Origin of the sequence: Algoriphagus aquaeductus (assembly GCF_003253485.1) — a bacterium.
Classification (GTDB): Bacteria; Bacteroidota; Bacteroidia; order Cytophagales; family Cyclobacteriaceae; genus Algoriphagus; species Algoriphagus aquaeductus.
This window is the reverse complement of sequence record NZ_QKTX01000005.1, coordinates 1-57671: the sequence shown is the minus strand read 5'-3', so window position 1 is coordinate 57671 and position 57671 is coordinate 1. Positions and strand designations below refer to the sequence as shown.

52 protein-coding genes (1 of these 52 running past the window's edge) are annotated in these 57671 nt (G+C 44.9%); 24 read left to right on the top strand and 28 right to left on the bottom strand.

Annotated features, from left to right (window positions below):
* Window positions 1–623: the 5' end (the start) of a M20/M25/M40 family metallo-hydrolase gene (locus tag CLV31_RS08400; RefSeq protein WP_111392445.1), read on the bottom strand. It extends 724 nt beyond the left edge of the window; only the first 623 of its 1347 coding nucleotides appear in the window; the start codon lies at window positions 621–623; the stop codon falls past the left edge of the window.
* A 68-nt stretch (window positions 624–691) separates the two neighbouring features.
* Between CLV31_RS08400 and CLV31_RS08395 the strand changes: the two genes are divergently transcribed.
* The 4 genes from CLV31_RS08395 to CLV31_RS08380 all read left to right on the top strand — a co-directional run bounded on the left by CLV31_RS08395 (window position 692) and on the right by CLV31_RS08380 (window position 4272).
* Complete coding sequence (locus tag CLV31_RS08395; RefSeq protein ID WP_111392444.1) at window positions 692–1207, top strand: DinB family protein; 516 nt, start codon at window positions 692–694, stop codon at window positions 1205–1207.
* Entirely contained in the window at window positions 1207–2001 is a 795-nt protein-coding gene (locus CLV31_RS08390; RefSeq protein ID WP_245943359.1) for a PhzF family phenazine biosynthesis protein, read from the top strand. The genes CLV31_RS08395 and CLV31_RS08390 overlap by 1 nt, the downstream gene beginning before the upstream one ends.
* Window positions 2002–2011: 10 nt before the next feature.
* A complete protein-coding gene (locus CLV31_RS08385; RefSeq protein WP_111392443.1) occupies window positions 2012–2710 on the top strand; it encodes a potassium channel family protein in 699 nt (232 codons plus the stop codon).
* 77 nt (window positions 2711–2787) lie between these two features.
* Window positions 2788–4272 (top strand): S10 family peptidase, encoded by a 1485-nt coding sequence (locus tag CLV31_RS08380; protein ID WP_111392442.1) that lies wholly within the window; start codon window positions 2788–2790, stop codon window positions 4270–4272.
* A gap of 209 nt (window positions 4273–4481) precedes the next feature.
* On the opposite strand, the gene CLV31_RS08375 is transcribed toward CLV31_RS08380, so the two are convergent.
* On the bottom strand, window positions 4482–5360 hold the full coding sequence (locus CLV31_RS08375) for a glutamate--tRNA ligase family protein (protein ID WP_111392441.1): 879 nt from the start codon (window positions 5358–5360) through the stop codon (window positions 4482–4484).
* Window positions 5361–5475: 115 nt separating this feature from the next.
* Here CLV31_RS08375 and CLV31_RS08370 point away from each other — a divergent pair, with 115 nt between their 5' ends.
* Complete coding sequence (locus tag CLV31_RS08370; RefSeq protein WP_111392440.1) at window positions 5476–6210, top strand: peptidase associated/transthyretin-like domain-containing protein; 735 nt, start codon at window positions 5476–5478, stop codon at window positions 6208–6210.
* Here CLV31_RS08370 and CLV31_RS08365 read toward each other — a convergent pair.
* Window positions 6207–6710 carry a DUF4442 domain-containing protein gene (locus CLV31_RS08365; protein WP_111392439.1) on the bottom strand — a complete coding sequence of 168 codons (504 nt, stop codon included), beginning with the start codon at window positions 6708–6710 and terminating at the stop codon, window positions 6207–6209. The genes CLV31_RS08370 and CLV31_RS08365 overlap by 4 nt on opposite strands.
* A 212-nt stretch (window positions 6711–6922) precedes the next feature.
* On the opposite strand from CLV31_RS08365, the gene CLV31_RS08360 reads away from it, so the two are divergent.
* Entirely contained in the window at window positions 6923–7717 is a 795-nt protein-coding gene (locus tag CLV31_RS08360; RefSeq protein ID WP_111392438.1) for a M48 family metallopeptidase, read from the top strand.
* A gap of 93 nt (window positions 7718–7810) precedes the next feature.
* Here the strand turns inward: CLV31_RS08360 and CLV31_RS08355 are convergent, their stop codons facing one another.
* Both CLV31_RS08355 and CLV31_RS08350 read right to left on the bottom strand, forming a co-directional pair.
* On the bottom strand, window positions 7811–8617 hold the full coding sequence (locus CLV31_RS08355) for a 3'-5' exonuclease (protein WP_111392437.1): 807 nt from the start codon (window positions 8615–8617) through the stop codon (window positions 7811–7813).
* The gene (locus tag CLV31_RS08350) at window positions 8607–9974 is read right to left on the bottom strand and encodes a UDP-N-acetylmuramate--L-alanine ligase (protein ID WP_111392630.1); all 1368 of its coding nucleotides are present in this window, start codon (window positions 9972–9974) and stop codon (window positions 8607–8609) included. Before CLV31_RS08350 ends, CLV31_RS08355 begins: the two co-directional genes overlap by 11 nt.
* Window positions 9975–10112: 138 nt before the next feature.
* Between CLV31_RS08350 and CLV31_RS08345 the strand changes: the two genes are divergently transcribed.
* The 3 genes from CLV31_RS08345 (at window position 10113) to CLV31_RS08335 (ending at window position 13742) form a co-directional block, all read left to right on the top strand.
* The gene (locus CLV31_RS08345) at window positions 10113–10820 is read left to right on the top strand and encodes a lycopene cyclase domain-containing protein (protein WP_111392436.1); all 708 of its coding nucleotides are present in this window, start codon (window positions 10113–10115) and stop codon (window positions 10818–10820) included.
* Window positions 10821–11150: 330 nt separating this feature from the next.
* Window positions 11151–12737 (top strand): replicative DNA helicase, encoded by a 1587-nt coding sequence (dnaB, locus tag CLV31_RS08340; protein ID WP_111392435.1) that lies wholly within the window; start codon window positions 11151–11153, stop codon window positions 12735–12737.
* 6 nt (window positions 12738–12743) lie between these two features.
* Window positions 12744–13742: a zinc-binding dehydrogenase gene (locus CLV31_RS08335; RefSeq protein WP_111392434.1), complete on the top strand. Its 999-nt coding sequence runs from the start codon at window positions 12744–12746 to the stop codon at window positions 13740–13742.
* Here the strand turns inward: CLV31_RS08335 and CLV31_RS08330 are convergent.
* Together CLV31_RS08330 and CLV31_RS08325 are read right to left on the bottom strand one after the other, a co-directional pair.
* Window positions 13732–14223: a hypothetical protein gene (locus CLV31_RS08330; RefSeq protein WP_111392433.1), complete on the bottom strand. Its 492-nt coding sequence runs from the start codon at window positions 14221–14223 to the stop codon at window positions 13732–13734. The two genes, CLV31_RS08335 and CLV31_RS08330, sit on opposite strands and share 11 nt — an antisense overlap.
* A 99-nt stretch (window positions 14224–14322) precedes the next feature.
* Entirely contained in the window at window positions 14323–14655 is a 333-nt protein-coding gene (locus CLV31_RS08325) for a tetratricopeptide repeat protein (RefSeq protein ID WP_111392432.1), read from the bottom strand.
* Window positions 14656–14729: 74 nt separating this feature from the next.
* Here CLV31_RS08325 and CLV31_RS08320 point away from each other — a divergent pair, with 74 nt between their 5' ends.
* The 4 genes from CLV31_RS08320 to CLV31_RS08305 all read left to right on the top strand — a co-directional run bounded on the left by CLV31_RS08320 (window position 14730) and on the right by CLV31_RS08305 (window position 18438).
* On the top strand, window positions 14730–15467 hold the full coding sequence (locus CLV31_RS08320) for an electron transfer flavoprotein subunit beta/FixA family protein (protein ID WP_111392431.1): 738 nt from the start codon (window positions 14730–14732) through the stop codon (window positions 15465–15467).
* Between the two features lie 35 nt (window positions 15468–15502).
* Complete coding sequence (locus CLV31_RS08315) at window positions 15503–16471, top strand: electron transfer flavoprotein subunit alpha/FixB family protein (protein WP_111392430.1); 969 nt, start codon at window positions 15503–15505, stop codon at window positions 16469–16471.
* A gap of 5 nt (window positions 16472–16476) precedes the next feature.
* On the top strand, window positions 16477–17073 hold the full coding sequence (locus CLV31_RS08310; RefSeq protein WP_111392429.1) for a bifunctional nuclease family protein: 597 nt from the start codon (window positions 16477–16479) through the stop codon (window positions 17071–17073).
* Window positions 17074–17154: 81 nt separating this feature from the next.
* The gene (locus CLV31_RS08305) at window positions 17155–18438 is read left to right on the top strand and encodes a NupC/NupG family nucleoside CNT transporter (RefSeq protein ID WP_111392428.1); all 1284 of its coding nucleotides are present in this window, start codon (window positions 17155–17157) and stop codon (window positions 18436–18438) included.
* Between the two features lie 364 nt (window positions 18439–18802).
* Here CLV31_RS08305 and CLV31_RS08300 read toward each other — a convergent pair whose 3' ends face one another.
* The 3 genes from CLV31_RS08300 to mnmA all read right to left on the bottom strand — a co-directional run bounded on the left by CLV31_RS08300 (window position 18803) and on the right by mnmA (window position 22405).
* The gene (locus CLV31_RS08300) at window positions 18803–20263 is read right to left on the bottom strand and encodes a M28 family peptidase (protein WP_111392427.1); all 1461 of its coding nucleotides are present in this window, start codon (window positions 20261–20263) and stop codon (window positions 18803–18805) included.
* 57 nt (window positions 20264–20320) lie between these two features.
* Entirely contained in the window at window positions 20321–21025 is a 705-nt protein-coding gene (locus CLV31_RS08295) for a pseudouridine synthase (RefSeq protein ID WP_111392426.1), read from the bottom strand.
* A 168-nt stretch (window positions 21026–21193) separates the two neighbouring features.
* Entirely contained in the window at window positions 21194–22405 is a 1212-nt protein-coding gene (gene mnmA / locus CLV31_RS08290) for a tRNA 2-thiouridine(34) synthase MnmA (protein WP_111392425.1), read from the bottom strand.
* Between the two features lie 179 nt (window positions 22406–22584).
* Here mnmA and arfB point away from each other — a divergent pair, with 179 nt between their 5' ends.
* Together arfB and CLV31_RS08280 are read left to right on the top strand one after the other, a co-directional pair.
* The gene (gene arfB / locus CLV31_RS08285) at window positions 22585–23004 is read left to right on the top strand and encodes an alternative ribosome rescue aminoacyl-tRNA hydrolase ArfB (RefSeq protein WP_111392424.1); all 420 of its coding nucleotides are present in this window, start codon (window positions 22585–22587) and stop codon (window positions 23002–23004) included.
* 122 nt (window positions 23005–23126) lie between these two features.
* Window positions 23127–23573, top strand: a complete 447-nt coding sequence (locus CLV31_RS08280) for a GNAT family N-acetyltransferase (RefSeq protein WP_111392423.1) — start codon at window positions 23127–23129, stop codon at window positions 23571–23573.
* Window positions 23574–23685: 112 nt separating this feature from the next.
* On the opposite strand, the gene CLV31_RS08275 is transcribed toward CLV31_RS08280, so the two are convergent.
* Together CLV31_RS08275 and CLV31_RS08270 are read right to left on the bottom strand one after the other, a co-directional pair.
* Complete coding sequence (locus CLV31_RS08275) at window positions 23686–25554, bottom strand: gamma-glutamyltransferase family protein (protein ID WP_111392629.1); 1869 nt, start codon at window positions 25552–25554, stop codon at window positions 23686–23688.
* A 19-nt stretch (window positions 25555–25573) separates the two neighbouring features.
* Window positions 25574–26632: a carboxypeptidase-like regulatory domain-containing protein gene (locus tag CLV31_RS08270; protein WP_111392422.1), complete on the bottom strand. Its 1059-nt coding sequence runs from the start codon at window positions 26630–26632 to the stop codon at window positions 25574–25576.
* A 168-nt stretch (window positions 26633–26800) separates the two neighbouring features.
* Here CLV31_RS08270 and CLV31_RS08265 point away from each other — a divergent pair, with 168 nt between their 5' ends.
* The 4 genes from CLV31_RS08265 to CLV31_RS08250 all read left to right on the top strand — a co-directional run bounded on the left by CLV31_RS08265 (window position 26801) and on the right by CLV31_RS08250 (window position 30076).
* Window positions 26801–28174 (top strand): DEAD/DEAH box helicase, encoded by a 1374-nt coding sequence (locus CLV31_RS08265; RefSeq protein WP_111392421.1) that lies wholly within the window; start codon window positions 26801–26803, stop codon window positions 28172–28174.
* A 76-nt stretch (window positions 28175–28250) separates the two neighbouring features.
* Window positions 28251–29081: an N-acetylmuramidase domain-containing protein gene (locus CLV31_RS08260; protein ID WP_111392628.1), complete on the top strand. Its 831-nt coding sequence runs from the start codon at window positions 28251–28253 to the stop codon at window positions 29079–29081.
* Window positions 29078–29524 carry a DinB family protein gene (locus tag CLV31_RS08255; RefSeq protein ID WP_111392420.1) on the top strand — a complete coding sequence of 149 codons (447 nt, stop codon included), beginning with the start codon at window positions 29078–29080 and terminating at the stop codon, window positions 29522–29524. Before CLV31_RS08260 ends, CLV31_RS08255 begins: the two co-directional genes overlap by 4 nt.
* Window positions 29525–29599: 75 nt before the next feature.
* Window positions 29600–30076, top strand: a complete 477-nt coding sequence (locus CLV31_RS08250; protein WP_111392419.1) for a tryptophan-rich sensory protein — start codon at window positions 29600–29602, stop codon at window positions 30074–30076.
* Here the strand turns inward: CLV31_RS08250 and CLV31_RS08245 are convergent.
* Window positions 30073–31353: an APC family permease gene (locus CLV31_RS08245; protein ID WP_111392418.1), complete on the bottom strand. Its 1281-nt coding sequence runs from the start codon at window positions 31351–31353 to the stop codon at window positions 30073–30075. The genes CLV31_RS08250 and CLV31_RS08245 overlap by 4 nt on opposite strands.
* Window positions 31354–31437: 84 nt before the next feature.
* On the bottom strand, window positions 31438–34578 hold the full coding sequence (locus CLV31_RS08240) for a WD40/YVTN/BNR-like repeat-containing protein (protein WP_111392417.1): 3141 nt from the start codon (window positions 34576–34578) through the stop codon (window positions 31438–31440).
* 170 nt (window positions 34579–34748) lie between these two features.
* On the opposite strand from CLV31_RS08240, the gene CLV31_RS08235 reads away from it, so the two are divergent.
* On the top strand, window positions 34749–36587 hold the full coding sequence (locus CLV31_RS08235; RefSeq protein ID WP_111392416.1) for a M1 family metallopeptidase: 1839 nt from the start codon (window positions 34749–34751) through the stop codon (window positions 36585–36587).
* A 69-nt stretch (window positions 36588–36656) separates the two neighbouring features.
* Here the strand turns inward: CLV31_RS08235 and CLV31_RS08230 are convergent, their stop codons facing one another.
* Entirely contained in the window at window positions 36657–36833 is a 177-nt protein-coding gene (locus CLV31_RS08230) for a histone H1 (RefSeq protein ID WP_111392415.1), read from the bottom strand.
* Between the two features lie 102 nt (window positions 36834–36935).
* Window positions 36936–38186 (bottom strand): aminotransferase class I/II-fold pyridoxal phosphate-dependent enzyme, encoded by a 1251-nt coding sequence (locus CLV31_RS08225; protein ID WP_111392414.1) that lies wholly within the window; start codon window positions 38184–38186, stop codon window positions 36936–36938.
* Between the two features lie 182 nt (window positions 38187–38368).
* Between CLV31_RS08225 and CLV31_RS08220 the strand changes: the two genes are divergently transcribed.
* Genes CLV31_RS08220 through CLV31_RS08205 form a run of 4 tightly spaced genes read left to right on the top strand, consistent with a single transcriptional unit; the run spans window position 38369 to window position 42571 of the window.
* A complete protein-coding gene (locus tag CLV31_RS08220; protein WP_111392413.1) occupies window positions 38369–39865 on the top strand; it encodes an acetyl-CoA carboxylase biotin carboxylase subunit in 1497 nt (498 codons plus the stop codon).
* Window positions 39865–41175, top strand: a complete 1311-nt coding sequence (locus tag CLV31_RS08215; RefSeq protein ID WP_111392412.1) for a DUF1015 domain-containing protein — start codon at window positions 39865–39867, stop codon at window positions 41173–41175. Before CLV31_RS08220 ends, CLV31_RS08215 begins: the two co-directional genes overlap by 1 nt.
* Window positions 41144–41731 (top strand): Maf family nucleotide pyrophosphatase, encoded by a 588-nt coding sequence (locus CLV31_RS08210; RefSeq protein WP_111392411.1) that lies wholly within the window; start codon window positions 41144–41146, stop codon window positions 41729–41731. The genes CLV31_RS08215 and CLV31_RS08210 overlap by 32 nt, the downstream gene beginning before the upstream one ends.
* Before the next feature lie 51 nt (window positions 41732–41782).
* Window positions 41783–42571, top strand: a complete 789-nt coding sequence (locus CLV31_RS08205; protein ID WP_111392410.1) for an AAA family ATPase — start codon at window positions 41783–41785, stop codon at window positions 42569–42571.
* Here CLV31_RS08205 and CLV31_RS08200 read toward each other — a convergent pair.
* The 12 genes from CLV31_RS08200 to CLV31_RS08145 form a co-directional block, all read right to left on the bottom strand.
* Window positions 42568–43647, bottom strand: a complete 1080-nt coding sequence (locus tag CLV31_RS08200; protein WP_111392409.1) for an MBL fold metallo-hydrolase — start codon at window positions 43645–43647, stop codon at window positions 42568–42570. The genes CLV31_RS08205 and CLV31_RS08200 overlap by 4 nt on opposite strands.
* Before the next feature lie 105 nt (window positions 43648–43752).
* Window positions 43753–44475 (bottom strand): CAP domain-containing protein, encoded by a 723-nt coding sequence (locus CLV31_RS08195; RefSeq protein WP_146250879.1) that lies wholly within the window; start codon window positions 44473–44475, stop codon window positions 43753–43755.
* A gap of 66 nt (window positions 44476–44541) precedes the next feature.
* Window positions 44542–44790, bottom strand: a complete 249-nt coding sequence (locus CLV31_RS08190; protein WP_111392407.1) for an acyl carrier protein — start codon at window positions 44788–44790, stop codon at window positions 44542–44544.
* A 4-nt stretch (window positions 44791–44794) separates the two neighbouring features.
* On the bottom strand, window positions 44795–47830 hold the full coding sequence (locus CLV31_RS08185; RefSeq protein ID WP_111392406.1) for an efflux RND transporter permease subunit: 3036 nt from the start codon (window positions 47828–47830) through the stop codon (window positions 44795–44797).
* Entirely contained in the window at window positions 47827–48876 is a 1050-nt protein-coding gene (locus CLV31_RS08180) for an efflux RND transporter periplasmic adaptor subunit (RefSeq protein WP_111392405.1), read from the bottom strand. Before CLV31_RS08180 ends, CLV31_RS08185 begins: the two co-directional genes overlap by 4 nt.
* Window positions 48877–48879: 3 nt before the next feature.
* Window positions 48880–50229: a TolC family protein gene (locus CLV31_RS08175; RefSeq protein ID WP_111392404.1), complete on the bottom strand. Its 1350-nt coding sequence runs from the start codon at window positions 50227–50229 to the stop codon at window positions 48880–48882.
* A gap of 142 nt (window positions 50230–50371) precedes the next feature.
* The gene (locus CLV31_RS08170) at window positions 50372–50989 is read right to left on the bottom strand and encodes a TetR/AcrR family transcriptional regulator (RefSeq protein ID WP_111392403.1); all 618 of its coding nucleotides are present in this window, start codon (window positions 50987–50989) and stop codon (window positions 50372–50374) included.
* 62 nt (window positions 50990–51051) lie between these two features.
* On the bottom strand, window positions 51052–52206 hold the full coding sequence (locus tag CLV31_RS08165; RefSeq protein ID WP_111392402.1) for a glycoside hydrolase family 26 protein: 1155 nt from the start codon (window positions 52204–52206) through the stop codon (window positions 51052–51054).
* On the bottom strand, window positions 52203–53819 hold the full coding sequence (locus CLV31_RS08160) for a glycosyltransferase family 2 protein (RefSeq protein WP_111392401.1): 1617 nt from the start codon (window positions 53817–53819) through the stop codon (window positions 52203–52205). The genes CLV31_RS08165 and CLV31_RS08160 overlap by 4 nt, the downstream gene beginning before the upstream one ends.
* Complete coding sequence (locus CLV31_RS08155; RefSeq protein ID WP_111392400.1) at window positions 53812–55359, bottom strand: tetratricopeptide repeat protein; 1548 nt, start codon at window positions 55357–55359, stop codon at window positions 53812–53814. The genes CLV31_RS08160 and CLV31_RS08155 overlap by 8 nt, the downstream gene beginning before the upstream one ends.
* 66 nt (window positions 55360–55425) lie before the next feature.
* On the bottom strand, window positions 55426–57300 hold the full coding sequence (locus CLV31_RS08150; RefSeq protein WP_111392399.1) for a monovalent cation:proton antiporter-2 (CPA2) family protein: 1875 nt from the start codon (window positions 57298–57300) through the stop codon (window positions 55426–55428).
* 2 nt (window positions 57301–57302) lie between these two features.
* Window positions 57303–57584 carry an NAD(P)H-dependent oxidoreductase gene (locus CLV31_RS08145; RefSeq protein WP_111392398.1) on the bottom strand — a complete coding sequence of 94 codons (282 nt, stop codon included), beginning with the start codon at window positions 57582–57584 and terminating at the stop codon, window positions 57303–57305.
* Between the last annotated feature and the right edge of the window lie 87 nt (window positions 57585–57671).

The window sequence follows — 57671 nt, the reverse complement described above, 5'->3', positions numbered from 1 at the left end:
ACTGCTTCGATTTGCCAACCTTCTGATTTTGCTTTGTCTGCGAGGTAGGTAGCCCCTTTCAGACCTTGCTCTTCCCCGGTAAAGGCTACAAACACAAGGGTGGATGAAAATTCCTTTTGAGCCAGAACTCTTGCCAACTCCAAAACTACGGCCACACCACTGCCGTCATCATTGGCCCCTGGTGCTGCTCCATCAGCATCCATTACGTCACGATTTCTGGAATCAAGGTGACCAGATACGACCACGATTCTTTTGTCATTGGGGTTGGTGCCTTTGAGGGTGGCCACCACGTTGGCTACCTTGGAATCTGCCACGATTCTCCGTCCGTCTCCGGGAGTGACAAATTCCTCGATTTGGGCTGTCATTCGGCCATTGGATGCCTTGGCAAATTGGTTGAATTTGCTTAGGACATAGCGCTGGGCGGCAATCATTCCGTTTTTCTCATCTGTGTTGAGGGTGTGGCGAGAGTGGAATCCCGACAGGTCGTAGATGTATTTTTTGAGACTGTCCGAGGAAACTTGCCGAACTAGGCTTTCGATTTCAGGATTTCGGATGACGGCCTGCTGTGCCATACTTCCCCAGGAGGTGATTCCCAAGGCTAGGGTGAATAATATTTTACGCATGGTAGGTTTGGTTTTTTCTGTTAACCTTAAATTTATCCCAGAAGCTTTTCATTCAATCCATATTTTACATGAACACATTCTCACTTCCCAGCAAAGGCGATTACCCAACCTATTACGAAACCTACTTGGAAAAAATACCGCCAGCTTCCTTCACGGATTTGATCCAGAATCAAATCTCTGAAATCCGGGAGCTTTTCGCTTCCAAACCGGCCGGATGGGACTCCATTGCCTATGCGGAAGGCAAATGGACGCCCAAAGAGGTTTTAGGACATATTATTGATACCGAACGGATCATGACTTTCAGGGCTTTGTGTTTTGCAAGAGGAGAAAAGCAATCTTTGCCGGGCTTTGATGAAAATCAATATGTGGCTGCAGCAGGCTTTTCGAAGATCCCTTTGGAAGATTTGTTGAATGATTTTGAAGCGCAACGAAAGGCTATATTGACCTTAGTGAAAACTTTATCAGCTGAATCGCTGGATGGGGTAGGGATGGCTAATCAAAAACCGATTACTCCCAGAGCCTTACTTTGGATTATCCCGGGACATTTTATACATCATCTTCAAGTATTAAACAGCCGTTATTAATGTTGACTATCCCCATCGCAGTAGTGGATGCTTTCACATCCGTACCTTTTTCCGGCAATCCAGCCGGAGTTTGTCTGTTGGAGCAATCCTTGACCAAGGAGCAGATGCAGTCCATCGCCATGGAAATGAACCTCAGTGAGACCGCCTTTGTGGAAAGATCAGATGAGCCCGGAAATTTTTCTCTCCGTTGGTTTACACCCACTCTGGAAATTGACTTATGCGGGCACGCTACTTTGGCCTCTTCCTTTTGGATGTTGAAGTCGGGTTGGACTCGGGAGGGTGAAACAGTCTATTTTCAAACACGGAGTGGGAAATTGAGCGTGAAATGCACTTCAGAAGGACTAACTATGGATTTTCCGTTGATTCCTACCTATCCGGATACGCATCCTTTTTTTAAAGAGGACTTGTTCAGTAAAAAAATCGTCAAAGCCGCCCAACTTCGGAGAAACTGGATCTTTGAACTGGAAAATGAAAAAGCAGTAAGGGAGTTGATCCCTGATTTTGGGCTTATCTCCGCCCATAGCGAGGAGGGATTTATCATTACTGCTCAGGGAGAAAAGCATGACATCGTTAGCCGATTCTTTGGCCCCAATGTGGGGGTTCCTGAAGACCCGGTGACCGGCTTTGCCCATTGTGCTTTGATGGATTATTGGAATCAAAAAACCGGGAAAACCCAATTGAATGCATTTCAGGCAAGTAAAAGGGGAGGGGAATTAACGCTCGAAAAACACGATGACCGGGTTTTGATTCAAGGTCAGGCCGTGCTTGTGCTCACAGGTTTTATTCATCTTTAATCGATTGACGATGCAGGCCAAGGCTCAACTTCAAAACCTCATCAGGCACATCAATGAATACTGGCTGACGGATGCCAGTTTTGTAGTGCTTTTGGTTACGCTGATTTTTACTGTTTTCTTTCTTCCAGTCCTGATTGAGTTTGGCCAGATGGATGTCTTTTTTGTCAACCTGGTCTTTCTTTTCCTCTTTTTTACCGGGATTTGGTCTTCAGCCAATACCTTTTTGATGGTCCTTACCTCCCTGCTGTTTGTAGCTCAATTGGTATTGAGACTTCTCCGGTTCAGTTCTTTGCCTGTGGAGTTTTACCTGGCCGAAAGGGTGGTGGGGTTGGCCAATATGATGGTCTTTATTTTTCTCAACATCCGACTCCTCTTTCGAAATGATGAAATCAATCTCTATCGGGTAATTGGAGCGATCAACGTGTATTTGCTTTTGGCTGTTTTGGGTGCATTTGCATTTGAAATCGTCAATCTGCTATTGGGAGATTCCATTTCAGGACTCCACGAATTCAGTGGATTGGATCAGGATTTTTCGGTGTATATCTATTTCAGCCTGGTTTCACTTACGACGGTGGGTTTTGGGGATTATATTCCAGTAAATGTGGTCTCCAAAATGATCTCGGTTTTCTTGTCAGCGGTAGGGATTTTATATCCGGCCATAGTCATTTCCAAGCTAGTTGGATCAAGTGTCCAGCGAAAGCAAAGCTAATCCTCCACTCCTGTAAAATGCTGCGTTCCAAATCAAGATTTAAGTCTAATTTCTCCCCAAATAATGATCATTAACCTATGAGAAAAATCTACTTCAGTCTTCTGATGCTGCTGAGTTTTTCAGTGGCTATCTCCCAGACGACCAGAAAAATCGAAGTTGAATCCAAAGTGGAAACCACTTCGGAAGTTAGCATTAAGGGTAAACGAGTTCCTTATCGAGCGACTGCCGGCACTCAACCCGTTTGGGATGATAAAGGCGAGCCCATCGCTTCGTTGTTTTATACCTATTACGAGCGAACAGACGTGACGGACAAAGCTAAACGTCCTTTGGTAATCTCATTTAATGGAGGTCCAGGATCAGCATCAATTTGGATGCATCTGGCCTACACCGGACCGGTGATTCTCAACATCGATGACGAAGGATATCCTGTTCAGCCTTATGGAACGAAGCCTAACCCACACTCTATCCTCGATGTAGCGGATATCGTCTTTGTTGACCCCGTCAACACCGGCTATTCCCGAATCGTGAAGGAAGATACTCCCAGAGGTACGTTTTTCGGAATCAATGCAGACATCAAGTATTTGGCCGATTGGGTCAATACCTTTGTGACCCGTCAAAACAGATGGGCTTCTCCCAAGTATCTGATTGGGGAAAGCTATGGTACCACTCGGGTAGCTGGATTGGTCTCTCAACTTCAGAATTCTCATTGGATGTATTTCAACGGAGTGATTTTGGTGTCACCAACTGATATGGGCATCGATCGCGGTGGACCGGTGAAGATGGCAAACTATTGGCCGTATTACGCAGCCACAGCTTGGTATCACAAGGCTCTTCCTGCCGAACTTCAGGCGAAAGACCTGGACGAAATTCTGGCGATCGTAGAACCTATGGCTATCAATGAGATTCTGCCTGCCATGACTAAAGGCGGCTTGCTTTCAGATTCTGAGCGGGATGCCATTGCTACCAAGATGGCCTACTATTCGGGCTTGAAAAAGGAAGCGATCCTTCAATACAACCTGATGGTACCGACCAGCTTTTTCTGGAAAGAGCTCCTGAGAGAGCGTGACGGAATGACCATCGGTCGGTTGGATAGCCGATACAAAGGATTCGACCGAATGGAAGCTGGCTCTGCCTATGACTTTGATCCGGCTTTGACCAGCTGGAATCATGCTTTTGCTCCGGCATTCAATCACTATGCGAAAAATGTCCTGAAGTACAACACCGATTTGACCTATAATCTTTTCGGTCCGGTGAATCCTTGGGACCGAAGCAACGAAACTACCGGGAATGACTTGGGTACAGCCATGCGCCAAAACCCGTACTTGCATCTGATGGTGCAGTCGGGCTATTATGATGGAGGAACGGATTATTTCAATGCCAAATACAGCACCTGGCATATCGATCCCAATGGAAAAATGAAAGACCGAATTGACTTCAAAGGTTACCGTTCGGGCCACATGATGTACTTGAGAGCGGAGGACTTGGCGACTTCCAATGAGGACATTCGCCAGTTTATTCAAAAATCTTCCGTAGCTCCGGGCCAGCCGGCGAAGTACAAATAAATTTTACTGATTATACGCCATTCTGCCAGTTGACGAATATTCCACTGATTTTGGGCTGGAAGACCGATGACCGAAGATTCCCAAAGACATGGCTTTAACTTGGTCTTCTGACCTTTAGAAATGCTACTGGCAAGATTCCGTATATTCATTTAAATTTTCGAAAAAGGAAGAATAAAATGGCTCCGAAGTAATAACGGAGCCATTTTTCTTTAAATACCCAGCACCAGATTTAGGTCTTCTGTTTCCAGAAATTCTACTTCCTTTCCATTCATTTTTGCTAGGATGAGATAGATATCTCTGAGTTTTTTTCCATCTCTTCTCAAAAATTGGATGGAAGTAGCTCCTGTGGATTTAGAAAGTTTGGACTGATTTTCACCCCGGATGAGTTCATGATGGAGAAAGGTGATTTGGCCAAAGCTTTCTTTCCCAAGATGTCCGGCCAAGTCCAGCTGGGCGAGGGTAGAAGGATACAAATCAATCCCTCTTACAACCAAATCTACCCCAAAATGGATGTCGTCCACTACAGAAGTCAAATGATAAGCAGGCAGCTTGTCTTTCTTTCTGACAATATAAAAAGCCGTTTCCTCTGGAATCAAATCCGTCTTTTTTCCTTGCGGGTATTCAGTAAATGAAATAAAATCTGAATCCAAGGTATTGATCCTCCAGGCTGTTTCCGGTCGGTCAAGCGGAATTCTTCGGTCCAGGCATTGACCTAAATAGTATCCCCGGGAGTCCATTTGTTGGATTTTGTTTCTTGAGCAATCGCAGGCAAAGACCCGTTTGGTTTGCCTTAGGTTTTCCAAAGCTTGGTCATAGAGCGACATTCGATGCACCTGTGACCATTCGGATTCCAGTTCCTCCAGAGATTTAGGGCCTTGATCGATGGGGATTTCCAGAAAATCCAAGGAGTCAAAAATGTCCTGCACATACTCGGAACGGTACCTTTCCCTGTCCAGATCATCGATTCTGAGGAGAATTTTAGCTCCGGATTTTTTGGCTATCGCCTGGGTCAAAAGAAAAGAAAAGGCATTTCCAAGGTGCAGAAATCCACTTGGGGTAGGGGCGATGCGGGTAAGCGTAAACTTCATGTCTCAAAGGTAAAACTTTCTGAAGGGATCAATTTTAGAAAATTAAATTCTCCTTAAACTCTTTTAACACGGGTGGTTTACCCTATTCCGATTCATTGGATACCTTTGATATTCAATGAAACCCCATCTTTTTCTCGTTTTTGGATTACTCCTCTGTTGGAATGCCTACGGTCAGGTGACTTATTCAGGTAATGTGATTGATGCCTTGGATAAAAAATACCTGGAGGGAGTAGAGGTCTCGGTGCTGGGCAAAAACAAGGTGCTAACCAATTCCAGAGGATATTTTTCGATCTCGGCGATCATGGGCGATACGCTTCAGTTAAGTTTTCCGGGATTTTTGGAAAGAAAAATTGTACTGAATGAGGAGCGGTTTATGCTTTTGGAACTTCAGGATCGGGCCAGACTACTCCCTACCTTCCAAGTCAAAGCTGAACCTTATCGGTTTCGTTTTAAAGATGGGAAACTTTACCTGTCTGAAGATGAGCCGGAAGCTGAAAAAAGGCTAAGTCAGCAAGTCGGATTGGGGACCATCAGTTCTGATTCTCCTCAAGGCGTCTTGGTGATCTATGGTCCCATCAGTTATTTCACCAAACGAAACAGGCAACTCAGGCAGTATGAGGAGAAATTGGAATGGCTCAGGAGGAGAGCAGGTTACCTGGAAGTCATTGATTCTGATTCGATCCGCAATGAATTGATGGCCAATTATCGCCTAGATCGGACGCAATGGGATCATACCATTGTCAGGTTCAATGAATTTCATCAAGCACATGAGTTTTTGGACTGGTCCAAGGAGCGGGTACTGAATGCGCTCCGTGAGTTTTTTAGGATTGAGAATTACCTGTCGGATTAATTTTTCCGCTTGAAAGACCAATTGACAAAGAATTTTGCGACCACTTCACCGGAAGTGTTTTTTCCGGTAGAAACCATAGTCAATTGCGAGGTGTCTCCGGGATTCATTTGGTCGATCCGTTCAAACAACTCCAATCCTTGGTCGCAGGCAAAAATGATTTTGGTATTGGCTTTTTTATAATACTCTGCCCGAAAATCCACAACCAACATGCTGAAACTTCCCCTTCCTGCCAATGCCAACTGACAAAGCGCTCCGGTACTCAATTCTGCAGCACCCGCCAAAGCGGCAAAGTAAATGGACCTGAAGGGATTTTGAGACCTCCAAAAATAGGGAATGCTTACTTCACAGGCTTCCTGATCAAGTTTTTTGACTTTCAATCTCCAAAAGACTGCTGAGGGCAATTTGATCAGCATGGCCAACCAAAAAATCACCGGGTGGGTCATCTTCCTTTGGTATTCCCGTGCAGCAGGATTTAGTGTGGATAGTTGGTTTGTGCTCATACTTGACGAATTTGTATCAAATTAAGAAAAATTGTCGCTGAGCCGAACCTTGGTACTCTTTTTGAATTTTTATTGACATCTAAACAAGCTGAAACATAAAATGGAGCCTGTCTGAGGCAGGCCGGCATGTTGATAAAAGTTACAAACTGGAATAATTATCCATCCTCGGAAGATTCCTTTTGACCTTGAAAAAAATTACAAATTATATACCTATGAAAAAGATAGCCTTAATTTTTGTTCTTGGATTGATGGCCTATGCGTGCGCAAAAGTTCCTCTGACAGGCCGCAGTCAATTGGCCCTGATCGGAAGTTCCGAGTTGCAGCCTCTGGTCAATGAAGAATACCAAAAAGCACTCAAAGCCAATAAATTGCTTACCAATACCAAAGATGGCCAAATGGTGGTCAATGTGGGGAATCGGATGGCTAAATCTGTGGAAAAATACCTGAAGGATAACGGATATGGGGATTTAGTCAACGATTTGGCTTGGGAATTCAACTTGTTGGAAAGTGATCAGGTTAACGCATGGTGTATGCCGGGAGGTAAAGTGGCGTTTTACACCGGAATTTTACCGATTACCAAAGACGAAACAGGAATCGCTGTGGTAATGGGGCATGAGATTGCCCATGCAGTCGCTTCACATGCCAGAGAGCGAATTTCCAACAGTATGTTGCTCAACGGACTGCTCGGTGGAGCCGCTGCCGCAATGGGGCAGAACCCGACCCTGATGCAGCAAATTATCCTTCAGGGTGTGGGTGCAGGTTCTCAATTGGGGATGTTGAAATTTTCCAGAAAACACGAATTGGAAGCCGATGAAATGGGATTGATCTTTATGGCGATGGCAGGATATGATCCAAGGCAAGCGCCGATTTTTTGGGAAAGAATGTCAGCGGCAGGTGGGGCCGCTCCTCCGGAATTTCTCTCCACGCACCCGGGTCCTGATCGACGAATCGAACGACTCAACTCCAATATGGCCAAAGCCATGGAGTATTATACCGCGGCCAGATAAAAATTTGGGTTAAAATAGTTCAGGGTTCGGAGTTCTAGGTGGTTGAAACCTAGAACATCGAACCCTGAACCTTTATCTTGGCAATTGCTTTTTTCAACGATTGGTAAGTGCTCGCAATTTCACCTGAGTCAGCTTTCGCTTGGTGTCCAATGGGAAATCTCCTTTCATCATCCATTCGTAGTATCCCGGTTCCTCCTTCAGCGCTTGTTCGATGGTTTTTCCTTTGTGCTTGCCGAAATTGAAAATTTCCTGGCCCTGGGAATTGAAAACAAAACGACCGGCTAAGTCCACCATTTTTTCATTCACCAATTCATGGATTTTTTTCATGTCGTTTTCAAATACTCCCAGTTTGTTTCCCTGAAGGTCTTCCACTTCTTCGCCCAAGTATCGTTCGATTTGGGCTCTAAACACATCTACAGTTGCCAAGGTGTCGGCCTCAGCGCTATGGGCATTTTCAAGTTTTTTTCCGCAATAGAACTTGTAAGCAGCGCTCAGGTTTCTCTTTTCCATCAGGTGAAAAATCTTCTGGGCATCCAGCAGATTTCTTCGGTCCAGATCAAAATCGATTCCCGAACGAAGAAACTCTTCCACCAAAAGCGGAATGTCATATTTCAGCACATTGAATCCGGCTAAATCCGAATGACCGATAAAGTTGAACACCTCTCGGGCAATGTCCTTAAAATGGGGTTCGTTTTTGATGTCCTTATCATAGATGCCATGGATGAGCGAGGCTTCCAAGGGAATGGGAATTCCGGGATTCACTCGTCGGGTATAGATCTGCTGTCCCCCGTCAGGGGTCAGTTTGACGATCGAGATTTCCACGATTCGGTCGGTGGATACATTGGTGCCGGTGGCTTCCAGATCAAAAAATGCAATAGGGTTTTTAACGTTAAGCTTCATGTGTTTGAAATTTGGCTTTTAGCGGTTCGAGGTCCAGATTGTCATAATTGCCCGAACTCATCAAAAGCAGATTGGTATGGGAATAGTCCCGTGCTAGGAGAAAATCTCTTAAAGCTGCACTTTCTGTGAATAGGATCAAATCTTTTCGCTTAAATCCCTCCTGAAGTGTGGCTTCGTCCATCAGCTCCAGTTTCTTTAATGCCACCGCGTGCGGATTGAGGTAAATCACTGCGACATCGGCTTCGTCCATGGTATGGGCATAGTTGGGCAGGAAGGCCTTGTTCAAGGAAGAATAGGTGTGCAATTCCTGCACAGCGATCAGTTTTCGCTCAGGAAACTGATTTTTCACTGCATTGACCGTCGCCTTGAGCTTGGAAGGAGCATGTGCAAAGTCCCGAAACAGAATTCCGTTTTCACTTTGAGCCAGTATTTCCTGTCGTTTTGCTGCTCCTTTGAAGGTGGGGATGGATTGGTAAAATTGATCTGGGCTCAATCCCAAAGATTCACAGATATACAGAGCTCCTTGGAGGTTTTGAAGATTGTGATCTCCGAAAATCCCGATTTCTACCTCTCCCTTTGGAGTGATGAGATGGGTTTTTCCTTGAATGATCTTGGCAGGATGAGCCTGATAAGGTTGTTTTTGTCCCTTGGTTGAGGATTTCTCCGAAGCAGTTTTCACCAGTGGATCTACTTCGCAATAGATCAATTTCCCGTCATTGGGAGTTCGATCCATCAGGTTGGAAAACTGTGCCTTGTATTCCTCAAAATCCGGGAAAACATTGAAATGATCCCAAGCGATTCCGCTGACCAAAGCAATGTCATGTCGGTAATGAAAAAACTTGGGTGTCCGGTCGATCGGAGAGGTCAGGTATTCATCCCCCTCGATCACAATAACCGGAGCATCCGATAGCCGCACCATCAATTCAAAACCTTCGATTTGGGCTCCAACAAGGTAGTCAAAATCCATCCCTTGATCCTTGAGCACGTGGAGAATCATGGAAGTGATGGAGGTTTTGCCATGTGAACCGGCGATGACCACCCGTTTTTTATCCTGGCTTTGATTGAAAATGAATTCTGGAAAGGAATATACCGGAATCCCCAATTCCTGAGCTCGAATCAATTCCGGGTTATCGATTCGGGCATGCATACCCAAGATGATTCCATCCAGGTCTGCATGGATTTTTTCCGGGAACCAACCCAGTTTTTCAGGTAAGATTCCCGCTTTTTCGAGTCTGGTTCGGGAGGGTTCGTAAATTTCATCATCGCTGCCGGTAATTTGATAACCTTTCTTGACCAAAGCCAAGGAGAGATTGTGCATGACCGCCCCACCAATAGCGATGAAATGATACTTTTTCATAAAAGGAAAAATCTTGAATAAGAACCTCAAACTTAAAAATAAAAATCCTGAGCCAAGGAAAACCTCATTTTTCATTTCTGAGATTTTTTTAGGGGTCGGGTTTTTGGCTAATTTCGGCCGATTGAATTTTTGACCGAGATGCTGCCTGATAAGTTTGCGTATTTGACTATGGCTTTGCTCTATTTGCTAGCCTGGTGGGTTATTTACTTGAGAAGTCCCTGGAAGAGTGGGATGATAAAAGTAGGAATCATAGGAGGTCTGATGGGGATCATCGCAGAGGTTTGGTATTTCCATGATTATTGGAGGCCACCTATGATTTTGGCAGAAGGTTGGCCGGGAATTGAGGACTTTATTATTGGCTTTGCCATGTTTGGGGTGGGAGGATACATTCATTCTGCATATACTAGGAGGGAAATTGATTATGACAGGCAAACTCCCGCCAAAAACAGGGATTTCTTTATCCTTTGGGTCTTGGGATGCACCAGTCTGACGGTTTTTAGTTTGGTGCTGAAGATTCATTCGGGGTACGTGACTTTCCTCACTTTTATGGGATTGGCGATTTACATCTGGATTCAGCGGCCCGACCTGATCCAAATTTCCCTGATTTCCGGAGTTTCTACCTTGGGGATTGTGATGGTGATCTATTACATCACCTTTGGGGTGTTGTATCCTCACTTTTGGGATACGTATGGAATGCTCAATGATGAGCCAATCCTGGGACATAAAATTTTGAGTATCCCCGTTTCGGAGATGCTATGGCACTTTAGCTGGGCCGTTCTCTGCTCCATGTTTAGGGGTTATCGCAATGGAGTTTATTACAAAGATGCCTCCACTTCTGAGGCTTGATTTTTGCTGAAAGGCCCATGAGAAAATGCTTCTCTCGCAATTTGTCCCGTCCGTCGCGGCGGATCGGGAGGGAAATGATTATCCAGGGCATTCTCCCAATAAAAGATCAGGACAGGCTACCTGCCTTCGGTAGGCAGGTCTGACCATTAAAAATCAAATTATAATCACGTGAAATGCCCATGAGAAAATGCTTCTCACACAGGGGAATGATTATCCGGGGCATTCCATCTGGCCATTAAAAATCAAATTATAAACAGATGAAAAGGACATGTTGATAAGTTTTGGAAAACTTGTTCAAAACTCTTCCTTTCCAGCCGATACATTTGCTTTATGACTGAAAATACCAACCAACCCCGCATCACCCGCAAAAAACCTTCTTTTGACAATCCTGCCAATCTTCTTGGGAAAATTCCACCTCAGGCGGTCGAGCTGGAAGAGGCGGTTTTGGGTGCTTTGATGCTGGAAAAGGACGCTCTGACCAATGTGATCGATATTCTGAAAGTCGAAAGCTTCTACAAGGAATCGCACAAGGTGATTTTTCAGGCGATTTTGGATCTTTTTACCGAAAGTCAGCCCATTGACCTTTTGACCGTCACTACGCAGCTTCGCAAAAATGGCGCACTGGAAGTGGCCGGAGGGGCATTTTATGTGACCGAATTGACTTCCAAGGTGGCTTCAGCTGCCAATATTGAGTATCACGCACGGATCATCACCGAGCAATCCATCAAAAGAGAACTGATCCGCATTTCTTCCGAAATCCAGAAGGATGCCTTCGAAGATACCACGGATGTGTTTGAGCTTCTGGATAAAATGGAGCAGTCCATGTTTGAAATTTCTGAGAAAAATATCCGGAAAAATTACTCTGACATGCGCTCCATCATGCGGGATGCAATTGCTGAACTGGAGGAGCGAAAAAACCAAAAGGACGGACTTACCGGCGTTCCATCAGGTTTTACAGCCTTGGATCGAGTGACCTCGGGCTGGCAAAAGTCAGATTTGGTGATCATCGCGGCCCGACCTGCGATGGGAAAGACAGCATTCGTGTTGTCTGTACTTCGAAATGCAGCGGTAGACCATAGCCGTCCGGTAGCGATTTTTTCTTTGGAGATGTCTTCCGTCCAATTGGTCAATCGATTGATTTCCTCGGAAGCTGAATTGGATTCTGAAAAAATCAAAAAAGGAACTTTGGCCGATCATGAGTGGGCCCAGTTGGTACATAAAACGGCCAAACTATCCAAAGCCCCGCTTTTTGTGGATGATACACCGGCCCTTTCTATTTTGGAACTGCGGGCCAAATGCCGAAAGCTAAAGGCCCAGCATGATATTCAGATGGTGGTCATTGACTACTTGCAGCTGATGTCGGGTGATTCGAAAAGCGGGGGCCAAGGAGGGAACCGGGAACAGGAAATTGCCAGTATTTCACGGGCATTGAAAAAAATCGCCAAAGAATTGAGCATCCCTGTCATTGCACTTTCTCAGCTTTCCCGAGCGGTGGAGACGAGAGGTGGAGACAAGCGTCCCCAGCTTTCGGATCTTCGGGAATCTGGAGCGATAGAGCAAGACGCGGATATGGTTATGTTTCTCTACCGTCCGGAATACTATGGCATCACGGAAGACGAAGGCGGAGCATCTACCCAAGGGGTAGGGGAAGTCATCATCGCCAAGCACCGTAATGGTTCTTTGGAAAATGTCAAACTTCGCTTTATTGGAAAATATACCAAGTTTACCGACTTGGACGGCGGTATCAACTATCCATCCAATCAATCCGGAGAGGTGAGTTATTCGCATAAGTTTACTTCCAGCGCTTCGGGAGTGTCTTCTTTTGACTCCGGCAATACCATCAAACTCCCAAGTAAGGCCAACGAAGATGACATGGATCGGGTGTTCAAAGGAGGAAATGATCCGGCGCCATTCTAAAAATCTATGAAAGGAATAGTATTAAACAGAGCCCTGGAGGATAAAATCCAGTTGAGTGATTTGCCTTTGCCAGAGCCTAAGAAGGACGAGGTCATCGTACGAATCAAAGCAGCAGCCCTTAATCATCGGGATGAATGGAGTCGAAAAGGATTGTATCCCAATCTCAAGGATGGAATTGTTTTGGGATCGGATGGAGCAGGGATTGTAGAAACCGTGGGATCTGATGAATTTTCCCATTGGCTGGGAAAAGAAGTGATCATTAATCCTGCCCTTCATTGGGGAGCCAATCAGTTGGTGCAGAGCAGGAATTTTGAAATTCTGGGAATGCCGAGAAATGGAACCTTGGCAGAGTATGTAGCTGTGCCGGCTGATCGGATTCACTCCAAGCCCTCCCACTTGACTTGGGAGGAAGCGGCAGCTTTACCATTGGCCGGGCTGACCGCTTTTCGGGCTTTGGTGTATCAGGGACAAGTCAAATCCGGTGAAAAAGTATTGGTCACCGGAATCGGTGGAGGAGTGGCTCAATTTGCCGCTCAATTTGCGTTGGCTTTGGTAGCAGAGGTCTATGTCAGCAGCAGTAAAGAAGAAAAATCACAAAAGGCGCTTTCGCTTGGGGTGAAAGCCTCCTTTAATTATACCTCCGAGGCTTGGGTTCAGGAAGCTTTGGACCAAACCGGAGGTTTTGATTTGATTATTGACGGAGCGGCCGGAGATCCTTTAAATCAGCTCATATCGGTAACAAAACCCGGTGGCAGAATTGTATTTTATGGGGCGACTATGGGGAATCCCGGGAAGCTGGAAGCCCGGAAGATTTTTTGGAACCAGCTGAAGATTATGGGATCTACGATGGGATCAGACCGGGATTTTGACGGAATGATGGAGCTCGTGGAAAAGTATCAAATTCACCCGCTAGTCGATGGAGTTTTTCCTTTGGAAAAGGCAGTGGAAGCATTCGATCGGATGAAAAAAGGGCTTCAGCTGGGCAAGATCGTCCTTACTCCTTGACGACTTCGTAGGTTTCTCCAAATTCCTTCCAAGCAATGCGGTAAATCTCGGATTTGTCAGTGGGGATGACCAGGTAGTCTCCGGGTTTGATAATGACGGTTTCTTTCCATGGCGCCTGAAACTCCAAAATATCTTGGGCACCCAATGCCGCAAGATCCGCCGCGGTCATTTCCTTGGCATATATTTCCCCTTTCGGACTGTAGCATCCCCAACCATCTCCGATAGAATGTCTCAGGGTATATTTTTTTTCAAAAGTTTCTGCTTTTACCAAGTACTTTTCCTCGGCAGAAGTTTGGTTTTCAACCAACCAATCTCCTTCTTCTGCGGTATTTCTGGTTTCTTCTCCATCACTGGTTCGGGTGACCACCACAAGACCTGGCTTTGCCTTTTTTGCTTTGATAAGGCTCTTTTTTTTGTACTTCTTCCCCTGAGATTTGAGATGGGAATAAAAGTGTGAAAGCATTTCCTCTTGAGTGATCATTTGAATTCCGGGGTGTTGGTTACAGGGTTGATCAAAATACAGGTTAAAAATAGAACAACCTAATGAGTTAGCGGAGTTAGTGCGTCTTTTGGTCAGTTTTTATTCCAGGTCCGTTTCAAACAAGAAATTCTGATACGCATTTTTCAGCTCTTTTTGTGCCTTCTCGTTTTGTTGGAGAGAGGCCAGTTTGATTCCATTTTCAAAGACCTGTCTTGCTTTTTCCCATTGGTGGTGCTCAATGAAAAAATGGGCAGAAGGGAAGTAGGCAGGCAGATAATTCGGGAAATTTTCCAAAACATATTCAAATATCCTGAGTGCCTCTGCGGGGTCTTTTTCTTTGATTTCAAGAGCCAGCGCATAATGGTTAAATGGATCTTGTGGTTCCTCCAAAATATAGTTTCTCAAGACTTGAATCCTGTCCAAATTGCTCATGAATTGTTTTTTTAATTAGGCTTTGCCTGTTATTTTCACGCGAAATAAATCTAAAATAATCTAACTCTAAACCAATGAAGATTCTTGTTTGTATCACACACGTACCGGATACGACTTCCAAGATTCAATTTACTGCCAACAATACCAAGTTTGATACTACTGGGGTTCAATTTATTATTGGACCTTACGATGATTACGCTTTGGCAAGGGCAGTCGAGTTGCGGGATCAGACGGGAGGCAGTCTTACGGTATTAAATGTAGGTGAAGCTGAGACCGAGCCCACCCTACGCAAGGCCTTGGCAATCGGAGCAGATGATGCGATCCGGGTCAATGCTTTTCCGAAAGACTCCTATTTTGTAGCCAAGCAGATCGCGCATTACGCCAAAGAAGGAGGGTATGAGTTGATCTTAATGGGCAGAGAATCTATTGATTTCAATGGAGGGATGGTTCATGGCATGGTTGGGGAATTGTTGGGAATGCCATCTTTCTCACCGGTAATGAAACTGGACCTGGAAGGAAATACCGTGAAAATGGCCCGAGAAATCGAAGGCGGGAAAGAGTATTTGGAGGCGCAGTTGCCCTTGATTGCAGGTTGCCAAGAACCCATTGCCGAGTGGAAAATTCCAAATATGAGAGGTATTATGTCCGCCAGAACCAAGCCATTGAACGTGGTGGAGGCAGTGACCCAGAAAACCCAGGCAGAAGCATCAAGCTATCAGTTGCCTCCTGCAAAAGGTTCGGTGAAACTGATCGACAAAGATCAGGTTTCCGAATTGGTGAAATTGCTCAAAAACGAGGCAAAAGTACTTTAATTAATTTCCAATAATCCAAATAAAATCAAGAGGTTATGTCAATCCTTGTATATATAGAACACGCAGAAGGTAAAGTAAAAAAAACCAGTTTGGAAGCCGTGTCATTTGCTCATGCGCTATCCGGTAAAACGGGCGAAGGTGAGGTGGTGGCAGTAGCTTTGGGGACAGTTTCTGCAGATGAATTGGCCGCCGTGGGTAAAGCCGGTGCTGCCAAAGTTCTGCATTCCAGCGATGAGAGATTAAACGCAGGGGTTATTCAGGCCCATGCTACCGCTGTAGCCCAGGCATTCGCTGCTGTTGGGGCGAAAACTCTGGTGTTGGCCAAATCTTCCCTGGGAGATGCTGTAGCAGCCCGCTTGGCGATCAAGCTGAATGCTGGCTTGGTTTCCAATGTAGTTGAATTGCCTTCCACCTCAGCAGGGTATGTAGTCAAAAGAAGTATCTATACCGGAAAAGCATTTGCCGAAACCACCGTGACTACCGAGAATAAAATTCTGGCGGTCAAAAAAAATGCGGTGGATTTGAAAACAGACGGTACTGAGGCAGTCGTGGAGAATCTTTCTGTGACAATTTCAGATTCGGATTTTGCTTCCAAAATTACCTCTACTGAAAGAGCAACCGGAGAAGTGCTTTTACCCGAGGCGGATATTGTGGTATCCGGTGGCCGTGGAATGAAAGGCCCGGAGAACTGGGGTATGCTGGAAGATCTTGCAAAAACCTTGGGTGCGGCGACGGGTTGCTCCAAGCCAGTATCCGATATCGGATGGAGGCCACATCACGAGCACGTGGGTCAGACCGGGGTAAAAGTTGCACCTAGTTTATACGTCGCAGTAGGAATTTCAGGCGCGATTCAACATCTTGCAGGTGTTAATTCCTCAAAGTGCATTGTGGTGATCAACAAAGACCCGGAAGCGCCATTTTTCAAAGCAGCGGATTACGGGATAGTAGGAGATGCTTTTGAGATAGTACCCAAACTTACTGACGCACTTAAAGCAGAACTTTAATTTTTGTGGAAAAACTGGTAGAACTGGAAATCTTGGGACTTTCGTCCAATCACTCTCAATCAGGATCTTTTACGCTGGTCATGGGAGAGGTGGATGGTATCAGAAGGTTGCCGATAGTCATTGGAATGTTTGAAGCTCAGGCCATTGCCATCGAGATAGAAAAGATCATACCCAATCGGCCTATGACCCATGATTTATTCAAGTCCTTTGCTGACCAATTTCAGTTTGATATCGAAAGAATCGTCATTTCAGACATGAAGGAGGGCGTTTTTTACGCCAAAATTCACTGTAAAAGCAGCGTAGTAGAATCAGAGATAGATTCACGTCCTTCTGACGCGATTGCGATTGCGGTTCGATTTGGCGCATCGATATTCTGTTCAGAAAAAGTCATGGCTGAAGCAGGGATTGAGTTTACAGAAGAGGAAAAGCGGGAAGAAACAAAGGTTCCTAAAGCACCCGCTCCAAAGCCGGCCGCCACAAAAGAAGGCTCACTGAAGGATTATAGTCTCGATAAGTTGAATCAATTGCTTGAAAAGGCAATCAACAATGAAGACTATGAACGAGCGGCCCGAATTCGGGATGAGATCAACAAAAGAAACTGATACCTGAGCCCTGAATTTTTTCAGGGCTTTTTTCTTGCCCAATATTGGCCTATTTTTAGCCCCTGGTATTAATCTCAATGCATGGATTACTTAAGAGGAGCCCTTGGTCTGGCCGTCATCGTTTTGGTGGCATTTATTTTTTCAAATAATCGAAAAAAAATCGACTGGAGACTGGTCGTCATCGGTATTGCACTTCAATTGGTTTTTGGATTTCTGATTACAAAGGTGGAGTTCGTCAAAGACGGATTTCAGCTGCTATCTGAAGGATTTGTCAAGTTCCTCAGTTTCAGTGAAGCTGGAGCAAGGTTTATTTTTGGAGATTTGGCAGGAGACAGTTTCGGTTTCATTTTCGCGTTTAAAGTGCTTCCCACGATTATCTTCTTTTCTACGGTTTCTTCTGGTTTGTACTACCTGGGGATTTTACAGAAAATCGTTTACGGCATTGCTTGGGTTATGGCAAGGACGATGAGGCTTTCCGGTCCTGAGTCCCTTTCTGCGGCAGGCAATATTTTCCTGGGCCAAACGGAAGCCCCGCTTTTGGTCAGACCCTTTATTCCTCAAATGAGTAAGTCTGAACTGATGTGCTTGATGACAGGAGGGATGGCTACAATTGCAGGAGGGGTTTTAGCAGGATATGTGGCCTTTTTGGGAGGGGATAGTTTGGAAGAGCAAAGCAAATTTGCGGCGTATCTCTTGGGTGCAAGTATTATGAATGCGCCTGCGGCGATTGTACTCTCCAAGATTTTCATCCCGGAAACTGAGAAAGAAATCAAACAGGATAAACTCCAAGTGAATGAAGAGGCCATGGGAGTCAATCTGATCGATGCCATGTCGATCGGTGCAGCCGAAGGACTCAAGTTAGCACTCAACGTGGGCGGAATGTTGCTGGCATTTATCGCGGTGATAGCAGCGGTGAATTATGGGCTGAGCGGAATGATAGGGGAATACACCGGGTTGAATGCTTGGGTAGAATCCAGCACCGGAGGACAGTTTAAAGGATTTTCTTTGGAATATATTTTTGGACAGATATTTCGGTTGTTTGCCTGGATTATCGGAGTGGATTGGGTTGATAGCCTACAAGTAGGTAGTTTATTGGGGCAAAAGACGGTAATCAATGAGTTTGTGGCATACCTGAGCCTTTCCGAGATGAAAGAAGCAGCGACGTTAAATGCAAAATCGATTGTCATCGCTACCTATGCGCTTTGTGGATTTTCTAATTTCAGTTCGATTGCGATTCAGCTGGGAGGGATATCCATCATCGCGCCCAATCAGCAGGGCAACTTAAGCAGGCTGGGATTGAAATCGCTGTTGGCCGCTTCTTTGGCTTGTCTGATGACTGCGACGATTGCGGGAATGCTGTTTTAATTCAGACGCTAGATTTCAGACGCAAGAAGTTAGATATAGTCCTACAACTTTTCCAAAGTTCCAAACTTTGGAAAAGTTCTTAACCCAGAACCAGGCATCATTTAAGAAGATTGAAAAGAAAAACAATTAGAAAGTGTAAAGTAGAATCAGGAGGAGACAAAACAGAAAAGTAAGTTCAACTCGTGTAATCCTATACAACAAAAGAAGAGGCTGTCCATAAGAAGGGCAGCCTCTAATTTTTATCCTTAAAAGATTCTGATCGAAATTTCAAATAAATATTTTGTAGCTATTTAGGTGACTTCAAGAGTCGCATCTTTCACTCAAAATTCCTTATTCTATGGTCTTGAGTCTAGTGTCTAAAGTCTCATTTTCCATAGAGCTGCTTACTCACTTCCTCGTATTTGTCACCGGCTTTCCATGCTGGGCGTTGATCCCAATTGGCGATTTTCTGTGCTGAGAGAATAAAGGCTTTCCAATAGATCTGGGCATAATCCAAATCAAAATTGTCTACATGATCACCGGCTTTGTGATAATATTTTTGAATACTGTCATCAAAAGCAGTAAATCCTAAAGAGAAAGTCGGGGCTGGAATTCCTTTTCTTGCAAAGTTGACATTGTCAGAGCGGTCATAAAGTCCTTGTTCAGGAGAGGGATCTGAGACAGCTTTTACCCCAAATTCCGCGGCAGCTTCCTCCAATAGAAAATCCCCGCTTGTTCTCCCTAATCCGATCACTGTAATCAGTGAAGTGTCATTGTATCCGGCATTGTCAATGTTGAGGTTGTAAACGATTTGATCCAAGGGAACCAAAGGATTATTTGCGAAATAGGCACTACCCAACAAGCCCTTTTCTTCTGCCGTCCAGAGGGCCAATAGGATGGATCGTTTTGGTGGATTCTGAGCAAAATATTTCGCGGCATTCATCACAGCTACTGTTCCTACGGCATTGTCCCGAGCACCATTGTAGATCGAATCCCCTTGTGCATCCGGCGTACCCACTCCTACGTGATCATAATGTGCAGAAAGTAGCACATATTCATTCTTGAGGTTTGGATCCGTCCCTTCAATCCAGGCCACAACATTCTTTCCATCCACCGATCGGTTTGTTTTGCCGGTAATTTCTAAGTTAGCCTTGGTCAAGACATCCCCCCTCAGTTGATTTTTCAGGTCTTCCACCCAGATATAGGTCAAATCACTGGAAGAACCTTGATCCAACGTGAGGGTTGCCCGATTTAGAAAGTTGGACGCCAATTGCCAAGGCACTGCAGGGGCATTGAATCGCTCAATCAAAGCCACGGCTCCGGCTTCTTTTGCCCTTTTGCTTTTTTCTCCACCCAAGGAAAAAAGATCAGAGGGAGTCAATCTATTGGGCGCACCCACATTGGCCACTGCTATTTTACCTTTGAGGTCTTTTCCTGCAAAGTCCTCTTCCATTCCAAATCCGACTTCAACCAGTTCAAAGGTCCCGGTGAGGGACTTTCCGTCCAGCACCAGCATATTTTTGCCTTGGGCATAATCTGTGATTCCAATGGTTAGTTTTCCTGACTTTGGAGGGGAGGAAAGTCGAAAAGGAATGTTTTGATAAAAGCCATCAGCACCGGGGATCGGTTTTGCCCCTGCTTTTTCAAGTGATGAGGCGATAAAGGTATAGGCTAGCTTCATTTCCGGTCGGGCAGGGTCACGGCCCATCAGTTCATCTGAAGCAAGGTAGGTAAATTCAGAAATGGCGGTTTTGCCATCAAATTTTTTCTCGATATCCTGCTTTTGGGCCAAAACCAGCGAGCCGGAAATAACCAAAAGCCCGAGAGTCAACAGGGATTTTTGCATAGGGTAATTAATTGAATTGGTCTAAAGTAATGGAAAATTCAGAATCGGGTGATTCGCTTATAAAATTTCCTTCGGATTCCAGCCTAATTCCTGCATGATTGTTCGGAAATGTACAGGAGGAGGGCAGGAAAGGCTTATTTTCTCCAAAGAAAGGGGATGATCAAAGCTGAGTTTCCAGGCATGGAGCAGCAAATTCTGCAAACCAAACTGGCGCTCAAAAAAGATGTTTTGCTTGTTGTCTCCGTGTTTCTTATCACCGATTATATAGTGTCGAATATGAGCCAAATGTCTTCGGATTTGATGAGTGCGGCCGGTAAGTAAATCTACCTCAATAAGACTATATCTACTGGTCGGATAGCGACCTGTTGAATTGAACGGAATTTCGGATTCGGCTAAAACCCGAAATCTTGTTTGTGCTTCCTGAGGTCTGTTGGATCGCTCACTGGTGAGTGGATGATCGATCAGCCCTTCTTTTTCCTGAGGAATTCCTCTTGCAATGGTCAGATAGGTTTTTTGAACTTCCCGATCCATGAATTTTGCCTTTAATGCGGGGAGGATTTCTTCATTTTTGGCAAAAAGCAAAAGGCCACTTGTCGCTCGATCGAGGCGGTGAACAGGTGCTACCCAAGAACCGATTTGGTCCCGAAGCTGGATCAATGCATTTTCATCCTCTCCAAATGCCTGTCGGGTACGGTGGACCAGCAGACCGGCAGGCTTATCGATAATGACCAGATGTTCGTCTTCGAAGATGATTTCAAGCATGTTTTTTTGACCACAGAGGGCACGAAGGGAATAGGAGAGGACTCAAAGAAAGGAATTAAGAAATACTTTTTCCCACAGATTTACACGGATCAAAATCACAGATTTTCCAGATTAAAAAATATCCGTGAAAATCTGTGGCTTTTTCTGTGCCCATCTGTGGGATATGACTCAAAAAATAGTTCCGGAACCGATGCATTCTTCACCTTGGTACCATGCCACAAACTGGCCGGAGGCGATTCCTTTTTGTGCATTTTCGAAGAGCACATACAAGCCAATTTCCTTCATGATCAAAGTCGCTTTGGACAAGGGCTGACGGTAGCGGATTCGGGCCACATATTCTGCATACTGACCGGGGGCCAAAGCCAAGTCTTCCCGAATCCAGTGAACTTGATCTTTTTTGACAAACAGGCCAAAACGATTCAATCCCGGATGCTCTTCTCCCAGTCCGGTGTATATCACATTTTCTCGAGTATCTGTAGAGATTACGAAAAGCGGTTTTCCTGTTCCTCCGACCTGCAAGCCTTTCCGCTGACCAACGGTGAAGTAATGCGCACCATTGTGTTCGCCCAATACTTTTCCCTGATCAGCCGTGTAATGAATTGGCAGACACACCGCATCCAAAGTCTCTTGATCCCAATCCTGTGGTTCAATTCCGGCGGGTACTTTTAGTCTGTCAAATACCGGTAAATTCTCCGGTATTTGGATGATTTTTCCTTTTTTAGGCTTGAGCTGCTGCTGAAGAAAGTCGGGAAGTCTTACTTTCCCGATAAAACAAAGTCCTTGAGAATCCTTTTTTTCCGCTGTAATCAAATCTGCAGCTTTGGCGATTTCCCGAACTTGAGGCTTTTGTAAATGTCCAATCGGGAATAGTGCCTTGGCCAATTGTGCCTGTGACAACTGACAGAGAAAATAGCTTTGATCCTTATTGGGGTCGGCTCCGGCAATCAGTTGATAGACCGGATTTCCGTCCACTTCGAATTCCCGCTTTTGACAATAGTGGCCGGTGGCAACAAAATCAGCTTTGAGCTTTTGGGCGGCTTTGAGGAAGATATCGAATTTGATTTCCCGATTGCACAGGATATCCGGGTTGGGGGTCCGGCCAGCTTCGTATTCTGCAAACATGTAATCCACGATGCGTTCGCGATATTCTTCGCTGAGATCGATGGCTTGGAAGGGGATTCCGAGTTTTTCGGCCACGAGCATGGCATCGGTGGAGTCCTCCATCCAAGGGCATTCGTTGGAGATGGTGACGGATTCATCGTGCCAGTTTTTCATAAACATGCCGATGACTTCGTAGCCCTGATCGATTAAAAGTTTGGCAGCCACGCTGCTGTCCACACCGCCGGAGAGGCCGACGACTACTCTAGGTTTTGTTTTCATAAGTAATGGTTAATGGATTCAAGGTCCATTAGGTTACGGGATGGAAACGTTTTTAAACTTTGGATAAGTTCACGAAGGTAGAGAAATCAGAGATTTGAAATTTGAGATTTGAAAAATTGTCTTTAAGAGTGAATCCAAAATAATTTTTCAATCTTGTACTCTTTCAATCTTCCAATTCCATGTCATCCCTCGAAACCCGCATCAAAAATGGTGATTTTATCCCCGAACTCCAGTTTCAGACTGCCCGAAGCAGCGGTCCGGGAGGGCAGAATGTCAATAAGGTGGAGACTAAAGTCCAACTCAAGTTCGATGTGAATAATTCCCTGATTTTAAGCGAGGAGGAAAAATTGACTTTGCTTCAAAAAGCTTCGAATAAGATCGATCAGGAGGGATTTTTGCAGCTTTCATCCCAAGAAAAACGGTCACAGATCCAAAATAAAGAATTGGTCATCCGAAAGTTTTACGATCTGCTTCGAACTGCATTTCACAAGAAAAAAATCCGAAAAGCCACCAAACCTTCCAAAGGCGCTATTGAGGATCGACTCAAATCCAAAAAGGCGAAAGCAGAGAAAAAGGCGAATCGGAACTGGAAGTTGTAAGATTGGCGAAATTTATTTTCAATTGGTCGAGTCTATTGATTGATATACTTGGAAAAGCTTAGAGGATGATTCAATTTTGGTTTTAAAATCAACCTTTTTAAAAACCTCTTCTTCTTTCATTAATGAATCTATCTCATACCATCAAATCCTTTCAGGAACTCAGTATCCACGAGCTCTACGACCTTTTACGGCTAAGAGCTGAGGTCTTTATTGTAGAGCAAAATTGTCCCTACTTGGACCTGGACAACAAGGATCAAAAGTGTGATCATCTGCTGGTATATGATTCTCAACGCTTGGTGGGATATTGCCGCTTGCTACCGGCTGGAGTTTCCTTTGATGAAATTTCCATTGGACGGGTGATTTCTGCACCTTCCCATCGTGGTACAGGTGTAGGAAAAATTGTCATGGAATTGGGTATTCGCTACTGTAAGGAACTCTTTGGTGCTGGACCGATTCGAATTGGTGCTCAAGTGTATGCCAAACCGTTTTATGAGGCCTTGGGCTTTGTGGAAGAGGGGGAGGAGTATCTTGAGGATGATATTCCTCATGTGGAGATGGTGAGACCTTAGGATAATCACCGCATTGATTTAGGTATTGAGTGAGAGAAAAAAAAGGAACAGACTCTCGTCCATTCCTTTCCTTTTAATCCGAAATCAAAATACCGAAATCCGATATCCTGCATTACCACGCTATCCCATAATCATCTCCATAATTACTCGCGCCCCCCCATAAGGTGCCATGCTTCCAGTCGATCCAGATGGCGGTGATAGGGCCGGAGGTTTTGTTCCAAAAATCCATGATGTATCCTTTTCGGAGTAGATCTCTTCGGATCCATTCCGGTGTGTCTTCACGAAGGGTGATGGCTCCCGGACGGATTTCATGGTCCCCAAAGCTGCTTTGCATTTGGTAGGAATTGAAGTTGGGGGCTTCGACAGCTTCCTGCACATTCATGTCAAACTCGACCACATTCAGGAAAAACTGCAGGAGGTTCTGATCCTGAGAATCACCGCCCTGAACAGAGAAGGCTAGGTAGGGCTTTCCGTCTTTCATCGCCAGGCTTGGAGTCAAGGTCACTCTCGGTCGCTTGCCCGGTTCGGGCAGGTTGTAGGGATTCAGGTTTTCGTCCAAAACAAAGCTTTGCATCCGCTGAGAAAGTCCTACGCCGGTATTTCCGGCAATGACTGCGGGAATCCAACCGCCGGATGGAGTCACCGAAACGACCCAACCTTCCGCATCTGCTGTCTGGACAGATGTAGTACCGCTTTGGAAGTCTGCTAGGAATTTTTCATCCAAACCAGCTTTAAGATCTTCAGGAGAAAGGGCAGCGACGGTTTGCTTGTTTTTGTTCAGTAGGTTGAGGTAGGGATTGCTTTCCCCTTGGTAAGGGTAGGGGTCGCCTGCGGTGATTTTGGGGTCATTGACCTCGCCGATCAGTTTGGCACGTTCTTTTGCATATTCTTTGGAAAGAAGACTTTTCATGGGAGACTTCACAAATGCCGGATCACCGTAGTAAAAATCCCGGTCTGCAAAGGCCAAACTCATCGCCTGATAGACGGTGTTGATGTAATTAGCCGAGTTGTAGCCCATGGACTTCAGGTCAAAGTTTTCCAGAATGTTCAAGGACTGAAGCAAAGCAGGTCCTTGTGTCCATTCCTGAAGTTTGTACACGTCCACCCCCCGGTAGTTGACCTGAAGGGGTTCTTCGATTTTCACTTTCCAGTTGGCTAAATCCGCTTCTGTAAACAAACCTCCCTGCTCTCGGGTACCTCTCACGATTTCTTTGGCAATGTCACCTTTGTAAAAACGGTCATAGGCCGCATAGATGGCTTCTTTTCGGCTTTTCTTGGCTTTCAATGCGGCTCGTTCGGCTTCCACAAGTTTGAGAAGCGTTTGGTACAAATCTTCCTGCACGAAGATTTCTCCGGCCGATGGCGCCTCTCTTTGCTCACCCAAGTGAGGTAAAAATACCTTTTTGGAATAGGGCCATTCTTTGATTTTATCCTTGTTGTTTTCGATGGCATTGGCGGTTTGGGCTTCGATCGGGTAGCCTTTGGCCAAGTCCATAGCAGGCTTGAGCACCTGCTCCAGACTCATGGTGCCAAACTCTGCCAACATGGTCATGATCCCTCCAGGCGTACCTGGAGTGGTCGCCGCCAAAGGACCAAATTGCGGTGGGTAATCCATACCTTGAGATTTGTAAAAATCTACGGTGGCACCGGTGGGAGCAACGCCCATAGCATTGATTCCGATAACTTTTTTTGTGTTTGGATTATAGATCAAGGCTTGGGTTTCGCCTCCCCAAGAGAGGACGTCCCACATAGTGGATGTGGCGGCAATCATCGCGCAGGCAGCGTCTACGGCATTTCCTCCTTGCTGGAAAATCATGGAGCCGGCTGTGGCCGCGAGAGGTTTGCCGGTGATAGCTACCCAATTTTTGCCATGAAGAATGGGGCGATTATTTGGTGTGGTGCCTGCACCGAGGCCAGGTAATCCCTGAGCTAAAGCATTCCAGGAAATAAAAAGGAATGCCAGAAAGTAAATTTTTTTCATTAGGGTGATGGTTGGGTGTTTAATTTTCATCCAGAAGCTGACTCATGATGGGTACAAAACCTGGATAGAGGGAATTGTAATAAGTGAAGATCTGAAAGATTGAACTGGTTTGCTTGAGATCAATTTGGTTTTCGTTGACAAATGCCTCGACCTGAGAAGCTTTATCTCCGAAAATCAAGAAAAGGTCTTTCCTTTTTTTAGGCACTTCATAGAGATCTTTTTCTCTCAAATAGTAATAGACATTCCGCTTGATTATCTGATCGTTGCGGTTGCCGACCATCAGTGCTGTGTTGTAATTCGATTCTTTGAAAATAGCCTTAGTCCTTCGCATCAGGGGTAGCTGTCCCTCCACGATCACTTCAAAAAAACCGGATATCGGCGCTCCATCTTCCCGGAAGTCCATTCCGTTGACAAAATATCGGGGTACCTTGTAGCTGCTGTCCATCCACACAATATTTTGTACCCGATAACCCTGAAGGGTGGTGATTTGGAAGGTTTCCGGCTCCATCAATTCAAAGTTGTTGGAGTTGATATTGTATCTCACTCGAAAGTCTTCCAGAATTTCCTGATCTCTGTAAAGAAGAATCGAAGCCAAATTCCATTTTTTATCCAAGTAAAAATTGCCCTCTACCTTTTTTGGATCAGGTGGGATACCATACACCATATTTCCGCCTATAAAATTCGGGCGTTCGACTAATAATCTACTGACATTGGTGGAGCGGATGGTTTTTTGCAGGGCAGCACCTGTTCCTTCACTTCCGAATTTGACCAGATACAATTCCCCTAAATTGAGATCTTCGGTCACCCGGATGATTTTTTCAAATAAATTATACCCTTGATAGGCGATGGCCAAGGTGTATTTTTCCTCTGGAATACCTTCGAGGGAAAAGTTTCCCACTCCTCCGGTGATTCCTCCAAAAGCCGTATTTCGAAGGGTGACTGTGGCTCCCTCGATGAATTCTTTGGAGTCTGAGTCCAATACTCTTCCTTTGACACTATATTTTTGTGCAAACAGATTGCCACCTAACAAAGTAAGGACGAGAAGAGTGAGCGCATAGCGAAGGAAGGATGGTCTCATTTTTTTCAACTTGGGTATCAATATAAACCAAACTAAAGAGTGATACTAAATGATTTACATGGAAAAATCCTTTCCAAGGCTTGATTCCCAAATTTTCTTCTAAATTCCTGTATCTTTGGATGATCGGTATTTTTCCGATCCCTTTTTACCTAATAAAATCACCTTAAGTTGAATTTTCAGTCATTTAATTTCGAGTCGTCTCTTCAGGAGGGGCTTGATGCCATGGGTTTTGATCAACCCACCCCCATTCAGCAATTGGCCATTCCGGTCATTATGGAAGGAAAAGATCTCATAGCCTGTGCCCAAACAGGTACCGGTAAGACAGCGGCTTTTGTCCTTCCGATCTTAAACAAGATTTCCAAATCAGGATCTACTTCTCTTAATACACTGATTTTGGCTCCTACGCGTGAGTTGGCCATTCAGATCGATCAGCAGATTCAGGGTTTTTCCTATTTTTTGGGAGTAAGCTCTGTTCCGATTTATGGAGGAGGAGACGGTGTCATTTGGGAGCAACAGAAAAAAGCGCTGGAAACAGGCGCTGAAATCGTAGTTGCTACGCCAGGCAGGTTGATTGCTTTACTGGCTGGTGGAAAGATGGATTTGAGCTCGCTCGAACACTTAATTCTTGACGAAGCGGACCGAATGATGGACATGGGTTTTTCTGATGATATCCTCAAAATCGTCAATTATCTCCCTAAAAACCGTCAAACCATCCTTTTCTCAGCGACCATGCCACCCAAAATCCGTCAATTCAGTATGAAAATTCTGAACAAACCGGAGGAAATCTCCATTGCCATTGGCAAAACGGCAGAAGGAGTGACCCAATCCATGTACTCGGTCTATGATACCCAAAAGGAGGAATTGGTCCGTCATATCCTGTCCCAAAAAGCGTATGAAGCTGTCATCATTTTTTGCTCGACCAAGGATAAAGTCAAAGCGCTTTACAAGGTGCTGAAAAAAGGATTCGATGTGGAAGCGTTTCATTCTGACCTGGAGCAGGTAGAACGGGAAAAAATCATGTCGGCCTTCAAAAATAAGGCAGTGAAGATCCTGATCGGGACGGATATTATTTCCAGAGGTATCGATGTGGTAGGAATCGAATTGGTTATCAATTATGATACGCCCAGCGATCCGGAAGACTATGTGCACCGGGTTGGCAGAACCGCCAGAGCGGACAAAGAAGGAGAAGCCATCACTTTTGTCAATCCTAAAGACCAACACAAATTTGTCCGTATCGAAAAGCTGATCGGGATGAGCGTAACCCAAAATCCTCTTCCAGAGCATATGGAAAAAGGACCTGAATACGCTGGAGACAAGCCCAAAAAGGAATTTTCCAAGCCAAATCCTGATAAGAGCAAAAAGAAAAAAAAGAAGAAAAAGCCGAGTGGTCAAGAATCATCAGCTACCAAGGAGCAGTCAAAGCCAAGATCGGAAGTGGAAGTGCGGGCTCCTAGGCCAGAACGGCCCAAGGAATCTGAGGCGCTAAAATCAGAAACAAAACCGAGTAAATACGGACAGCGAAAGAACGTGATTGATCCTTGATATTTAGCGTGATAGGTTGGCAATTGTGAAGTACTTCAGGTAACTTGAAGTACTTTTCATTTTTATGCCAAATGCCATGCAATACTTAAAACTTAGATCCAGCGGCCCTTTTGTCTCCTATCTTCAAGAGCTTTTGGGAAAATCAGGGTATCAGATTCCCGCCACCGGTTACTTTGGAAACCTTACCGATGCAGCTGTCAGAGATTTTCAACGAAAAAACGGTCTGGTAGTAGACGGAGAGGTAGGAGTGAAAACTTGGACCCTCTTGGTAGACAAAACCAGACCTGCCCAAACTTTAGCAGATAAGTTTCTGAGCGAACAAGACTTAAAAGATTTTGCCCAAAAGCACCAGTTGGAGCTTCCCGCGGTCAAGGCAGTCAATGAGGTAGAAAGCAGTGGCAAAGGTTTTTTGATAGATGGAAAGCCTAAAATCCTGTTTGAAGGCCATATTTTCTGGAAACAGCTACAGGAGCGGGGCTTCAATCCCAATTTGATCTCCAACCCTTCCAACTCGGATGTATTATATTCCAGGTGGACAAAGAGCCACTACATCGGTGGACCCAGAGAATATGACAGACTTGAAAAAGCAGCCTCCTTATTACCGGATCCAAAAGTAAGAGAAGCCGCACTTGCCTCTGCATCTTGGGGAAGCTACCAGATCATGGGATTTCATGCTAAAAAATTGGGGTATGCTTCAGTTCAGGAATTTGTGGATCAGATGTACATCCATGAACGAAATCAATTAGAAGCCTTCGGAAGATACATCACAGTCTTTGGATGTATCCAGCATTTAAAGGCGAAAAACTGGGCTAAGTTTGCGCATTGTTATAATGGCCCAGCTTACGCCCAAAATAAATACGATATCAAATTGGAGAATGCTTACCGGAAACATCTTAATCATTCATGAATCTAAAGGAATTTAATCTGTTGTTTCAGAGGGATTTATCCAAGCTGGAAGAGGAGCTGAGGGCTTACCAAAATGAAGCTCATCTTTGGATGGTGGACCAGGGTATTTCCAACTCGGCAGGAAATCTGGCTTTGCATCTTTTTGGAAATCTTAGGCATTTTATCGGTTTGGATTTGGGTGGTATTGCCTATGAAAGAAACAGAGAAAGAGAGTTTGCTCATAAGGGAGAACCTAGAGAAGCCTTGCTTCAGGAACTCTCGGAAGTAAAGGGTGTCGTGGAGCAGTCACTGCTCAACCTTCATCCTGATCGCCTTGGCGATATGTCTTTGCACGCTTTTTTTGGGCATCCCATGACCATTGGCTATTTTCTGATCCACCTCTATGGGCATTTCAATTATCATTTAGGTCAGATAAATTACCATCGCAGGTTGCTGGATCAATAGAATCGTCCGTCATAAAATGGGAATCAACGTGATTTTTTCAGGAATGAGGAGAATATTTTTGGTTACATTACATGCATGGTAGGTCTCCTCGTTAACCTTCTTTTGTTTTACGCCATTCTTTTCCTGATCAATGTTCCGGCCTATTTTCTAGGGTTGCGGTTTGAAGGAAATGAGAAAAGGAAAAGGCTTTGGTTTGAGCCTCCCGGATTTGTAATTCCCCTCGTTTGGGTATTTTTATTTTTTCTCTTGGCCATTTTGAGGTATAACTTGATGCTCATCCAAGAGTCCAATTTAGCCTCCATGACTATTTTGTTGGCCGTGATTTGTTCGAGTTATGCCTATTACACCCTTGGCTTGGAAAAATTGACTGGGATCTCTGCCTTGAAATTTGGACTTTTTGGAAATATACTGGTGATTCTTGCGGCATTATGGGTAGGGAGGAAGGTGTCAGATCTTTCAGCAGGACTTTCTTATTTAGTTTTCCCGATTGTGGTATGGACTTTTTTTGCCACCATGATCATCCTTGGGCAACTTAGGCTATCCAAAAATTAGCTTTTTGAGGCTCTGCTGTCAAATGCATACAGCATTGCTCCCAAAAGCAATATTCCGATTCCGGCCAAGCTCTCTTTGGGCCTGTCCCAAACCAAATAGCCCATAATTGCCGAGCTGAAGATCAGATAAATGATTTGCAAAAGGGGTTTAAATGGTGTCTTAAAGCCATTTTCTTTTTGGATTCTAAGGGAGGAAAAGATGGTGACAGTGCCCATCAGCTGAAGGACAAATCCCGCATAGAGCATTACCTGCTCAAATGATCCTGAAACGAAAAGAATAAGGCTGATGGCAGAATTGAGAAAAATCGCCCGAACAGGTATACCGTTGGAATTTATTTTCGCCAATGGGTGCCAAAGTTTGAAGTCCTTGGCCATGGCATAGGTCACTCTCGGGCCAACCCAGGCATAGCCTGAAATCGTAGCGATCAACTGGATACCGATAAAGAAACTAACCCAAAGTGCACCGCCGCTTCCCAACAGGTTTCCAAATGCAATGTCTGCTACTTCTACTTTTCCGCTCAGTTGATCCACAGAGGCATGCTTGAGCAGGACCAATTGGAGTAAGATGTAAATCACCATGACGGAAAGGGTGGCGGAAATAAGTGCTTTGGGAAGGTTTTTTTGCGGTTGATCCACTTCTTCAATGATATATGCTGCCGAATTCCACCCGGTGTAGGCATAAAAGACATAAATCAAAGACACTGCAAATCCGGGTAGTAATACCTCCTCTTGCCAAGAAGAGGAAAGGTCAATGGCTGACACCTCAACTTTTGAACCGGAAAAAAGACCCATCCCAATCAAAACGAGCACAAACAGGATTTTGACCAAGGTCATTAGGTCCTGAAATTGTGCAGATCTACTGACTGAAAAGATATGTGCAATCGGAACTGCCAATAAAAAGAACAGTCCGGGTAAAATACTTTGGCCAAAAAGCGGGCTGAGGTAATTATTCATCGCCATGGCTGCAATGGCAATGGGGGCAGAAAATCCGACCACCAAAGACACCCAAGCATACAAATAGCCGACAGAAGGATGGATGGATTCCGAAAGAAATATGTAATCGCCGCCGGTTCTCCGAAAGTGAGTTCCCAATTCTGCATAAACAAAAGATCCGATGAGGGCCATGATTCCACCAACCATCCATAAGATCAAAATAGTCCAGGTGTTCTGAACAACAGCAAGTTGAAAACCCAGACTGGTAAATACCCCAGTTCCGATCATATTGGCCACGACCAGACCCGCTGCGGTTTTCCAGGAGATTTTAGAGTTTGATAGCATTTCAGTTCAAATTAGTGGAAAGGCAGACACAAAAAAAAGCATCCCGAAACTCAGGATGCTTTTTCTTATTACTGGTGGTTTTTATCAATTTTTGACTGCCTCAAAAAGGTCAATCGGAGTGGCTTTTACTTTTTCTTCGAACGCTTTCCAGTCGCCGTTCATAAAGGCATTGACCTTGGCAATCGCCTCATCTGCGGCTTCTTTGGCCTGGGTAAACAAACGCTCTTCTGTGGCCCCAGGAGCTCCATAGCTGGAGTTGGCGTAGCTTCGAGGTGCAAAGAGTCTGGTCATTGTAGTAGGGTATAGGTTTCTCACGATTCCCTGACCTTCTCTTCTAGGGCCGGTGAACGCTTCCCTTGTAGCATCCAGTTTTTTCTTGATGTCTTTGGCTGCTGTTTCCAAGGCCTTGGCTTCTTCCGTTTTTACGTCTTTGATCATGGCATTGACCTTATCGATGACTTTCTGGGCGTCGTCGAGCTTTCGTGTGGCTGCAGTGACTTCAGAAGAAAGAGCTTCCACTTTTTTCACAAAAATCTCACGAGCCTGTAGATCTGCCAGTTTAGGGTCGATTCTTGGATCAACATTTACTTTAATGGAGGTTTCGGATGTTTCTCCACCATATTCAAAGACGACTTTGTAGGTACCGGGAAGGGCATCGCCGCCGCTCGGTTCAAAGAACCCACGACGTCCTCCTCCTTGACCACCACCGAAACCACCGCTTATTTCAGCGGTTGATTTACGGTCTAGGTTCCAGATGATTCTGTTCACACCTTTAGAAGGCAAGGATTTCAAAGTTCGGATTTGTTCCCCGGCAGCATTGAAGATGTTGACCGTCACGGAATCCAACTTTTCCTTGTCGTCATTGATGTAAAAGCTCAAGCGTCCACCAAAGGGTCTGTTTTCTCCGGCATATTTGGCAGAGGCCATAAATCGCTCACCATGTGCACGCTGGATTTCGGCCTGATAGGCCTCTGGGGCCGGGAAAGCAGTTACTTTTCCGGTAGGAGCTTTTCCTCCATTTTTCGCGAAAGCTCTCAAAGGCCGGATATCATCCAAGATGTAAATGGCACGACCAAAGGTACCGATCACCAAGTCAGCTTCTCTTTCCTGAATGGTCATGTCGTAGGTCGAAACCGCCTTTGGATAGCCATGTTCCCATTTGTTCCAGGTTTTAGCCTTGTCGAAGGAAACGTACAAACCGAATTCAGTACCCAAGAAAACCAAATTGGGCTCTTCTGTGTCCTGCTTGATGGATAGCGTATAGCCCCATACTTTGGAATCGTCAGCGATGCGGGTAAAGGTCTTGCCATAATCTGAACTATGGTAGGCATAGGCTGCAAAATCATTGTTTCGGTAGTTGTTGGCTACGACCCAAACTTCCCCGGCATTGTACCTGGATGCCTGAACTTGAGGGATCCATGATGCTTTTGGAAGGCCGGTCAATTTAGAAGCTACATTGGTCCAAGTTTTTCCACCATCCGTGGTCACTTGCAAGTTGCCATCATCAGTACCCACCCAAATCACATTTTTATCTACCGGAGAAGGAGCGATGGCAATGATGGTGGTGTGGTTTTCTGCACCGGTAATGTCAAAAGTCAAACCTCCGGTCATCTGCTGACGCTGCTTGGTGGAATCATTGGTGGTCAAATCCGGAGAGATGATCTCCCAAGTTTCACCGGAATCCGTTGACTTGTGAAGGAATTGGGATGCATAATAGACGGTGTTGGCATCGTGAGGATCCTGAGCAATTGCCGCATTCCAATTGAATCTCAGGAATATGTCTTTATCCGGATGCGTAGGGCGGATGGTTCTGTTGTGTCCGGTGAGTTTGTCAAATCGGCTCACATTACCTCCTTGGGACATCGTGTAGCCATAGCGTGAATTGGACGGGTGAGATACCACGTCAAAACCGTCTCCGAAGGAGACCTCCTGCCAATAGGTATTGCGGATGCCATCCACTCTCCATAGGTAAGCCGGGCCGGTCCAAGAACCGTTGTCCTGCATCCCTCCATAGACATTATAAGGAACCTCATTGTCCACGTTGATGTGGTAAAATTGACCTACTGTGATGCCTTCGGCAAAGTACCAGGTTTTACCCATGTCACGGGAGATGTTAAGCCCTCCGTCGTTTCCATTAATGAGTAAAGAAGGATCGTTTGGATTGATATACCAAGCGTGGTGGTCGGGGTGTACTCCTTCATAAGAGAGCAGTTCGCGGAAGCTTTTTCCGCCATCTTCTGAGATTCCTACTCTGGAGTAAAGGGTATAAAGGCGGTTCTCGTTCTTTGGATCCGCGTAGATTTCGAAGTAGTAAAACGGACGATCGCCGATTTCACCTTTGTCATTAATCATGGAGAATTTCTCTCCACCGTCTTCTGACACATAAAGTGCGTTTTTCGAGGATTCGATCAAGGCATATACCTTGTTGCTGTTGGCTTTGGAAATTGCCAGTCCCATTCTTCCGAGTTTCCCTTTTGGAAGTCCATTTTCTTCTGCGGAAAGTTTTTTCCAAGTATCTCCGCCATCCTGGGTCACATATAAGCCTGATGATTCCCCGCCTGATTCAAAAAACCAAGGGTATCTTCTGTGCTCCCACATATTGACAAAAATCTTGTTGGGGTTGTTTGGGTCCATGATCATTTCACCCACCCCAGTCTTTGTATCTACATAAAGTATTTTTTTCCAGGTTTTGCCCCCGTCGGTAGTTTTATAGACACCGCGCTCTTCCTGTGTACCCCATGGAGAACCGATCGCTCCGACAAAAACGGTGTTGGGATCGTCAGGGTGAACGATGATTCGGTGGATGGCGCGGGTTTTTTCCAATCCCATCAGTTGCCAGGTTTTACCTGCATCCAGAGAGCGGTATACTCCATATCCCATGTTTAGGGAGTTACGTGGATTGCCTTCACCGGTACCCACCCAGATGATGTTTGGGTTTTTCTGATAAATGGAAATGGCTCCGATGGAGTGTACCCGTTCATTGTCAAAAATCGGCTCCCAGGTGATTCCACCTGAAGTAGATTTCCATAGACCGCCTGAGGCAGATCCGGCATAGATGATATTTGGGTTTTCATGGATGGCATCGATCGCGGTGATCCGCCCGCTCATGGCGCCGGGTCCGATGCTTCTGGCTTTCATGGATTTAAATACATCCATGTTGACTTGCTGTGCTTGAACTGACAAGCTCAACAAAACAGCCACAATCAAAAGGTAGATTTTGTTCATTTGACTAAGGTGGTTTTCAATTTCAATTCAATTAAAAGAAATGTTTTGGAAAGGGAAGGAAAAATTATTCTAATGGAAATGAACAGCGAAAAAGTTTGGGATTCCAATTTTTTACGGTCGGTTTGGGTAGGGGGATAGATTTGGTTTTCTTTAGAAAAAAAATTAACGATATGCTTAAAAATTGGATGAAGCCTTTGGTTGGGCTTTTTCTTTTTGTAGGAACAGGAGCTGCTTTCGGCCAAAACGGTCGTTTTCAGCAAGCGGTCGACTACAAAATGGAGGTCCAAATGGACGTCAAAACCAACCAATATTCCGGAACTCAAACGCTCAACTACACCAACAATTCACCGGATACACTTACTCGTGTATTCTATCATCTGTATTACAATGCCTTCCAACCAGGCAGTATGATGGATGTCCGCTCTCGAACCATCGCGGATCCCGACGCTCGGGTGAAGGATCGGATCTTCAAATTGAAGCCTGAAGAAATAGGATACCTTCATGCGAAAAGCCTGAAAATGAACGGAAAATCGGTCAAGTTCAAAGAGGTAGAAACCATATTGGAGGTTGACTTACACGAGCCAATATTGCCTAATACCACGGTTACTTTAGAGATGGAGTTTGAGGGTCAGGTTCCTTTGCAGGTGAGACGTTCAGGTCGTGACAGTGACGAAGGAGTACGGTACTCCATGTCGCAATGGTATCCCAAAATGGCCAATTATGACGAACAAGGCTGGCATGCCAACCCCTACATCGGACGTGAGTTCTATGGGATCTTTGGAGATTTTGAGGTGAAAATCACAATTGACAAATCCTATGTCCTGGGTGGGACAGGCTATTTGCAAAATCCAAATGAAATTGGTCATGGCTACGAAGATGCAGGTGTGAAAGTGCCTGCACCAAAGGGAAATACCTTGACTTGGCATTTTGTAGCACCCAAGGTTCACGACTTCATGTGGGGAGCAGACCCCAAATACAAGCATGACAAGATCCAAATGTCCAACGGGATCATGGTTCACCATTTCTACATTCCCGGCGAGAAGACTTCCGAAAACTGGGAGAAACTCAAAGAATTGACTCCCAAAGCGATCGATTTTATGTCGAAGAAATTCGGGCAATATCCTTACAAACAGTTTTCAGTGGTGCAAGGAGGAGACGGAGGAATGGAGTATGCCATGTCTACCCTCATTACAGGTGAACGATCTTTGCCAAGTCTGGTGGGGGTGTTGGTGCATGAGTTGGCCCATAGCTGGTTTCATGGGGTATTGGCAACCAATGAATCATTGTATCCATGGATGGACGAGGGATTCACCTCCTATGCGACCAACTTGACTATGGCGAATATTTTTCAAGCCAATCCAAATCCACAGCGAGGTTCTTATGCAGGATATTATCGTCTGGCCAAGTCTGGATTGGAAGAACCCATGTCTACCCATTCGGATCATTACCATACCAATACGGCTTACAGTTCGGCGGCTTATGCCAAAGGCGCCGTATTTCTTGCCCAATTGGGCTATGTTCTCGGTGAAGAAGTAAGAGACCGGGGGATGCTTCGGTATTGGAATACTTGGCAGTTTCGTCATCCCAATGTAAATGATTTCATCCGGGTGATGGAAAAAGAAAGTGGTTTGGAATTGGATTGGTACAAGGAGTATTTTGTCAATTCCACCAAAACCATCGACTATGGTGTGAAGGAAGTAAAAGCAAGTGCAACAGGAACAGCTATCACTTTGGAGCGTATTGGGTTGATGCCCATGCCTTTGGATGTGGTAATCACTTATAAAGACGGTACCCAAGAAATGGTGTATCTGCCTTTGGTGATCATGAGAGGTGAGAAAGTCCAAGAAGCAGATATGCCTACAAGAATTAAGACAGAAGCATGGCCATGGACCAATTTGACCAAGACTATTCAGCTGGAAAAACCCTTCGATCAGATCAAGTCAGTGGAAATTGACCCCAGCAAAAGATTGGCTGACCTACAGCCGGAAAATAATAAAGTGGAGTTTTAAGGCTCCACTTTATCAGTTTGATCAAACGAAAAAAGGTGGTTTTGGAACCACCTTTTTTTATTGTTTGGATCAACCAGCGTTCTTTTTGTCTTGTACTTCAGTACGGATTTCTTGCGCCAGGTTTTTCAATTCCTGCATGCCTTTACGAACTCGGGTACCGGCAGCTTGATTGCCTTTGTCATAGAACTTTTCGAAGTCAGCTTCCAAGCTCATTACAAGATTTTTTACTTCACTAAATCTGCTCATAGTAAAAGTTTATTTTTTAGGTTGATGATAAGTTTATTGAGAACCAATATAGCCCAAATACTTTCTATTTCAACCCAGAGGCCATTTTTTTTGAATTTTTTTTTATTCTCCGAAGGAAAGTGCCAACTCTGAATTCTTATAAATGCCGGAGGTCAACTTGTCTTTTACCGCCGCAAATGCTGTAACAGTTTCTTCCACATCTTCCAAAGTATGTACCGCTGTAGGGATTAATCTCAAGATAATCATTCCTTTAGGTACGACTGGATAAATCACTACTGAACAGAAAATGCCGTAGTTTTCTCTCAAATCCATGGAAAGGGCCGCCGCTTCACCTACCGTGCCATTTAATACGACAGGGGTTACCGGAGAATTTGATTTTCCGGTGCTGAAACCGTTTTCATGAAGTCCTTTTCTCAAGGCATGGACGATTTTCCAAAGATTATCTTTCAGCTGAGGTTGGGTTCGGATGAGTTCCAAGCGCTTCAATGCGCCTTCCACCAGCAGCATCGGAAGAGACTTTGCAAAAATCTGAGAGCGCATATTATATCTCAAGTACAAAATCACGTCTGCATCACCGGCAATAAATGCACCGATAGAGGCCATGGATTTGGCAAAAGTGGAGAAGTAAAGATCAATCTGATCCTGCACTCCTTGTTCTTGTCCTGCACCTGCGCCTGTTTCACCCAAGGTTCCAAATCCATGGGCGTCGTCCACCAAAAGTCTGAAATCAAATTTTTTCTTCAGTTCACAGATCTCTTTCAGTTTACCTTGGTCTCCTGTCATACCAAATACCCCTTCGGTGATGACCAAAATTCCTCCGCCTGTTTCGGCTGCAAGTTTGGTGGCTCGCTCGAGTTGCTTTTCGCAGCTTTCAATATCATTGTGTGGAAACACATAGCGCTTGCCCAAATGCATTCTCAGTGCATCAATGATACAGGCATGACATTCTGAATCGTAAACCACGACGTCTTTTCGGTCCAAGATCGCATCGATGACAGACATGATTCCTTGGTAACCATAATTCAAAAGGTAGGATTTTTCTTTGCCAACGAAAGCCGCGAGTTCATCTTCCAGTTGCTCGTGGAGATTGGTTTGACCGGACATCATTCTGGCTCCCATGGGATAGGCAGCACCCCATTTCGCTGCTGCATCCGCATCGGCCTTACGGATTTCCGGATGATTGGCCAGACCTAAATAGTTATTCAAACTCCAGGTAAGGACTTCCTTACCTTTAAACTTCATTCTAGGAGCGATCTCACCTTCCAGCTTGGGAAATGACCAATAGCCGTCTGCAAACTCAGAGTGTTTGCCCAACGGGCCCATATTCGTTTTTAATTTTGCAAATAGATCCAAAGTAGTTTGAATTTAGTGTACGTGGGTAGTTTGACTTTTCTATAAAATCCGCCAAAAATAAGACTAATCTACCTTTGAAGCAAAAAACAGTTTTTATCAAAAAGAAGACTCCTAAAAGCTCGGATTATTTTCCTTATTTCGTCTCGGGTCTGCATGACCTACCCAAAAAACTTTAGCTAAACATGGCAAAAATCAGTAAACTTTTGGTCGCCAATCGGGGAGAAATCGCCCTGAGAATCATGCGAACCGCCCGGGAAATGGGGATTTCAACCGTAGCAGTGTATTCTGAGGCAGATCGGCTTTCTCCGCATGTCAAATTAGCCGATGAGGCAATTTGTCTGGGGCCCCCTCCATCCAATCAGTCGTATTTATTGGGAGATAAGATTATCAAAACGTGTTTGGATCTCGGCGTGGATGCGATTCATCCCGGATATGGTTTCTTGTCCGAAAACGCAGAGTTCGCCAAGAAAGTCACTCAGGCGGGGTTGATTTTCGTAGGGCCTTCACCTGAATCCATCGAAGTCATGGGATCCAAATTGGCTGCCAAGCAAGCAGTGGCCAAATACGATATTCCTTTGGTTCCGGGTACGGAAGAAGCGATTTCTGACATCGCTGCTGCCAAGGTAAAAGCAGCCGAAATCGGCTATCCGATTCTAATTAAAGCTTCCGCCGGTGGGGGAGGAAAAGGGATGAGGATTGTCGAGTCTGAAGAAGAGTTTGAAGAACAGATGCAGCGGGCCGTATCTGAGGCCCAGTCTGCTTTTGGTGACGGGGCGGTGTTTATCGAAAAATTCATCACTTCGCCCCGCCATATCGAAATCCAGGTACTAGGGGATCAGCAGGGCAATACCGTATATCTTTTTGAGCGGGAGTGCTCCATCCAGCGACGCCATCAAAAGGTAATCGAGGAAGCCCCTTCTGCCGTTGTTTCCCCGGAGATGCGAAAGGCCATGGGAGAAGCGGCGGTCGGCGTGGCCAAAGCCTGTAATTATTATGGTGCGGGGACGGTTGAGTTTATCGTGGATGACCAGCTCAACTTTTACTTCCTTGAAATGAACACGAGACTTCAAGTGGAGCATCCGGTCACCGAGATGATCACCGGAAAAGACCTTGTGAGGGAACAAATCCTGATCGCTGAGGGAAATCCTTTACCATTTGCTCAGGAGGATTTGCAAATCAATGGTCATGCTGTAGAAATCCGTGTGTATGCCGAGGATCCCAAAAATAATTTCTTGCCTGATATCGGAAAGTTAGTCACCTACAGAAGGCCACAGGGTCCAGGGATCCGAGTGGATGATGGTTTTGAAGAAGGAATGGATATTCCGATCTATTATGATCCGATGATCGCCAAATTGATCACGCACGGAAGTAATCGTGAGGAAGCCATCAATCGGATGATCGGAGCAATCAATGCCTACCGGATTACCGGGATTCAGACGACTTTGGATTTTTGTCGGTTTGCCCTGCAACATGAAGCCTTTGTTTCCGGCCAGTTTGACACCAAATTTGTAGAACGATATTTTACTCCTGAAAAGCTCGAACACGTGTTTTCAGAGGAGGAAAAAGAGCTCTTGGCAGCTCTTGCCGTTGAGTTTTTTGACAAGGAGGAGCAAAAGATCAATCCCATAAAGCCTATGCGGGCGGTACCTTCTACCAACTGGAAAAACCGCTTGATCTGATGGCTGAGATTCTACCTTTAAAAGGATGGCGATACAATGATCAGCTTGGAAATCGGATAGAGGAGCTTACTGCTCCTCTTTTTGATGTAGTTTCTGCCAAGCAACGGGAAATGCTGTATCAAAACCCACTTAACAGTATTCACTTATCGGTTCCTCAGGGAGAGTTTCCTTCGATGGAGGCTCAGAAAATTCTGGAGCGATGGAAATCCGAGGGCATCCTCGTTCAGGATAATTTGCCGGGAATTTACGTGTATTACCAATATTTCCGATTGCCCGGAGAGCATGAGGAGCGCTGCCGAAAGGGGTTCATTGCTCAAATTAAGGCCTACGATTGGTCTGAGGAGGTAATTCTCCGTCATGAAAACACCATTGTATCGGCTGTCAATGACCGGATTGAGTTGTTGAAAGCGACGGAAATCCAAGTGAGCCCCACACATGGTCTCTATGAAGATGAAGATTGTGAATTGGAAGAGTATATGGACGCGGCCATTGCCAATCCGCTTTATGAATTGGAGGATTATCAAGGAGTGCGAGAGGTGCTGGCAGTAATCCAAAATCCAGAAGTCATCTGCCGATTTTTGAACAAATTGAAAGATAAAAAAATCATCCTGGCTGACGGACATCACCGGCTAGAAGGGGCAATCGAATACCGAAAACAACAGAAAAACAGTTTTCCGGAGCGGGAATGGAAAGGTTCGGATTATCACATGATGTATCTTACCAATGTATTTGGCAATCACTTGAATATCTTACCGACTCATCGACTCTTTTATGGATTAGAAATTTCCAAAGAGGAGTTTTTGAACCGAATTCAGGAATGGTTTGATGTTCGGGTTTTTGGAGATGCAGAAGAGCTGGCCACCTATTCTTTTCAGCGAAAATGTTCCTTTGGTCTCCTTTGGGACGACGAAGCCTATGTGATCAAATTCAAGCCGGATAAATTTGATCAGGTCCGACCCGAATTGCCTGAGGTCTTGCGCAACTTGGATTTGGTAATCTTGCACCATATCCTTTTCGAGAAAATCCTTGGACTAAATGAGGAACAACAGCGGAACTCCTCTCAGTTGGCATTTGAGCGCAATTTTTCCAGATGTTTACGGGAGGTAAGAGGAGGAAAAGCTACCTTCGCGATTATCACTAAGGAGTTGGAAATGAAACAGATTATGGAAGTCTGTAAATCCGGTCAGGTGATGCCACAAAAGTCCACCTATTTCTATCCCAAAGCCTTGGGTGGATTGATTTTTGGAAGTATAAAGCAGGAAGAGTTTGACTATGACTATGGGACCTTTTTTGGAAAAAATAAAAGATAAAAAAATCATTTTGGCGTCTGGTTCTCCGAGGCGACAGGCACTTTTGCGTGGTTTGGAAGTTGATTTTGAGGTAAATGTCTATCCTGTGGACGAAACGGTGCCGACAGATATTCCATCCGAATATGTGGCAGCCTACCTGTCCAAATTGAAAGCAGAAAGTCATCCTCATTTACCCCAAGAACATGAAATTTTGATCACTTCGGACACGGTCGTTATTCACAAAGGTAAAATCCTAGGCAAACCCGAATCAGAACGTGAAGCTTTTGACATGATTAAAAGCCTTTCGGGTTCCACCCACACCGTGATGACTGCAGTGACTCTCAAAGGCGCCAAAAAGCAAATCACGCTTGAAGATGAGGCAAAGGTCACTTTCCGGTTTTTGGAAGAGGATGAAATCTGGCACTATGTCCGGAATTACAAGCCTTTTGATAAAGCCGGGGCTTACGGAATCCAGGAATGGATTGGCTTCATAGGTGTTTCGGCTCTAGAAGGTTCATATTTCACCGTAATGGGATTTCCCCTTCATTTGGTGTACCAACAACTTAAAAAGTGGTAATCGAGATCGGTTGATGAAGTTGAACTCAGGTCAAGTCAAAATTAGAATCCCATGGTTTTTCTTCAGCATATTGACCTTCCCAGCGGTAATTCGAAAGAATTTCCGTTTAGCATTCCTTCCTTTAGAGGTCTGGAAACATTGAGTTTTTCCAAGCCCATTACGGTGTTTGTAGGAGAAAATGGATCTGGAAAATCCACCCTGCTAAAAGCATTGGCGTTGAAAATCAATCTTCCGGCAATCGGAAGTACAGATTTGGAGCAAGACGATACACTGAGTGGATTCAGGAAATTCAGTGAGGGAATTCGTACCCAATGGAGTCGAACCCGGACCTACCGGGGATTTTTCTTTCGCGCAGAAGATTACTTTGGATTTGTCAAGCGGCTTAGGACTATTGATCAGGAATTGAAAGGGGACATTGTCGATTTTGAGAAAAATCTGAGTGGTTACGGGTTAAAAATTGCTGTAGGTGCTGTGCATGGTCAAAAAGAAGCCCTGCAACGGAAATATGGTGATTTGACGCAAGTTTCTCATGGCGAAGGGTTTCTGAAAGTTCTTCAAAACCGGATTCAACCCGAAGGAATTTACCTGATTGACGAACCCGAGGCGGCTCTTTCTCCACAGCGGCAGCTGGCGCTTTTTTCCCTGATCAAAAACCTGGCGACCCAGCAAAACTGTCAGTTTATCATAGCCACCCATTCTCCGATCTTGATGAGTCTGCCTGATGCTCAGATTTTGCAGTTTGATGAGCAAGTGCATGAGGTGCTGGTCGAAGAGACCGAGCACTTTACGATTATGAAAAACTTCCTCAACAATCCGGAAGCATTTTTACGGTTTCTTTAAACCTGAAGGAGATTTTTGCCCACCACAGGAGTAATCAAGGAGTGATTGACTTCGTTCGGGTTGGCTTTGAGCCAATCCAATGGTTCCAAAAGGGGCTCATCCGAAAGGTCAAAAGTGCCAAAATGCATCGGAATGAATTTTTTTCCTCCCATTTCCCGAAAAGCCTTTGCTGCATCGGCGGGACTTGTATGTGCAGGATGCATAAACCACTCGGGTTGATAGGCACCGATCCCCATCATGGCATAATCCGGTGCCCCCATGGTGTCGGAGATCAACTGGAAATGGGGGCCATACCCTGAGTCTCCCATAAAATAAAATTTGGAGTCTGAGGTTTCTATAAAATAACCTCCCCATAGCCGTTGATTGGTATCTGTGAGGCCCCTTCTTGACCAATGCCGGGATGGAACATACGTGATCCGCAGCGATTCTTTCAGATCATAGGATTGAAACCATCCGGCTTCTTGGATTGGGTTTTTAGGCATCCAGGTTTGAATGAGATGCTGCATATTCAGGCCCGTAAGCACCTTGGCTTGGGGAATCAGGTCGCCAAGAAGTCGGAGGGTCTTTTCATCACAATGATCCCGGTGATCATGTGAAATCAAAATGTAATTGACCTCTTTTAAAATAGCCGGGTCAAAGGGGAGCTCAGAAAAGCGCTTCAATACCCAATTGTCCAGCCAAACCGGATCCGTCAAAATCACCACCCCGTTCAATATCCACAAATAGCTGGCGTGGCCCAACCAGATGATTTGGTCTTTGCTTCGATTTGGCATTTGGGCAATAGGATTCACCTCCAGCCTTCGCTGATCTTGTTTTTTCTGTTCGGCATAGGGGTTTTCAGAAAGCTTCCACTTGATCACTTGTACCAAACTGGCCTCAAAAGGATAATGAAGGTTTTGAAAAGTCCCGTCACTGCGAATGGGCGTACCTTTCCAATCGCTGGGTTTTTTTTCGTAGGGGAGTTTGGGGTTGGAGGTGTAGCTCAAAGCGATTTCTTTTTCAGAGTCCAGATTGTAAATCAAAGCACCGACCGGAAGCACCCCCGCCAGTCCTGTCAAAAATTTCCTTCTGTTCATAGGGATTCAGTTGAAATCTTTAACAGGACTTTTCTTTCGAAAGTTTGACAGGGAATGAAAAAGCAAGAATTTCCGCTATCCGTCCAATCTTTTCTTTTTTCAGTTTTATCTCCCGATAAAATTTTGAACCGCCATAAAGTAGGGCATTTGATAAAAATTGGGGTCAAAATAAACCTGAGCCCCACATCCCAAATGAGTAAAAATTGGGTTCAGGATATTTTGCCTGTGCCCCGGAGAATTCATCCAAAGCTGCACTGCTTTTTGGGCAAAGGAAAAATAGGTGTGGGGAGGAATTAGTTCTCTTTTGGAGGCTTGAAGATAGGTAAACTCCCCGGGAACGATGGGCTTGCCCACCTTTTTACCCTCTTGGTATTGAATCCCAAACGTACTGCTGATATTTTCACCGATGTACTTAGGGTTGGCTTCTTGTCGGTTTAACCGATCCCGAAGCGTTCGGCTGAATCGAATTGGGCTCGTATGGGAGAAAAATTTATGAGAAACCATATCTTGGGCGTGACCTTGAGCCGCCTGAAAGGCTTCTGGGGAGTAAAGGAGGGGTTTCAAGCCCGCCTTGCTTCTTTCTTCATTGGTGAAGAAATAAATGGCAGCATGAAGAAGCGGATAGTCTATCTGCTGAAAATTGATGGGTTGCCTGAGTTTGTCCAGGTTGAAAAATGCAGTAGGTTTAAGACTGAGGTAAGAAGTAGGTGAGGTTTGGCTAAACCCGAGACTCTGGCTCATCACCAATACCAAAACGAATAGGTAAGCTTTTTTTTCCATTTCAGAAATGACGAAAAGGGAGCAAAAATATTTTAGCTCCCCTGCCATTTCTTTTACCTCTAATTTTTTTTTCGGATTCAATGACCTTTGCACTTCATTGGAAGAGCCTGTTCGTCAATTTTCCTGAGGTATGGCCAGCAAAATTTCGATCAAAGCTTTGGGCGTGCAGGCACCTCGCAATTTTTCGTCCTGAATCATAACTTGCAGATTGTATTCCAGCTCGAAAATCAATCCATTGATAAAGACTGGATCCATGTGGAGATGTTGGATGAAATGATCATTTTTTCTGGGGCCGACCAAAGAAATTCCGTAGGAATGAAAGACTTCAACTGCCTTTTTGAGTTGTGAGAATTGTTGGTTCATGGTTTCAAATTTTAGGAGGCAATAATTTATACATCACTGGTGTGACAATTCTGGATAACAAAGTAGAACTGATTAATCCTCCGATCAGCACAATCGCCAAGGGCGAGATCAAAGGATTGGTACTCAAAGCGATCGGGATCAGTCCGCCAATAGCCGTGATGGTGGTCAGTACTATTGGCAAAAACCGGATTTCTCCTGCCTCCCGAATTGCAGGATCCAAGGCTTTACCTTCTTGCCTCAATTGATTGGTAAAATCCACCAACAAAATCGAAGTTTTCACCTCAATACCTGCTAACGCAATCAAGCCAATAATCGCTACAAAGGATAAAGAGTTCCCGGTAATCCAGAGTGCAATCAGCGCTCCAACCATCCCAAGAGGGATAACGGACAGAACGATGATGGTGCTTTTGAAGGTTTTGAATAATAAAATTAGGACTGCGATAAAGAGGAAAACAGTGACTATGATCACGGTATTGAATCCTGCAAAGGACTCCTGTCTGGTCTCATATTCTCCGCCCATTTTATAGGTATACCCTTCAGGCAATTGGAACTGATCCATTTTGGCAATGACCTCTCCAATCACCCGGTCGGTCAGAAAATTCTGATCTACGAAAGCAGAAATCGATACTGCCCTGGTTTTGTTGTAATGATCAATGGACAAAGTGCTGCTTTCAAATGAAAGATCTGCAATCTGGGAAAGCGGAATACCCGCTCCTTGCTGATTATTGACGTACAGATAGTCAAAAGTCTCCAAAGTAGCCCTTTCCGGACGGGGAGAAGTCAGCAGTAGGCTCCGCTCAACTCCATTTTCATCATTAAAAGATCCTAGATTCAGGCCAGCAACGGCCAGTCGGACCGTTCGGTCTACCTCGGCAGTATTTACACCCAGCTGTCTTGCTTTTTCTTTTTGGATATTGACCCTGAGGTCAGTTTTCAGATTGGCAACTGGATTGTTGATGTAAAGGGTACCCGGTGTTTGCTTTAGTAGCTGTTCTACCTGAATGGCCAAGGTTCTAAGAGTATCCAGATTATCTCCGGATAATCGGACTTCGACCGGAGCAGTCACCGGAGGACCTTGTTCAAAATTCTTCACTTCCACTTTTGCACCCACAAAACCCGAGAAGGATTGTTGAAGTGCTTGGATGATCTCCATTTTGCGGGGAGGGGAGGTTTCGGGTCTGAGCTGAACAAAGAGCTGGGCATAATCCGTGCGTTCGTTTTCAGGAATTTCATTGTAGTAAATTCTCGGATTTCCTTTCCCTACATTGGTTGCAAAGTTCAGGAGCTCAGGGATTTTCAGAAGTTCTGCTTCAACTTCTTTGGTGACTTGGTCTGTAGTAGAGAGGTTAGATTGGAGTGAGGTGGTGATGTTGACTAGAAATTGGGGCTTTTCAGAAGGGGGGAAAAGACTGAATCCAATAATCGGAAACAAGGAGAGTGACACCAAGAAGATGGCAGCTGCGATCAATAGGGTCGTTTTTGGTTTGTTCAAAGCACGCTCAAGGACAGGAGCATAGCTGAGTTGAATCCCCTTTTGAAACCAATCAAATATTTTATTGCTGTGGTCAGGACCTTTGTCTTTAAGCATCCAGGTGGACAGAAAAGGGATAATCGTCAAGGAAACAAGCATGGAAGCCAAGACACTCATGATGACCGCCATTGGCAAGCTACGTACAAAATCCCCGGAGCCTTCCGGTAAAAAAACCAAAGGCAGAAATGCAATAATCAACGTGACCGTACAGCCCACTACAGAAAGAGATATTTGTTTGGTGGCTTTCAGGGCAGCTTCTTTTTTAGAATATCCTTCCCGAATCCATCGCTCGATGTTTTCGACCACGACGATGCTGTCATCCACCAATAGACCCAAGGCCACTACAAGACCCACGATACTAAGCTGGTTGAGTCCATAGCCCAAGGCATTGAGCAGAACCAATCCAATAGCCAAGGAAAGGGGAATCGAGATCATGACAATGATGGAAGCACGATTACCCAATGGGAGCAGGGTGAGAAAGACCAACGCAATGGCAATCAAAAAATCAACTCCTAAGCCTCCCAACCGCCGATTGACATAGTCTGCCTGATCAAAGGCTAGGACCAGGTCAATGTTTTCAGGAAGTTCGGATTTAACTTTTTGAATGGCGGTCAGGTAATTTTCCTGAATACTGGATATGTTATTGCCTTCTTTCAAAGCTGCTGTAACGAAAATAGAGCGGTATCCATTCAAGCGGGTGATATGTTTTGTTTCCTCAAATCCGTTCTGAATAGTTGCTATGTCTTTCAGTTTGACGGACCTTCCCCGATTGCTGTAGACAATAGTTTCAGCCACCTCTTCTGTGGATTGGTAATTTCCGCTGGTTTTAATGTTGAATGTTTTGGATCCCGCCTCTACCTGTCCGCCGGGGATATTGTTGAGTTCGCTCTGAATACTTCCCAGAATAGCCTGGATAGGAATATTCATTTCTGCAATTTTTTCAAGTTGGAGTTCTATTCGTACCACTTGTTCGGGAAGGCCAAACAGATCCACTTTCTTGAGTGCTGTGATTTTTTCCAATTCATCCTGAAGCCTTTCTCCGTACTTTTTAAGGCTTTCTCTGGAGGCATTTTCGCTGATCAAAGCGACCTGTAGGATGTTGACATCTGAAGGTCTGACCTTGTTGATTTTGATAGAGAAAATATCCGCGGGTAGCTCGGGCCTAAGCGAATTGACTTCCCGAACCAACTCTTGATACTTTTCATCCACGTCCTCATTGTAATTGTACTCTACAAAAAGGACAGCAACTCCATCTTTGATTTCAGTCTTGATTCGTTTGATGCTTTCCAGCGCATAAATAGCCTCCTCCAGCGGGTCCACGACCAACTCTTCCATATCTTCAGGACTGGCTCCCGGATAAATGACGATGACCGGAAACTGAGGTGCCTCGATGACTGGGTCTTCACTCCTGGGCATTGTAAAAAATGTGGTCAGGCCCACAGCCACAGTCATCAGAAAGATTACCAGCGTAAATTGGTAATTCTTTACTGCAAAATCTGATATCCTCATGGCTTTTGAATTTGAATGATGGAACCATCGGTCAGATACGCACTTCCGGATACAATCAATTCTTGGTAGTCTTCAAGACCGGATACTATCTGGACAGATGATTTTGAAATTTTTCCAATCTTGACAGCGACTCGCTTTGCGGATTTCCTATCAGGAGTAACATACACAAAACCTTCATCACCCTGGGCGTCCAAAAGTGCACCGAAAGGTATTTCCCATCCTGAAGATTGAAGGCTGGGTCGAATGATAGCTTTTCCAAACATGCCAGTTGCCAGTTCCAAGCCCTTTGTTTTTTCCGGACTGATTTCCACCCAATAGGTGCCGGTAAGCGGATCGGTCGCCTGACTTTTGCGGATTACCTTTCCGGGTATTTCCATGGAAGAATTTGCAGGCAGCAGGGTAGCTGGATCACCCTCGCGGATCTGACTCCAATTTTGGTCATTGACGGTAACCTGAAGGACCCAATTCCCGGATGCTGCTCCATTCACCTGAAGCACAGCTGCACCGGAGGAAACCTGCTGTCCAGGATTGACAAATTTGCGAAGGACAAATCCCGCCTTTGGAGCCCGAATCTGAGAATATGTAAGATTGAATTGGGAGGCTTTCAACTGTTGTTCCGCAATCTCTAAAGCCGTCTTTGCATTTTGAACTTGCTCTAGCGTAGCGACACTATCGATAAATAGTCTTTCGGCCCTTTGCTGATCACGAAGGGCCTTTTCGTAACCTAATCTGGCTTGTGCCAACCCGGCTTGAATCTCGGTCAGATCAAGGCTTGCCAAGATCTGTCCAGGCTTGATCGGATCACCTTCATTGACCAGTATTTGAGAAACGATACCGCCTACTTTGAATGAAAGGAGTGTTTCGTCTTGGGTTGAAAAGGTACCGCTGGCCTGAATTTCCGTTGAAAAGTCGCCAGACTTGAGGGAAAGTAAGGTAACCGGAACCGCCTGACCTTTGGCAGGAATCTGGGTTTGGGGCTCTGTTTTTCCGCAGGCAAAGGAAAGGCCTGATAAAACGACCAGGATGTATTTTGAAAGGGCTTTCATGACTTAATTGGTTTGAGTTTGGAGTTGACGCTCAAGTTGTGCCAGGCTCTTGAGGACCTGATAGGAAATGATGTTTTGTTGAAGACTGGCTTGGGTAAATTGGTTGCGGGCATCGATAAATTCGATCAGGGAATTGACTCCCTCGCGGTAGCCCCGATCCACTAATCTGAAATAGGCATTGGCCGCTTCCAGCTTTTTTTCAGCTGACTTTAAAGATGCGATCTGCGTCTGGAGTTCATTTTTTCCCAACTCTAGTTCCAGATGGAGTTTTTGATCCAAGAGTTGCATTTGATTCTGAATGGATTGAATTCCGAGCTGGGCCCGTTGGATTTGGGTCCGATTTCGACCTCCCTGAAAAATAGGCACACTAAGGTTTAGGCCCCAAATCAGGTACCTGGACCGGCTGTCAAACTTCCAGTCAAAGGCCTGAGAGCCGAGGTCTGCAAAAGTGTTGACTTTGGGTACCCAAAACGATCTTCCTGACTGCAGTAGCGTTTGTTGAATCGATTCAGCGGTTTGGATTTGAAGGATTTCAGGTCTTAGCTTTAAATTGGTTTCTTCAAGAATCCGTGTAATTCCGTCAAGATCCAGCGCTTGGTTTTCAGCAATAATCGGTTCGGACAATGGGCGGTTCAAAAGAAAATTAAAGTATTGAGCCGAATTTTTCCTTTTATTTTCTGCATCGATCAGCATGGCTTCGATGTTCTGAACCTCGCTTTCGGCTCGCAAAACAGCGGCAGGCAATACCTTCCCGTTTTTCAATAGGGATTGGTTGTCTTTAAGATTCTGAAGGACCAATCTTTTGCTGCTTTGGATCAATTCCACTGCCGTGTGGGCACTCAAAAAGGTGAAGTAGGCAATTTTGATTTCTTGAGTTAGGTGCGATTTGTAGATTTCCAGTTCATATTGGGAAATGCGAATCTGATCGGCCCGGATCTGCTTTTGATACTGAAGGTCTTTGTTGTAGATCGGTAAGCTTGCCCGAAACCGGGCATCATAGAAATTGTCAGGGAGAAACTGCTCGGATACATTTTCCAATTGAGGAAAAGCATTAGAGCCAGTCAGTTGATTAAGAGTAGCATACACCGGGTTGAGCAGCGTACCAATGGGTATATCAATGGTTCGGCCACCGCTTGCCAGCGTGTAATTGGCCCCAAAATCTAAAGAGGGCAAAAAGTAACTTTTAGCCTCTTTAAGGGCCAAAAGGCTTTTTTCCAATTCGATGCTTTTTTCTTTCAGGACCAGATTGTTTTCAAGACCGAAGGAAATATAGGCTTCGAGCTGGCCTTGAGCCATGGATTCGACTGGAGTCAAAACCAAGCATCCCAGAAGAAGGAGAAGGGATTTTTTCATATTGGGGAATAGTTTTCTGTGGTCTCAGATTAGATCAAGGAATAGATTAATACCGGCGGTATAGGGTTGCACTCCTGACAGATATTATTATATTATTCAGTGTTATAAAAATGAACAGTGTTTAATTTCATGGCAAATTTTTTTAAAGTCGATCCAGCATCTTGAAAAATTCCTCAAGACCATCAGCTACAATGTTCGTTTGTCGATCAGAACAAATGACTTCACATCGCTTTCTGATATGCAGCGAAACCATGCCATGTACCGCAGACCAGATCAAATAGGAGAGGGCTTCCTCGTCATGTCCTTGAAAATTTCCTTGGGCAATGCACTCTCGTATGGTCAGTCTGAGGTAATTAAATGTCCCTCCCCCTTCTTTCCAATCGTCATGTTCGGAACTTGCAACATGGTCAATGGGCGCTTCCTTGATAAACATAAGATCGTACATGTCAGGATTTTCCATGGCAAACCTTACATAAATACTTCCCATGGCTTTCAGTCTTTCTAAAGGATTGCGGACCGAGGCTAAGACACTCATTTTATCCATCAACTGTCTGAATCCTCCTTGATGTAAAGCGTGAAAAATCTCGTTCTTATCTTTGAAGTAATGGTAAATAATTCCCGGACTGTATTCGATCTGATCCGCGATATTTCGGATAGAGGTTTTCTCAATTCCTTTTTCAAGAAATAGGGACTTGGCAGCAGATAAGATCCGCTCCCTCAATTCTTCCTTTTCTCTTTCTTTCCGATCTGAGATTCCCATGATTATTTTTTGAACGATCAAATGTAATTAAACAGTGTTTAATAATCCAACAATTTCAATTATTATTTTTCAAGAATTTCAGGAAGATACTTTCTTAAGGTGTCCAACACTTCCTGATCACGCTGAATGGTCCAATCCAAACTTTGGTAAGTGGTACTGTTGTCATTGCCATGGTGGAAAAGCAGTAAGGATTTGACCATAGGGAATCTTGTTTTGAAGTTCTTCAACGCTGCTCCGTACCATTCTGAACGGTTGCCTCCAACCGAAAGCGATCCGAATTCTGCAATCAGGATAGGCTTTTGATAAGATTCCAGTTCTGGATAGTGTTTTCCAAAAATTTCCTCAAAGCTCCACCATTGACTCCAGGGGGCAACGGTTCCATAATTCAATGTGCCGGTGGAGATCCAGTCTACCCAATCAGCGCCTGGAAAAAACGCCTCCAATTCCCCATAAGCGAGATGGGGTGCCCATATCCATATCACATTGTCAGCCTTCAATTCTCTGAAAATGCCTACGACATGTTTCCAAGCAGCAATGTAATCCTCAGGCTGATTGTTTTGAGGTCCCCAGGGATATCGATAGGGATCGTTCATTTCATGTCCAAGCCTGAGCAGGAGCGTTACGCCCGAATCCTTGGCTTCTTCGGCCCATTGCCGAATATAAGTGTCATATTTGCCCACTACTATCCGCTTGAGCCCACCTTTATTTGGATCTTGGCCTGTAGGAATTCCCTGATTTTCTCCTCCGGTAAAATCATTTAGCCAAGGTTCCCAGGTGATGACAGGGATAGAACCCAATGTGGTAATGGCTCTTACTTTCTCAGCGGGAAACCGTTGCTCTTTTTTGCTCCCCCAAGCGGTGTAGATGTGGATGAGCGGAAAAGTAGTTCGCAGCGAATCCTCCAAGTCAAGGATGGGCTGAAGGGAAATATCGACCCTATGGTCATACGCGCCAAGCAAAAACCGATTTAAACTTTGAAGTGAATCCTTGTTTCGAAGCGAAGCACCTAGCCATTTGAGACGTTGGGCACGACTTTCGGATTTGTGTTTCAGGATATATTCCTCCTCCAATTCAAAAACTGATCGGTTGAGTGAATTGAGCAAATTTTCGGCAGGTCCAGAAGATTTATCTCCTAGAAACGCGAGCAGGTAGACTAAAGTCAGCCCAACTACGATGGCGGCAAAAACTACGGAAAAGCGGGCGATTACTTTTTTCATGGATGATTTACTTCTTTTTTACCGTGTTTAATCTGATTCAAGTTTACCTGTTCCCATGGCGATGCCACCTCTAATCGCCCGGATTCCCAAACGGCATACATGCTGCAAACCGCCATAAAGAAAGGAATCAAAGCAAAGAAAAGCATCCCATAGGTGATTTCAGCCGTACTCAGTAACTCCACTTCGGACAGCACCCAGATTCGTTGGTACATTACTGTTCCTAATGTCAGCAGGAAAATTACAAGTTGGACCAGAAGAGGCTTGGCAAAAGGAGAAACACCGCCGATCACGGCTTGCTTCGCGGTAGGGATATAGGGGATTTTTTTATTTAAGAGCGAAAGAACAAACCCCAAGAAAAACACCGGCCAACAGGCAAACTTCATGATCATCCCTCTCCAATGGATTCCTCGCTCCGTTTTTGGATCACAAAGCCACCTTTGAACGTAGAGGTAAATCGACGTGGAGAAAAATACAATTGGAAAACCGTGGGTCACAAATTCCAGAAAAGACATCTGGGCGGGAAGAATCCCCGTCCAGAAATACAAAAATGGAATCAAGAGATAGATGAGTGTCGTAAAACCCTCCAGATAATAAGTGCCAATGGTGAGATAGGACAACTTTTGCCAGAAACTCAGCTTTTTGAAAAGTTTTGGAACTTCATCGAATAATACCTCATGGACTCCGCGGGCCCATTTGAGTTGTTGCTTGCAAAAAGATCCAAAGTCCTCTGGCACCAATCCTCTCGCGACAATCACAGGATGATAGATGGATTTCCAGCCCTGTGCATGAATCCGGATGGCCGTGACGAGGTCCTCTGCTAATCCCACTCCATGACCTCCGGCAGATTCGAGTGCTTTTCTTCGAAAGGTACAATTCGCACCAATTACCACCGCACAATTGTACCCATGCATGCCCATTTGAGTAGGTCCATAAAACGTGTAAGTCTGCTCTGCTGCTGCCAGCGCCGTAAATGAACGATATTGATTGTAATAGCCCTGCGAAACTTGTACATACCCCACTTCAGGATCATTGAAAAAACCGAGCACCTCGTCCAGAAAGTTGGGAAATGGGATATGGTCCGGATCCAACACCAATACAAAGTCCTCGGTCGTTTTTGATAAAGCTGCATTGATCTTTCCGGCTTTTGCTCCCGGAAGACCCACCAATTCCAACCAAACTGCTCCATATTTTTCAGCCACTTTTCTGAACTCGGGATCTTGGGTATCATCCAAAAGATAGGTGGTGTGGGGATAGGTGATTTTGGAGCAGGCCTCGAGGGTCTTTTCAAACATAGAAAGCGGTTCCCCCAGTGAGCTGGTGGTGAAAATGGCCACTTTAAGATTTTGAGGAGCTTCGATCTTTTTCGGATTTCCGATTTTCAGATAATTCACCCAAATGATGACTAGCCGAGTCATTCCGTACCAAAAAACAAGTGATAAAACCAAAAAGAGAGCTACGTTTCCAACGTGCTCTGACCTAAACCACCATTCCCCCATCCGAAGAATGGAAGCAATCCCCGCAATCACCAAAACAGCCAAAAGAAACTTTTCTCTCCGGGTAACCTTTTTGGCCTTTTGGTAGGACCACAAATGTTGAAACCTACGATCAGTCATTCCAAATTCTAAAGTTTAGACCAGCTTGAATAGCATTGCTTTCAAAAAAGATCGTTTTCTGATAGGTGTATTGCATTTTTAGGGACGTACCTGAGCTCAGGTTACAAGTGATCTCAGCGGATAAATCCATCGGGTTGTACCGGGTTGGGAATAATTCCAAGAAAATATCTGAAGGCTTTATGGGCGCATTTCCTACTCCGGGACCTCCATAATAGATGGTGTTTGGATTATCGATTTCAGCATACACTCCAACATTTCCAGAAATTGCCAATTTCACATTCCCGGAAAAATTGACATTCAATTTTGCCAAAAGACCATGTACCTGTTGATGGATCGGCGTGAAATATGGGGTATATGAACCCGGGATTACTTCTCCAATGGCCGTGTTGTTTGGTCTGTTAAGGATGGGCTGGTTCGGTTCGAATCTCACTTCTTCGGAATCAGAAGTCATGAAAGCATAACCCAGGTCTATCCGAACCAAATTCTGATTCATCAAGGGGTAAAGACCCCAAAAGGAAATCGTTTGGACGCTGTTGTTGTCCTCGAAATTGGATCGTTGGAAAAGAACTTTTCCTGTCCAGGTGGAGCTGACTTCTCTTCCCAACTCTGCCCGGAAGACTAACGGGATGATCTTTTCCTGCAAACTTGCCAAGGTGTAAAAGTAGGCCTCTCGATCAACAGAGGCTCGTAACTCGATATCCTTCGAGATTCGCTGAGAAAATACGCCCCCAAAAGTCAACTCAGCCCCATCCCAAATCGAAGAACTCGCCATTCCTCCCCGGAGAAGGAGGGACGTACCTGTTTGGGTCCAACCGATTTTATTCCAGGCTTGTATGGAAAAGACGTTTGTACCCATTGAATAACTTCTGTAATTCAAGGAATAGCCGGGTTGAATTTTACTATGGAGGTAAAATGAACCTTCCTGTTGGAAATTGAAAAACTGCAAAGGTTGCGAATCCGAAAAATAGCCCGTGATGATTTTGAAAAATGGGGAAGTGCCTTCACGGATTTCCTTTTGAAGTTCAAGGGCCGATGGATTATCAGGAAAAGGGATTAAAATCTTTTCCAGATAATCGTAGGATTTTTTTGGGGATTGCCCTACCCAATAATTCAAGGTCGCCATCATTTGATTGGCCTCGGGATGCTCAGGCTGATGTGCTAAAAATTGGTCTAAAATTCCCTTTGCTTCCTTGTTTTCATGGAGTTCATAAAGAATCCTGCCATAATCAAGTTTGATCCACTGGAGGTCTGGAAAACTGGAAATCTTGGTTCTAAAGAAGGATTTGGTTAGTTCAAAATCTTGTGACCAATAAAGTGCCTGGCCTTTGATCCGGATCAGATTTTCTTCTCCTGGAAATTGCTTTTCCAACTGATCGAGTATTTCAAAAGCTTCGATTAGCTTTTTCTCATCCATCTTGGACCTTGCAAGCTCCAGGGAATCATAATAACCTTGAGTTTGCGCGATTCCTATAGAAGGGCAAATCAGAAGAATCTTCCATGCGAAAATTCCCGAAAACATCAGGAAAATGCTTCGAACCATTAATTGGGAGGCGTGTTTTGGGTGAAAACATCTCCAAATTAAAGGAAAATTGGAATATTCTAAGATTTAAGAATTTTGATCCTTCATCTGTTCACTGTCCCAAGCGTGGTCATTGAGGGAAAATTTCCGGCTTAATTCGCCAGACAATAGACTTTCCTGCATTTCGATCTGCTTCCGGACTTTGGAAATGTATTCTTTTCGGTTGTTTTTGAATTGGACCAGCACTTTTAGGGCTTGCTCATCGTAATCTCTGAATTGTTTGCCGAGCCGATGTACGGTATGTGCTCGAAATCCCAATTTTTTCAAAGCATCTTCTCCCATCCGAATAGACGTATCCAAATGCTCCCGATAGATATTATCCACTCCCTCATCCAGGAGTTCATAGGCATCAAATCGATTCCTGGCTCGAATCATGACTTCAAGATGTGGAAAATGTTCACGACAGAGTTTGATGATTTTGATACTGTGCTCAGTACTGTCAATGGCCGAAATCAAAATTTTCGCCTGTTCGGCTCCCGCAGCATGCAGCAAGTCTATTCTTGTCCCATCACCAAAATATACCTTGAAGCCCATTTGCCTCAAAAAGTCAACCTGATCGGGATCGGAATCCATGATGGTCGCTTCAACTCCGTTTGCTCTTAGAAAGCGACCGACAGTAGAGCCAAAATTTCCAAAACCCAATAAAATCACCTGATTTTTTTCGTTGATCAAATCTGATTCCCCACCTTTTTTCTTTTCAGCCATTCCTTCCCGTTGAATGATGGTTTTGTCCAAAATCAACATCAAAACCGGACTTAATGCCATGCTTAATGCTGTCACCGCCATCAAGGTATCAGCATCAGCACGGGTCAGAATCGCCAGCTGAAAGGCAAAAGAATAGGTAACGAAGGAAAACTCGCTTGCCTGTGCTAAACCAAAGGCAAAATTGAGGTTTTCGGGAAGACTTAATTTTCTGAATTTTCCAATTCCCAATAAGATCAGCGCCTTCACCAGCATGACTCCAAGGGTGAGTCCGAATATTTTTGTGGGTTCGGATGAAATCAGCGAAAAGTTGATCGTAGAGCCCACGGCTATGAAAAATAAACCCAACAAGATGCCTTTGAAGGGTTCCAAATCACTTTCCAACGCATGCTTATAGGGAGAATTGGCCAAAACCACTCCTGCCAAAAAGGCTCCAAGAGCAGGGCTCAACCCCACCAGGATCATTAAGTAGGCGATTCCAACCACAATCAATAAAGCGGTGGCTACAAACAGTTCCCGTAGATGGGTCTTCACCACCAATTTCAACAAAGGGCCGAAGGCATATCTGCTCATTAAGATAGCGAGGCCTATAGCAGCAAATATGGCGAGGGTTTGGATCCATCCCGGATATGGGTCAAAAAAGCCACCATGATTTCCCCCCTCCATCAGCTCAGGAGCATTCAGGGCGAGGAGAGGTAAAATAGCCAGAATCGGTATCACCGCTATATCCTGAAGCAGAAGTACTCCAAAGGACATTTTTCCTTCGATACTGTCCATCTGATTCTTTTCCTTGAGGGATTGGAGGACAATTGCCGTTGAGGAAAGGGAAATAGACAAAGCGGCGGTCAAGGAAATGTTCCAAGAAACTCCGAGGACCAGTCCCAATAAAAAAATCACCCCCGAGGTGAGCAGCACCTGAGCCAATCCCACCCGGAGAATCAAATCCCGCATTTTCCAAAGGTTTTTGGGCTCAAGTTCCAATCCGATTAGAAACAACATCATGACTACACCAAACTCGGTCCCGTGCATGATGTCCTGTCCTTCGGACTCGTTAGAAATGAATTTGAATACATAGGGGCCGATCAGGATTCCTGCAAGAAGGTAACCCAATACGGAGCTCATTCCCAGTTTTTTAGCAATCGATACACAAATGATCGCTGCAAGGATATAGATGATAGCTTGTGCAAAAAATCCTTCCATGGTCAAGTCTTTTGAATGTATGGGAAATCAATGCGCTCAGCATCTCTCAGGGTTAAAATCAAATCCCGATAGACCTGGGCTTTGCCTTCGAGCTCTTCAGGGGAAATCCGGTGGGTTCCGCCCACATGAAACGGGGGCAAATAACGCATCAGGCAAAGGTATGCCGTAGCCTCAAAAGGCCTGAGAAATTCTTCGATGGTATAGCGATTTCGGCCTTCTGGAGAATAAATGTCCTTGGATCCTCCGGAGGTGACCACATTCATCACATACTTATTTGTATCCATCCGAAGAACCACATCTTGAAGGGTAATGGAATGGGGACTAACGTTGCGGGATGGAAAAGACTATTCATGACACCTATCGAGAGCTGT

Bases quoted from the DNA above. Each gene is read 5' to 3' on its own strand.
- mnmA (WP_111392425.1), bottom strand. From the start codon at position 22,405: ATGAAAACAAAACCTAGAGTAGTCGTCGGCCTCTCCGGCGGTGTGGAC.
- CLV31_RS08155 (WP_111392400.1), bottom strand. From the start codon at position 55,359: ATGGTTCGAAGCATTTTCCTGATGTTTTCGGGAATTTTCGCATGGAAG.
- CLV31_RS08365 (WP_111392439.1), bottom strand. From the start codon at position 6,710: ATGAGCACAAACCAACTATCCACACTAAATCCTGCTGCACGGGAATAC.
- CLV31_RS08150 (WP_111392399.1), bottom strand. From the start codon at position 57,300: ATGGAAGGATTTTTTGCACAAGCTATCATCTATATCCTTGCAGCGATC.
- CLV31_RS08210 (WP_111392411.1), top strand. From the start codon at position 41,144: ATGGGACCTTTTTTGGAAAAAATAAAAGATAAAAAAATCATTTTGGCG.
- CLV31_RS08315 (WP_111392430.1), top strand. From the start codon at position 15,503: ATGTCAATCCTTGTATATATAGAACACGCAGAAGGTAAAGTAAAAAAA.
- CLV31_RS08185 (WP_111392406.1), bottom strand. From the start codon at position 47,830: ATGAGGATATCAGATTTTGCAGTAAAGAATTACCAATTTACGCTGGTA.
- CLV31_RS08395 (WP_111392444.1), top strand. From the start codon at position 692: ATGAACACATTCTCACTTCCCAGCAAAGGCGATTACCCAACCTATTAC.
- CLV31_RS08245 (WP_111392418.1), bottom strand. From the start codon at position 31,353: ATGCTATCAAACTCTAAAATCTCCTGGAAAACCGCAGCGGGTCTGGTC.
- CLV31_RS08335 (WP_111392434.1), top strand. From the start codon at position 12,744: ATGAAAGGAATAGTATTAAACAGAGCCCTGGAGGATAAAATCCAGTTG.
- CLV31_RS08320 (WP_111392431.1), top strand. From the start codon at position 14,730: ATGAAGATTCTTGTTTGTATCACACACGTACCGGATACGACTTCCAAG.
- CLV31_RS08250 (WP_111392419.1), top strand. From the start codon at position 29,600: ATGGTAGGTCTCCTCGTTAACCTTCTTTTGTTTTACGCCATTCTTTTC.
- CLV31_RS08165 (WP_111392402.1), bottom strand. From the start codon at position 52,206: ATGAAAAAAGTAATCGCCCGCTTTTCCGTAGTTTTTGCCGCCATCGTA.
- CLV31_RS08160 (WP_111392401.1), bottom strand. From the start codon at position 53,819: ATGACTGATCGTAGGTTTCAACATTTGTGGTCCTACCAAAAGGCCAAA.
- CLV31_RS08275 (WP_111392629.1), bottom strand. From the start codon at position 25,554: ATGAAAAAAATTTACTTTCTGGCATTCCTTTTTATTTCCTGGAATGCT.
- CLV31_RS08205 (WP_111392410.1), top strand. From the start codon at position 41,783: ATGGTTTTTCTTCAGCATATTGACCTTCCCAGCGGTAATTCGAAAGAA.
- CLV31_RS08385 (WP_111392443.1), top strand. From the start codon at position 2,012: ATGCAGGCCAAGGCTCAACTTCAAAACCTCATCAGGCACATCAATGAA.
- CLV31_RS08230 (WP_111392415.1), bottom strand. From the start codon at position 36,833: ATGAGCAGATTTAGTGAAGTAAAAAATCTTGTAATGAGCTTGGAAGCT.
- CLV31_RS08280 (WP_111392423.1), top strand. From the start codon at position 23,127: ATGAATCTATCTCATACCATCAAATCCTTTCAGGAACTCAGTATCCAC.
- CLV31_RS08350 (WP_111392630.1), bottom strand. From the start codon at position 9,974: ATGAAAAAGTATCATTTCATCGCTATTGGTGGGGCGGTCATGCACAAT.
- CLV31_RS08215 (WP_111392412.1), top strand. From the start codon at position 39,865: ATGGCTGAGATTCTACCTTTAAAAGGATGGCGATACAATGATCAGCTT.
- CLV31_RS08200 (WP_111392409.1), bottom strand. From the start codon at position 43,647: ATGAACAGAAGGAAATTTTTGACAGGACTGGCGGGGGTGCTTCCGGTC.
- CLV31_RS08190 (WP_111392407.1), bottom strand. From the start codon at position 44,790: ATGAACCAACAATTCTCACAACTCAAAAAGGCAGTTGAAGTCTTTCAT.
- CLV31_RS08295 (WP_111392426.1), bottom strand. From the start codon at position 21,025: ATGCTTGAAATCATCTTCGAAGACGAACATCTGGTCATTATCGATAAG.
- arfB (WP_111392424.1), top strand. From the start codon at position 22,585: ATGTCATCCCTCGAAACCCGCATCAAAAATGGTGATTTTATCCCCGAA.
- CLV31_RS08380 (WP_111392442.1), top strand. From the start codon at position 2,788: ATGAGAAAAATCTACTTCAGTCTTCTGATGCTGCTGAGTTTTTCAGTG.
- CLV31_RS08330 (WP_111392433.1), bottom strand. From the start codon at position 14,223: ATGATCACTCAAGAGGAAATGCTTTCACACTTTTATTCCCATCTCAAA.
- CLV31_RS08260 (WP_111392628.1), top strand. From the start codon at position 28,251: ATGCAATACTTAAAACTTAGATCCAGCGGCCCTTTTGTCTCCTATCTT.
- CLV31_RS08390 (WP_245943359.1), top strand. From the start codon at position 1,207: ATGTTGACTATCCCCATCGCAGTAGTGGATGCTTTCACATCCGTACCT.
- CLV31_RS08170 (WP_111392403.1), bottom strand. From the start codon at position 50,989: ATGGGAATCTCAGATCGGAAAGAAAGAGAAAAGGAAGAATTGAGGGAG.
- dnaB (WP_111392435.1), top strand. From the start codon at position 11,151: ATGACTGAAAATACCAACCAACCCCGCATCACCCGCAAAAAACCTTCT.
- CLV31_RS08255 (WP_111392420.1), top strand. From the start codon at position 29,078: ATGAATCTAAAGGAATTTAATCTGTTGTTTCAGAGGGATTTATCCAAG.
- CLV31_RS08375 (WP_111392441.1), bottom strand. From the start codon at position 5,360: ATGAAGTTTACGCTTACCCGCATCGCCCCTACCCCAAGTGGATTTCTG.
- CLV31_RS08355 (WP_111392437.1), bottom strand. From the start codon at position 8,617: ATGAAGCTTAACGTTAAAAACCCTATTGCATTTTTTGATCTGGAAGCC.
- CLV31_RS08240 (WP_111392417.1), bottom strand. From the start codon at position 34,578: ATGAACAAAATCTACCTTTTGATTGTGGCTGTTTTGTTGAGCTTGTCA.
- CLV31_RS08325 (WP_111392432.1), bottom strand. From the start codon at position 14,655: ATGAGCAATTTGGACAGGATTCAAGTCTTGAGAAACTATATTTTGGAG.
- CLV31_RS08220 (WP_111392413.1), top strand. From the start codon at position 38,369: ATGGCAAAAATCAGTAAACTTTTGGTCGCCAATCGGGGAGAAATCGCC.
- CLV31_RS08145 (WP_111392398.1), bottom strand. From the start codon at position 57,584: ATGGATACAAATAAGTATGTGATGAATGTGGTCACCTCCGGAGGATCC.
- CLV31_RS08305 (WP_111392428.1), top strand. From the start codon at position 17,155: ATGGATTACTTAAGAGGAGCCCTTGGTCTGGCCGTCATCGTTTTGGTG.
- CLV31_RS08370 (WP_111392440.1), top strand. From the start codon at position 5,476: ATGAAACCCCATCTTTTTCTCGTTTTTGGATTACTCCTCTGTTGGAAT.
- CLV31_RS08235 (WP_111392416.1), top strand. From the start codon at position 34,749: ATGCTTAAAAATTGGATGAAGCCTTTGGTTGGGCTTTTTCTTTTTGTA.
- CLV31_RS08345 (WP_111392436.1), top strand. From the start codon at position 10,113: ATGCTGCCTGATAAGTTTGCGTATTTGACTATGGCTTTGCTCTATTTG.
- CLV31_RS08360 (WP_111392438.1), top strand. From the start codon at position 6,923: ATGAAAAAGATAGCCTTAATTTTTGTTCTTGGATTGATGGCCTATGCG.
- CLV31_RS08175 (WP_111392404.1), bottom strand. From the start codon at position 50,229: ATGAAAAAATCCCTTCTCCTTCTTCTGGGATGCTTGGTTTTGACTCCA.
- CLV31_RS08270 (WP_111392422.1), bottom strand. From the start codon at position 26,632: ATGAGACCATCCTTCCTTCGCTATGCGCTCACTCTTCTCGTCCTTACT.
- CLV31_RS08195 (WP_146250879.1), bottom strand. From the start codon at position 44,475: ATGGCAGGGGAGCTAAAATATTTTTGCTCCCTTTTCGTCATTTCTGAA.
- CLV31_RS08180 (WP_111392405.1), bottom strand. From the start codon at position 48,876: ATGAAAGCCCTTTCAAAATACATCCTGGTCGTTTTATCAGGCCTTTCC.
- CLV31_RS08300 (WP_111392427.1), bottom strand. From the start codon at position 20,263: ATGCAAAAATCCCTGTTGACTCTCGGGCTTTTGGTTATTTCCGGCTCG.